Raw genomic sequence first — 56,945 nt, forward strand, 5'->3', positions numbered from 1 at the left:
CGCTCACCGTGTCCAGAAACGTCCCGTAGAGGCCGTCGCGTTCCGCGGCGATCGGCACCCAGTCGCGACGCCAGAACGGATAGTCGGGGTCTGCGGACGGCTGCATATCCTCCGAGCCCATCTGGCTGAGGTAGACCCGTTCAATGTCCGTCAGACCCAGAAGGAGATGGCCGCCGGGGATGGCTATCTCGCACCCCAGCGCCACCAGACACGATTGACCATCGGGTTGCCTGCCGGCATCGATGTCGTTCGCCAGCAGCCACTGCCGCATCTCCCCGGGCAGCTCCAGACCCATGCGCAGTTCGGCTTCGCTGATGGCTGCCTGGCTCCCCGGGCCGCCGAGCGCAGCGAGAGCTTCAGGGTCGTTCCGCTCAAGCCACGCGGTGACCCGACCCCACGCCTCGCGTACGTCTCCTGCCTCGTGCATCGAAGTGTCGCTCATGTGCGATCTCCACTCTGGCAGGGTGCGCCCAGACGTGGAGCACGCCCACCCATATCGCAGGCTCCAGAGGACTGTTGTTCGATCTTCCTTGTTGTGTAGTTGTCCTCGTAGTGAAGCAACGATCGCTGATGACTCATTGGAGAACCGTACCCGGGACCACTGACAGTGAAGGACGTGGAATGAGTTTCTGCAGACCGCCTACGACGCACAGCCAGCCCCGCTGAGCATGCCACCAACCTCCAAAACGCTCCCTTGTTGACCATGCCCGCGTACCTGGCGTGCCGGTGGCAGGTCTGATATCGGTCTGGGGCGGCAGTAGCTACTCCTGCGGGTTGGCGCGCAGGTTCTCCTCGAAGGTGATGAGATCGTCGACGGCTGCAGCGAAACCCGCCTCGAAGTCCCCGTAGGAATGGCCCCTGACAATCTGCCAACGGGCTCTGTTGGCAGGCAGGGCCAGGAACCGGCGGAGCGAGTCGCCGTGAATCTTCATGTGGCGAGCCATGCTTGCGAAATCCCCGCGGTGAATGCGTCCGTGAACCTCTTGGAACCCATCGAGGAGGATGCTCATGTAGACCAGTGCTCGTGCTTCCCTGACCGTCGTGGCCGGGTCGATGCCGTGTACGTCGACGAGTAACTCGGGGTACTGGAGGGCTGCTTGGTTGGCGGTGAAGAGATTTTGCATGATCGCGGCCCGGCTGGCGGCCTTGGCGGTCTTGAGACTTGACCACGCCACATACGAACTGAAGATCGAGATCAGCAGAGCCACTGTTGTCACGGTCAGAGGAAGGATGTTGTCCACTCGGGTCTCCTGGTGTGGATTCTCGAACAGCTCGGCCTTCGACGGGTCAAGATCCGTCACGGGTGGGTGTCTCGTCGACGAGTGCGGCAGGCTATCGACGGGTGGGCCGTTGTCAGCGAGCGCCTGAACCCGAGCCGCCGACAGCGGGGACGGTGCAGGAGCGCTGTGGTCCGGCCAAGCATTGATCACTCGTCACGCAAGGCTGCTGAACAAGGGTGCCTGTGGGTCGGCGAAAGAGATGAAGCGGGCTGCGGGGTGGTCGATAGGGAGGTCGGGGCGCCAGGCTGTGAGCACCTGTGCACTGCACTCGAACAGATGGAGTGGCAAGGAATCCAGAGGCCAGTAGCGCCAGGCGCCCACGCTCTCGCCGCTCTGGTTGGCCGGCTCGCCTCTCCAGGCAGTGACGTGGGCAGCGATGGTGACGCGGACAACCTCGCCCACGTGGTCGTGGAGCGCGCCCAACAGGCGCACGTTGGCCGGGTGGGCCATCAGGCCGGTTTCCTCACGCAGTTCGCGCACGACCGCTTCCTGCAGGCTCTCGCCCGGTTCCACGGTTCCTCCGGGCAGTTCCCAAGTGCCGCGGCGGTGGCGTCCCAGCAGCAGGCCGCGCGGCCCGTAGAGGAGGGCACCGACGCCGAGCGCCGCGTGCGGGGCGGGCGGCTTCGTAGTCCGGGGACGGGAGGGGATGCGTGCGGGCCGCCTGACCTGGAAGAGCCGGTAGGAGGCATGGTTGTTCTCCTCGGGCGCGTCGAGGGCGCTGATGTCCTCCACGTGCAGCCCGTACCGTTCGAGCAGGTCCTGCCACAGCTTGGGCGTGAGTACCCACATCTGCACGGTCAGTTCCCCGCCTCCGGCCAGGTGCAGGATCTCCGGCCGCGGCTTGATGGCCGTGGCGGGACCGTTGCCGTGAGAGTTGGTGTGAAGCGCGGTGAAGGACAACCTTCCGCCGGGCTTCAGTGCGACGGCAAGGGCGGGCAGCAGTCGATGCGGGTCAAGATAGGGGAAGGCGTGGAGGGAGTAGATCACATCGTAGGGTGCGGCCGTGCCCAGGTATTCGACAGCGTCGGCTGCCACCAATCGCAGGCCGGGCACGCTGGCATAGTGGGCTCGGGCGCGTTCAATCTGGCTGGACGAGGCGTCGACCGCATCCACCACTGCCCTGTAGCGGCGTGCGAGGTATGCCGCATGCCTGCCCGGGCCGCAGCCCAGATCCAGCACGCGGCGGCCCGCCAGGTCGCCTAGGACGACATCTCCGGGCCCGGTGCCGCCAGGCCCCCAGTCGATCCGCTCCACCTCCGCCAAGGGGGTGCCGCGCCGGATGTGGTGCGTGCCATAGGCCGACCATACCTCGGCATTGATCGATTCCGCGTTCACGTGGTCTCCCGAGGACGTCGCGGCTGTGGAGCGGGCAGTTCAGGCTGCATCGGCAGGAATGGCCGCGTCGGCGGTTTGAACCGAAGCATCGAGGCGTCGGACACAGGCAGGCGCCGCTGGTAGGCCTGCGGCACAGTCGGCGCCTCTAGCCCAACCATCCGGCAAGGGCGTGGGCGAGCGCCTCGCCCCCTTGCTGCACTACGGTTCCCGCCACCAGGGCCGGCAGCGCTTGTACGGCCCTGCGCAGCGTCCCCTCTGCTTGCGTGTCTGGCGCCATCAGCGAGGTATCGATGGAGTCCGCCATGGCACGAAGGACCTGTGCGTTCGGCAGTCCCGGCCCGTTGCGATCCACCTCGGTTCGGAATGCGGCAAGGAGGTCGCGCACGGTGTCGAGGCCGGCAGTAGTGCCCTCGACGAAGGACGACTGGTAGACGTGCGAGATGTTCTGTCCCGCCACGTTGTGCACGGGGGCGTTGTTGTTACCGCCGATGCTGATACCGGAGCCGTGCCCTTGCTCCGGTTCGGGGCGGCGTCGTCCTGCGACCATCAACTTGCTCCTTTTTGTGACGCGTTGCTCTGTCCAACATTGCTGATGCCGTGGCCGGAGATGTTCTGGATGGGCGCATTGTTGTCGCCATAGACCTGGATATTGGTGATGACCGCGGCCACTTGGCGCTCGTACGGAGCGGTGTCGACGCCCCTCTCGTCGAGGTACTCGGAGACCGTCCGGAAGATGCAGGTCTCCATCAATACGACGTGTCGCTTGGCGTCGTCGCTCTGGTGCATGTCGGTGACTTCTTCGGTCGAGAACCGGTCGCGGAGGCTGACGGGATCCTTTTCCTCGGTACGGCCGTCGTCTGTCTGCTTGCCGAGCCCAAGTCGGGTCGCCGATCGCCACAACGTAAGCGGTGCGTTGACGGCGTCCAGCACCGCCTGCACCGCCACCCAGCCCAGCAATCGCGTCCCACGCTTGGCGACGGGTGTGTCGGTGACTCGCAGTTCGTTGTAGAGGGGCGTCATTACATGGGGGCGAACGGTCAGCCGCAACTCGCGGGCTTCCAGGGCGGCGTGCACGAACACGGTGACCACGACTTGGCCGTCCCAGCTGATGCACTGCGCGCGCAGATACAGCCGGACGGGCTCGCTGGAGGGTGATCGGCGGCCTCGGCCGCGTAAGTCCGGCGTGTCCAGCTTCGAGGTACGGCTGCGTTGGAGCCACAGCGCGGAGGGCAGGCCTTGGACCTGCACTACGGAAAAGCCGGGCAACGGGTCGGTGATCTCTCGTGCGCCACGCCCCAGTTCCCTGAGGGCGGTACCCAGCCGTCGTAGCAGTTCGTCCTCGCCGAAGGTCTTGACCGACTCCTCTGGGTCCTTGGGTTTGAGCGGGATACCGATGTCGGCCACGCCCCATACGTCACGCCCGGCTCCGACAAAGCATTCCGGTTGGTCGTAGGGCAATTCTCGCTGCGTCTGTCCTCTGCCGATCAGCCCCATCCGGCGCCCGGCCGTAGCCGCCACCCACGGCAGGCGGTCGCTCGCAATACCTTCCCCGGTAATGCGGGACTGCGCTGCTCGTGCTGCGAGCCGGTCGCACATGCAGACCAGTGTCGCTGCGACCAGCAGGGCGAACGGCAACACAAGCAGTCCGACACGCAAGGGAACCGCCTCACCGTCTACCGGCTCGTACGGCACTATGGCGAGCAGCCATGGCACGGACAGAACCAGATACGCGACGCGGGGTGAGGGCGCCAGCTTTGACGTCTTCCCTTTGCGAGCCGCCCGCAGCGAGGCCCACCGCATTAGGAGAGCCAGCACGACAATCCCGCCCCACACAGCGGCGGCCCAAGGGACCGCGTACGCCAGAGCAGCGGTCAAGAGCAGCACCAGCACCCGGCGCAACCACCGTCGTCGTCGCGCGCGCAGACTGTGCGCGACCACGGGCAGGAGATCGAATCCGTATGACGGGACGGGTACCGGCGGTCCGTGCAGGACGTGATCCACAACCCACTGTGCCATAGGCTCGCCCAGTGGCGGACAGTCGTCGCTGCCCTCGAGGTAGATGCGTCTGCGGGTGCTGCGCCGGAGCTTGTTCGGCTTCTTGTCTTTGCCGCGGATCTTGCGCCACCACACCTTGGCGGCTTGGGCTTGGTCGGGACGCGCATAGACGGCTTCGCACAGCAGCCTGGTCACCTCTGACGAGGTCGGCTCCACCTCGCCGGTGCGGCCGTCGTCAGAGGCAGTAGGGTCGGTCTGAACCGGCACGGCTGGCCCTTCGACCGTCCCTTCCCCAGCATGCTCTCGAACACGTACCCCCCGGCTGAAGCCCATACCCGCCCCCCGTTCGCAGACACGGCGGGCATCCTCACGGTGAACTCGCAGAACCACCAGAGCGCAAACGCGACAATGCGCTCAACGGTTCGGGTAATGCAAGGTTTGGCTGAATATCACCCTCCCGGCGCCGCTGTGACCACGACGACTGGTACGCCGCCGCCCAACGCAACCTCTTCATCCGATTGATCGTTCAGCCTCGCCACTGCCTCCACACGGCCACCGTTTCGAAGAGGCCCATGCCTCCCTTCTGCGTCTGACCTGGTGATGGCCACTTAGCCACGAGACGGCCGTCCAACCGCTGTCGTCAGCCGAACGAGGCGTCGGTGCGGACCATGAAGGACGCGCAGCCGTCATGCTCGAATCGCACCTGCCCGTCGAACGTCGACCCAACATGGGTGCAGGCTCCCCAGTCCCGCCCCAACTCGCCGCTCAACGCGACCCAGAACCGGCACCCGCCGCACTGCTCGTCATACCATTCGTCCCGGTAGTCGGGTGCCCCGGTCTGCCTGTTCAGCCCACGCAGCCATCGCTCATGAATCCCGTGGTTGTGTCCAGGGTCGTCCCCCGTCCAAGGCCCGCCAGACATCAGCCGATCTCCCTCGCTCCCCTTCGAACAGATCGAGAGGCTACACACGGATGGAGAGCACCGAGCTTGACTTCTTACGTGCCTGAGGTGTCTGGACAGCCCCGTTCACAGGGCTGAGCCCGCGCGCCTTGAGCAAGTTGGTGAACCAGCTGCGTAGGGAGGGTGCCGATGCTCCGGGCCGGGGCGGCCGTGGAGGCTGCCGCCGGCGGACCGTGTGCTGCTGGTAGCCGCGTGTTGGCGGACAAACCTGACGTTGCGGCACAGGCGCCACTGTTCTCTGTGTGAAGTCCGCGGCCAGTCGCGTCATTGACCACGTCGGTCCGAAGTTCGTGCTCGTGCCGCGCAAGCGGTTCGCGTAGGACGCGGTGCTGATCGTGGACGACGCACCCCGGTGCCCAGCCGTGACCGCGGTATTGCCGAGCAGCCCAAGAACTATCGGTACCCCTCTGCCCAACAGGTCGTCATCGACGCCGACTCCCGCGTGGTTGTGGTAGTCGGCTGGCCTGTGCTCGGCAACCGTCATGACTTCCGCGGGCGGGAGGAGTCGGGCACCAAGGATGCGGTCGGCCGCACCATGACCATTGCCGACGGCGCCTATCAGGGTACTGGGCTCGGCATCCCGCACCGCCGCAATCCAAGATCACATATAGGACAAACCTTTCCCCCCGCACCCACCACCGGTCAGTTGTCGGCGGCGGCCGCTACCGGCGCTGTCGCATGCCCGTTCAGGAGACGGCGACTGCCTGCGATGCACAGGGCGATCAGCAGGACGGTGAAGCCGATCAGGGCGGTCTTGTCGGTGATGAACCGCGTGGCGAAACCGACGCCCAGGACCGGAAGTGCCAGACCGGTGTATGCGGCCAGGAACAGGCCGGCCAGGGTCTCACTGCGGGAGGACGGGTCGGCAAGGCTGAGCACGGTGGTGATGCTGCCCGTGAACAGCAGGCCCGCACCCGCGCCGGTGACCACGCCGCCGAGGAGGAGCGCGAGCGCCGGCTGCCACACCGCGGCGGTGACGGCGATGAGGCCGAGCGGCATCAGGGCGAGGCCGCAGGCCAGCAGCGTCCGCTGGGTGACCCCCGGCAGACAGGTCTGGGTGACGGCAGTGGCGCCGAAGACGAGGAAGGCGACCAGTCCGGCCGGCGTGCGGGAGGGCTGGTGCAGAGTCCCGGCGATGAACCCGGGAGCCAGGGACGTGAAGAGGCCGAACGCGGCGAACGCGGCGAACGCGGCGAAGGTGGCCGCCGAGGCGGCGGAGAACGTCGGTCGTGCCGCCTGCGGCACCGAGACGCGCTGCGGGCGATACGGGGCGACGGTCTCCGGGGTGAGTGCGACTCCTGCCGCGCTGATCAGCAGGAGGCCGAGGAAGATCAGATACGGGGTGCGCAGAGGGCTGGTCACGTACTCGGCCAGCGGCCCTCCGGCCAGGGGGCCGACGGCCAGGCCGCCGATGTTGGCCGCCGTGGAGACGATGTCCGCCCGGGTCCGGGACGCCTCGGGGCGCGCCGTACCGTGCAGCTCGATCAGGTAGGCGGTGGCCGTGGCGGTGACCATGCCTATACCGAAGCCGGAGATCACCCGGGTCACGATCAGGACGGGCGGCATGGGGGACGACAGGTCCCCGACTGTGGGTGTTGAGGCTTGCCGGCCGGCCCCTCTACTGGGAGTTGAGCCTCGCCACCGCGTCACATGGAAGGCCCAGTCCCGCATTGCGTGCCCTGTTGCCTGTGGTGGACCGGACCATGAACGCCGGGAGCCGGACGGCCGACGGCAGCAGCATCCCCGGAGGCGGTGAACCTCACGGAGGCCGATGAAGGATCGCCTCACCGATGTGCGTTGCGGTGACGAACGCTCCCGCCGACAGCACGTACGGGCCTGACATCGGCTCGACCACCCTCCGTCCGGGAAAGAGCAGGGACTTGTGACCGACCCTCAGTCGGGCGGATTGGTCTCGAGGTCCCACAAGATGACCTCAAGGGCGTACGGAGACGCCTGGTGCTTGTTGTGGGTGGCATCCTCCAGGAGATCCCAATTGCCTTGCCCGATGAGTGCGACACGGTGGCTCACCACGGGCGCATAGCTGCGGGCCCCCACTCCGGCGAAGCAGCAGGCATCGAACCGGTTGAGGATCTGCAGTTGTCCGCGGCGAGAGCCGACCGCGCCCATGAGGTACAGGTTGCCGAAGCTCGCGATCGAGTAGAAGCCGGGTACGGTGGCGCCCTGGACGCCGCCCTGTTCCCAGTCGCCGGTGGAGTCGATCGGCGGCCCGGGACGCAGATAGAACGGAAGCGTCCCGGCCGTCGGGTAGCTCCGGGTGACACGGGTGTCGACGGCGGCGTACACGGTCGTGGTCCAGCCCCCGCTGGACAGACCGATCATGGCGATGGACTGGGGGCGCAGGATCTTTCTGGCGTAGTTGACCCCCACGACCAGCGGTTCGAGGAAGAACGTCGTGGCCGGGAGGCGGGACGGCTCGTAAGCGCTGAGACGGTTGTGCGCCTTTGTGCCGCCGGCGATATCGATGTATTTCTTCGGGTCGCTCGGTTCCTGGATGAGTTGGACGTTCCAGCCGGCGAAGGGCATGTCCGAGCAGAGGACGGCGTAGCCGTGGTCGAGCAGTGCTTGGACCGTGGGGAGCCGAATCGCCGGGTCTTCGCCGTGCCCGGTGTGATAGATGCCGAGCCGGTGGTTGACCGGCCCCTGGGGCTCGAGGAGATACTCGACCGCTCTGACGCCGTAACGCAAAGGGACAGTCAGTTTGGTGGTCTGTCGTACGCCGGTCAGTGTGGCGATCTCGGGCGGCAGCGGTGCACCCGGTTCGGCTTGCGGCATCCTGGTGGGCAACCCGGAACCCTTCCAGATGTATTCGATCAGTCGCCTGCGTCTGTCTGCGACGTCGGACATCGTGTGGATGGCGATCTCTTTCTCCGCATCGACGCCCACCACCTGCTGCGGCTGGACCTTGTACGCCATCGGCGTGTGATCCGCGATCGCCTGGTTGACCGGGGCGACCGGGCGCGGACGGCTCGTGGCTGGGGGAGGCGCCGTGCGTGCGGCAACGGCCTGAGCGGTGGGGCCGGTCACGCTGGCGAGTGCACCGGTTCCGAGGCCGCCACCGGTGAGTAGCTGACGCCGCCGAAGTTCGCTTGCCACGAGACCTCCTGACGGGGAATGGGGAAATGCAGGGCCCGCGTTCGCGCATAGGCATCGGTCGGCTGCCGACCGTGCGGATCACCGAATGATGTCAGTGGGTCTTTTCATGGTCTGCGACCGACGCGCGAGTTGACTCCGCAAGGCGCTTTCGGCGCAGGGATTCGGCACAGTCGCGTAGTGTCCGTTTCGGGAGCACAGATTTCGAAGGGCCCCGATCACGAGGACGGCCAAGTCATCTCCGAAGACGGCAGGGTCTGCAGATTTACCGTCTTTGAGGACCCGGCAGGGCCCATCTCCACGGCTGAACCGACCCCGAGTGGTCCGGTCTTCCGAGAGTGGTTGCCCGCCGCCAAGCCACGAGCCGGCGTTACGGCCGGAACAGCCTGGGCGTCCCCGCAGCCGGCCATGGGCCCTGCCGTTCGGGCGGTCGTGATCTGTTGATGGTCGAGTGCGCGCTCCAGCCGCTGAAGTGTCAGATTCACCGAAGTGTCAGGTTCTGAACAAAGACTTGTTCAAGTGTCGGATGCTTCCCTCCGCTCGTGATCGGGTCACCTGTGACGGCTGTATCACTGCCTGCGTGGGAGGACTTGGTGTCAGCACCAACCCGTAAAAGACGATGGCTCACGATCTGCGCCATCACCGCATCCGCCGGACTCTTCGCGATACCCGCAAGCGCCGCGCCCGGCAAACACGACAGCAGCCCCTTCGGGGCCCGTGCGCTCAGTCAACTGGCCTCCGAGCGCGAACACTCCGTCGGCGCCGTCACCCCCAAGGTGACGGCGGAGGATCCCGACGACGGCAATGAGGCCGACGAGATCGCAGAGGGTGCGGACCAGTACGCCGAGGCGCGCACCGCACCCGGCGTCGTCGCACCGGGCGCTTACGGCGCCGCCTGGCAAAGCCTGGCCAACTTGCCCGGCACAGGCGGTAACTGGCGGCACACCACGAATCTGCCGTACAACTCCGACGACTCCCGCTACCGCGACATCGACTCCAACTCCAGCGGCGGCTCGGGCAACGTCACCGGCCGGATGGCCGCCATGGCCGCGGACGACGACGGCTATGTCTACGCGGGCAGTGCGGGCGGCGGAGTATGGCGCTCGAAGTCCGGTGGCGGCCACTGGCAGCCGATCAGCGACGGGCTGCCCTCGCAGTCCACCGGCGCGCTCGCGCTCGACGGGACCGGACGCCTGTGGCTGGGCACCGGCGAGGCGAACACCAACGCGGACGCGTACCTCGGCAGCGGTGTGTACGTGCTGTCCGATCCCCACCACGGCACCTTCGCCACCCGCAGCCGGGTGGGTGGAGACGAGCTGGAGAGCACCACCGTGCGCCAGTTGCGCTTCGGCGGCGGCAAGGTGTGGGCGGCGACAAGCGAAGGCGTGTGGAGTCACTCCACGAAGACGCTCAGCGGGTCCTGGAAGCTCGAGTACGCGCCCAACCCCGACTACCTGCCGGGCCATTCCAAGGCGACCGACGACAATGCCGCGTACAAGAACATCACCAACGACATCGCCATCGACCCCAAGGACCCCTCGAAGGTGGTCCTTGCGGTCGGCTGGCGCAGCGGTGACGACTACAACGGCTTCTACACCAAGGTAGGAGGCCGCTGGCAGCGGATCACGAGCGGCTTCGGTGATCTGCCGACCGACGCCGACAACGTCGGGACGGTCACTTTCGCTCGCTCCGCGGACGGTTCGCGCTACTACGCCATCGACGAGTCGCCGGAGCAGATGGCGTCCAACCCGGACAGCGGCCTGGAGGGCATCTACAGTGCGGGCTCGCTGTTCGGGCCCTGGACGAAGGTCGCCGACTACAAGGGTCTGGCCGCCGACGGTTCGGCACTGACCTCCAGCGGCTACATGCCGGGCGTGCAGGCCTGGTACAACCAGTTCCTGACCGTCGACCCGAGCGACCCGCAGCACGTGTACGCGGGACTTGAGGAGGTCTACGAGACCAAGGACGGTGGCGGCACCTGGTCGACCGTCGGTCCCTACTGGAACTTCGACTTCTCCTGCTGGAACATCGACCCCGCCAAGCAGACGGGCGACTGCAACCCGACCACCCACTCCGACCAGCACGGCGTGGCGATCGGCAGCTACCACGGCAAGAGCTATGTGTACGTGGGCAACGACGGCGGCGCCTACAAGCGGCCGGTCCACGGCTCCCAGGACTCCTCCGGGCACGCCACCGACTGGACCTCGCTCAATGACGGCACCATCGACACCCTCCAGTACTACTCGGTGGGCATCGGCAAGGACCTGGACCACGGCGGAGTCTCGGTCACCGGTGGCCTGCAGGACAACGGACAGTCCATCCTGCGCAGCAACGACAAGGTGATGGGCTCCAACTTCGGCGGCGATGGCGGCGACACCCTCACCGATCCCGCCAACGGCTGCAACATCGCCCAGGAATACGTCTACCTCGCCCTTCAGGTGACCCAGAACTGCGCCCTCAACGACGGCTCCTGGATCACCGACCCCGGCAAGGCCACGTCGTACAACATCGCTCCGGCCGACAACGCCACCGGCGAGGCCCGCTTCATCGCTCCGATCGGTGCGGACCTGAAGAACGGTTCGACGTGGGTCGCGGGCGGCCGCCATGTGTGGGTGCAGACCCACGGCTACGCCATCCGCAGCGGCTCGGAGTGGAAGAGCGTGTACGACCTCGGCGCCGGCCGTACAGCGACCGCCGTCGCGGCTTCGGGCGGCAAGGTCTACGCGGCCTGGTGCGGCCCCTGCAATGAGGAAGGCTTCGCCCGCGGGATCTCGGTCGGCAATGCTGACGGCACGGGATGGCACGACATCTCCCTGCCCGTGGACGGAACCGTCCCCAACCGCTACCTGAGCGGCTTCGCCGTCGATCCGAAGAACGCCGACCACGTCTTCCTTGCGGTCAATGGTTTCTCTCGGCACTGGACCGAGGGTCCCGGCTCGGGTCTCGGCCACGTCTTCGAGTCCAAGGACGGTGGTACGACCTGGAAGGACATCTCGGCCGACCTTCCCGACGTACCGACCAACTCCGCGATCGTCACGGGGAACGGCGGCATCGCCGTCGCCACCGACCTGGGTGTCGTCTACCGGGCTCCGGGCCAGACGAAGTGGAAGCGCGTCGGCTCTCTCCCGGCCGTTGCCGTGCTCCAGGTGAAGCTGAGCCCTGACGGTCAGACCCTGTACGCGGCCACGCACGGCCGTGGCATCTACAGCATCAAGGTGCGTGACTGCGGCTGACCCTCGCGTAGCCGATATGAGGCGGAGGGGTGATCCCGGCTTCCGGGGTCACCCCTCCCTCGGGTAGGGCACCACACTGATGTCCAGCGTGAAGGCGCCGTCGGCCGCGCCAGCCACGTCCGGTGCCTTCGCCAGCCCGGTGATCTTGGCATTGCCGGCACGGGTGCCCGCACAACGCAGCGTGGCATAGGCGGTGCCGTCTGAAGCCACCCGCCATCCGGATACGAGGACGAAAACGGGCGCGGAGCTCTGTACACCTGTCCACCGCTTGTCGTCCGCCCGGGGATGCAGCACGAGAGAGACCTCGGTCCCCGGACGCACGCACAACTTTCGTTCGACTTTGTCACCAGGGCTGACGGCGACCTTCGTATGCCCGGCGGCACAGCCTTGCACCGTGGTGGAGGGTGAACCGGCCGGCGCCGACGGCCTTCCCGAGGGTGGGCTCGCGCTCTCGCTCATGGACGGGCTTGCGGACGTGTGCGTCGACGCGCCGGTCGACGGCTCCGCCGAGCGGCTCCCGGAAGGCCTGGCGGCCGCATCGCCGCCTGACGACGAACTGCACGCCGCCATGACGACCATCCCGGCGACCATCCACCCCACGGCCCACCACCGCATCCCCGCACCTCCCAGCCGCTGCTGCAGACACCAGCATGCCCGTTCTCGCCACTGAGGGCGGGGGATCGGACGGCGCGGGAAGTCCGGCGACGGCATCGGCGCACCGCGCCGGGGCCGACATGTGTTGCGCCCGGGCCCAGGCCGGGGTGCAGCGGGAGCTGGATCCGATGAGGTCGGCAGCGGCACCGATCCCACCGGCCCGCCCTGCGCATGCCTCCACGGGCGCCGAGGGTCGTTGTCCAGTTGTTCTTGACGGCGCTGCGGACAGGGTGATGTGCCGTGGCGGACAGCGTTCTTGAGCATCGTCTCCACGCGTAGGTATGCCCCCGCTCCGACGACCAGCGGGGCCGCCCCTCGGGGACGGCCCCGAACGTCGTGGCACCGGTGCAGCTTCGCACCCGGACGCTACTGCGGTCGTGCCGCGGCCCGGACCTGGCGGACGACCTCCTGCACGCCCCCGTTCCAAGGGGTGCCGTGCCCCGGCAGGACCCACTTCGCACGCAGTTCCCCGAGCCGGTCGAGCGACGCGAGCGCCTGGTCCCGGTCATCGGTGAACGGCGCCGGCTGCGGACCGTGCTGTCCGGTCAGCACGTGCCGGGTCGTGAGGCCGTCACCGACGAACACCGCGTCGACCTCGGGCACATGGACGGCGATGCTGCCGGGCGAGTGTCCGGGCATCCCCAGGATGCGGGGCGCGCCCGGCAGGTCGAGCACATCGCCGTCGGCCACCTCCGAGACCTCGGTCAGATACGTCGTGCGCAGGCCGCCCTTGCGGCTGGCGTACCAGAGGAAACCGGCCGTGGCGCCGATCTTGGCATGGCCCCAGGCGTTCTTGACCTTCACCTCGCCCCGGGCGCGTGCGGCATCGGCGCTGTGGACGAAGACCGGTACTCCGTGCTCGCGCCGGAGCCGTTCCGCGAAGCCGAGGTGGTCGGTGTCGCCGTGGGTGAGCACGAGGCCGCGGATGTCGGCCGGAGTCCGGCCAAGGGCTGCGAGCTCGGCGGTCAGCTCCCCCCAGTGGCCGGCCATTCCGGCGTCCACGACCGTCACGCCCTCGTCGGTGACGACCAAGTAGACCGCCACGATGTCGTTGCCTATGCGATACAGGTGCTGATCGAGCTTCATGAACCTTCTCCTCGCCGAACCGGGAACGATGGCTACGATACATAGCCATCATGGCTATGGCCAATAGCTATGATGAAGACGACATCGCACCCGCCGGAAGGAGAAGGCATGCCGACGCCCGAACGCACCTCACTCGAGGCCATCGTCGGAGCAGCCCGCGACATCCTGGAGTCGCAGGGGCTCGCACAGCTGACGATGCAGGCTGTCGCCGACCGGGTCGGCGTACGCGCCCCCTCGCTCTACAAGCGGGTCCGCAACCGTGACGCCCTCGTCCTGCTCGTCACCGAGGAGACGCTCCTCGACCTGGAGAAGCACCTCGACGCCGTCCCACCGGCCGCCGACCCCCGCGAGACACTGGCCGACCTGCTCCGCGCGTTCCGCGCGTTCGCCCATGCCCGCCCGGCCGCCTACCGCCTCGTCTTCGCCGGCGCCCCGGGGCCGACCAGGCCCGATCCCGCCCGTCTGGCGCGCGCGGCGGCCCCCGTCCTGCAGATCGCCGCGGAACTGGCCGGCCCCGCTCAAGCCCTGGAGGCGGCCCGCACGATCACCGCCTGGGCGTACGGCTTCATCAGCATGGAGCTGGCCGACGCCTTCAACCTCGGCGGCGACGTGGACCGCGCCTACGAGTACGGACTGACCCGTCTGGCCGCCGCCCTCACCGAAGGGGCCTGACGCCGGCCGCGCGACGCGCAATCACCCCGGTCCGGTCCGTACGCGTCCTGCTGATCTTCCTCCGCGGCGCCCGGAAGCGGTCTCGGTCAGCTGCCAGCCGACGAACCGGGCGGCTCGGCTCATCAGCCGGTCGTCGTGGCTCGCCTCTGCTGCACGGGTGTGCCGCCACTTCACCGGTCCTGCGGGCGCCATTCGAAGAGCAGGATGGTCGCGTCGTCCCGCAGCTGGTTCCGCTGACGGTCGAGGATGGCGTCGATGAGCAGTCGTAGCACCTCGGCCGGGCGCTGGCCGGCCGCGGACGAGCGGATGATGAAGTCCGTGAACCGGGACAGGCCGAACTCCACTCCGTTCGCGTCACGCGCCTCTATGACGCCGTCCGTGTAGAGCAGGACCTGATCGCCCCGTTTCAGCGTCGTCTCATGGACCTGCCGGGCGGCCGGAGCGAGCGGGCCCGCCAGCCCGAACGGGGGCTGCGGCGGACTGTCCAGCACGCCGTGGACCACCTGCTCGGCCCGGATCAGCAGCGGCGGTGGGTGACCGCAATTGACCCAGTTCAGCACTCCGGTCTCCGCGTCGAGCCGGCACAGCACGCCGGTACAGAAATGGTCCGGCCGCCATCGGGCGAGCGACTGGTCAACGCGGTTGACTATGTCCGGCAGGTCGCCACCACCGCGGCGAGAGGTGCGTGCCGCCGCCATGACCACCGATGTGGCCAGGCCGGCTGCCAGATCGTGCCCCATGGAGTCGAGGATCATGGTGTGGAGCACATTCTTGACGACCGAGTGGTCGAAGGCGTCGCCGGCGATCTTGTACGCCGGCTCCAGGACCGCGGTCGAGACACATCTGCGGCTGCCGACGGTGTGGGGCGGCAGGAAGGCCCGCAGCATCTCGGCCGGAAGCCGCATGGTCGTGGTGCGGGTGCGGGCGGCGAGCCAGTCGCTGTAGGTGCGCTTGGAGGTGATCAGCATGGCGAACAGATGGGCCAGCATCCGGCTGCGGCGCATCCGCACCCCGTCGAGAGCGGCCGTCCGCAGCGCGAGTACACCGAGCCGCTCCGCACCGTCGACCAGAGGCATCCAGACGATCACGCCGCCGTCGGACTCGACCACTCGCGGGGAGACGGTGCGGTACGCCCAGCCCGCGGACGAGCAGTCCACCGGCAGCGGTTCCAATTCCTCGTCGAGTGGTATGAGCTGCCGTTGTTGCAGGTCGACGAGGTAGATCAACGCTGAGTCCAGGCCGAGAGCCGTAGCACACCGGTTCGCCAGGGCGGGCAGTTCGAACGGCAGAGCCGTCTGTGCCTCGATGAGCAGCTCCTCCAGTCGACTCTCGTCGACGGCGGCGTCGGGGCCGGCGGACGCATGCGGTGGGTCCGACACGGGGATCACCCCTTCCGCGCCCAGTCTCACACCGAAACCCACCTCTCTCACGTCAGGCACGGTCGGCGGGGGGTGGCCGTGACGGGGTCGGTTTCAGTGCCCTACGTGCGGTGATGGGCGATCGGGCTCGACGAGGGACAAGGGCGGGCCGGGGTGGTGGGGTGCCGATCACGGCGCGACGCGGCATGTGATCGGTACATGAATCGAACGCACGATCTATATTTCGCCAGCCCTCGGGCGCCCTTCGCGCGATCCTGCGGTGCCTCGAGCGGCCGGCGCCCGCATCCACACCGAAGGCACCCGCACGGGAACAGGTGCGCCCGTACGCGCCAGCCGACCTCGGTCCCGGCCCACCGTCGCCAGTCCGTCGAACGGCGGGTGCCGGACGACCGGGTTCGTTGCCGAGCGGGGGCCGCGGGCGACGGCCGGTGAGGGCGCCCTGACCGGCCGTTCCGAAGCGGGCTCGGCCGGCAACGTAGGCGTGCGGATTGAGCTTTGGGGGGACGAAGCCGGGTCAGCGCACCAGTTCGGCGGCCAGGACATCCATCAGGAGACCGTCGTGCCAGGTGCCGTCCGGGCCGCGCTCGTACTGTCGCATGATGCCGACCGGCCGGAAACCGACCTTCGTATAGCAGCGAATCGCCGGGGTGTTGTCGGCCGCCGGGTCGATGATCAGACGGTGGAACCCGTGGTCGTCGACGAGGTGGCAGGCGAGTGTGCGTACGGCGTCGGTGCCCAGGCCACGGCCATGCACCGCGGGATCGAGGATGATGTCGATACCCGCGTGGCGGTAGTCGGGATCCTCCTCGCAGTACCACTGGATCAAGCCGACGATCCGCTGCTGGAGGTGGATGGTCAGGATGTCGACGTCGGGGTCGGCGAGGTCGGCCGCGATGTCTGCTTCGAGATCGCCCTCGGCCCTCCACCGTGCGCGCACCTCGGGTGTGGCCCGGATGACGGCCAGAGCGGGAATGTCCTCGGCGACGGTGGGGCGGAGGACGACGAAGGCGCCATGCAGCACGGTCATGGCGAGGAACCCTATTCCACCGTGACGCCGGACGCAGGTCCCCGGCATTCCCACCGTCAGGGGACATCGACCACGAGCGAGCGACCCGGCGCGGCATCCGCGCCGGACCGGAACTCCGGCCGGTCGGCCGGAGTTCCGATGCCAGGATGCCGTCAGATCACCGAGAGGCTGATCAGCCGGGCGTCGTTCCTCCCGCTCGCGTCGGTCGCCAGCGCGACATAGCGCGCGGTGGCGTCCGTGGCGAGTTGCCGCGTCCGGCCGTGTCCGGTGAGTCGTCCGGCCGGTGTATAGCTGATGCCGTCGCTGCTGAGCTCCGCCGTCAGTGCGGGCAGCCGACCCCCCGTCCACACCGTGCGGATACTGCGGACCGGGAGCTGGGCCCCGAGGTCGACGACCATGCGACCATCGGATCCGGGCACCCACGCCGTCTCCGCAGCACCGTCGACGGCGGCTGCGGGGTCCGACATGCCGGGTGGCAAGGGGTTGGTCGGGAAGACCGTACGGCCGAGAGCGAGGTCGCTCAGGCGGTAGGCGTCGGCGTGGCGCAGAGAGACGGTGGTGGTACGACCCGCGCGGACCACCGCCACGTCGCTGTCGTCCTGCCCGGTCACGTGGATACGGCACGACGGGCCGGTGAGCCTGAGCGTGGCGCCGTCGACGACCTCCGCCACCAGGCCCACGGGCAGCGAGGTACCGGAGAGCGGTCGAAGCGTCAGCCGCGGCGGCAGCAGGACGGCCGTGGCCGCATCCAGTTCCGCCTCGTAGGAACTGCCCTGAGAGGTCAACGTTTGGCGACCCTCGAAGACCACGACGCGGGATCGGTCCTGTTGAAGGTCGACGCGGGTGGTGATCTTCCGGTCGGACAGATTGAACAGGCTGAGATGGTCTTCCGTGAGAGCCGCACGGACGGCGTCGTCCTGGGGCTGCGGGACGGCGCCTCGGGCAAGCTTCCGCAGCGTGTCGACGGAGGCGTTCGGGAGTCCCTCGACCAGGAGGGGAGCGGCCGGTCCGTCGGACAGGACGACGGTGTCGTCATAGACGGCGAGTTGCTGTCTTGCGTCGCGCACGATGAGGCCGGCCCGGCCGTCGATGTCGATCCACCCGCCCCGGCTGGCGACGTCGGGTACCGGCCAGGAAACGAGATCCGACCACTGCTGCCCGTCGGCCGACCCCTGCACCGTGTAGGCGCGTCCGGCCGCGGCCTCCCAGCGCAGGGTGACACGGTCCACGGCGTGCGTGGCGCCGAGGTCGACGGCGAGCCAGCTGTCCGTGCGGGGCCGGTCGCCACGTGATACCGCCCATCGGGTCGTGGCGTTACCGTCCACCGCCAGTGCCGGCTCCTTGCCCGAGTCGAAGGAGGAGGCGGTGGCCGTCCCACCCTGTGCGAGGTCGGCGCTGCCCGCTCCGTCGCGTGCCTCGAAGGCGTACAGCGAATAGCCGTAGGTCGGGTCGGGCCTGACGCCGAGCATGCGCAGATGCCGAACCTCGGTGCGCGTGAACGTCAGCTCGTCCACGCGCGGTGTGGTGGCCGACGGACGGGCATCCTGCGCGGTGACGGTGGCGCTGCCCTCCTCGAATCGATAGGTGCGCTCGCCGGTCAGGCCCGCTATGCCCGGCATGGTGAGGTTGTGCACCTCCAGATGCCCCTCGCCGGCGCCGATGCCCGTGGTCGCGTAGACAACGGCGCCCGAGGGCAGGGTGGTGAGCCCTGCGTGACCGGAACCCAGCCGGAGCAGGGTGGCGCTGCCGTCGAACCCGTCGCGGAGCCTGGTGTAGGTCCGCACCTGGCGGCCCGCCACTTGCCCGGTGACCGTCGGCAGAAACATGGGGGTCCCGCCGCTGAGCCGGAACAGCCAGTCGTCATGGGCCGGTTGCCACGCGAACTTCACGAAGCCGGGTTTGGTGACGGCCCCGGCCCAGGCGGCGGTCGATTGGTGCGACACCAGACCCGGTCCGGTACCGAAGTCGGTGACTCCCGAGGCCTGTCGGAACAGCTCGTCCCGCGACAGCGGTCGGACCGTGCGGCGCTGACCTGCCGCCCACAGGTGCAGGAGGTAGCTGATGGCCAGCTCGGCGCGTGCCTCCGGCTCGTACTTGGGCTCACCCGAGAACTTCGCGAGCCGGTACTCGGGCGGATACTTCTGGTAGGCCTCCAACCTTTCCGCCAGGGCGACTTCCGCCCGTGCGGCCGCTCGGTCGCCACCCACCTGTGCGAGGAACGCGAGCGGGATGACGTCCCGGCCGTAGAGGTGCTCGCGGTCGTTGACCATGGGCATCAGCGGCTCGCCTGCGTCACTCATCACCCCCAGAAGGGTGCGCCACAGCGGGTCGGCGTTCGGCTGGTTGGTGAGCACCTGCGGCAAGGGGCGCCCCGCGGTGATGAAATGCGCGGCGTTACGGCCCGATGTGCGCCACAGTTCTTCCTGGTAGTGCGGCCCGAAGGAGCCGTGGTTCTCGACGATGAAGGTGTCGTACAGGTTCCGGGCCGTGTTGTCGGACACGGATCTGCCGTCGACGCGGGCCGGGTTCGCGAGGTCCGCCTGAGGCAGGCCGGCCTCGTTGCGCGACCACGTGCCGAACGCGGCTTCCCAGTCCGCGTGCCGCGGATCGTCGGCGGCCCAGGCCAAACCGGGTGCAAGGGACTGGGCGTAGACACCCATCTCCTCGAGCTTGGTGTCGCCCTGGTAGCCGCCGGTCAGACCGTTGGGGGTCCAGGTGCCGGAGTTCGGGTCATTGCCCGTCCCCAACTTCGTGGTGTAGGCGGCCTGTTCACGAGCGATCGTGTCGATGTTGGCGCGGGTCGTCTCGTCGAGGTCGTCCCACAGCAGCCGGGCAGCCAGTACGAAGTACAACTGGAAGGTGGTGTCGAAGAAGAGCGTGCGGCCCCATTGCGTGCCCCCGGTGAGCCGGTTGGACGCGGCGAAGTGCTGGATCGTGGCCATGGTCCGGGTCCTCAGCGTCTGCTCATCCACTCCGGCACGGTCACCGTCGTAGGAACCGTGGGTGAGCAGGACGGCGTTCCCGAGTACGACCGCGAATCCGAAGTCCTTGTCCGTGTAGTAGCCGCGGGTTTGGTCCCACTGCGTTTCGGACCAGTGCGTGTGGTTGAGCAGGACGCGATAGTAGGTCTCCGCCACCTCGTCCGGCACCGCGCTCGAGTGCTCCTCGGCACGGGCGGTGCCGGCGTCGAGGCCGACGGGGACGGTCGCGAGGGCGGCGGAGGCGCCGACGAGTTGGATGAAACGACGGCGGTCGATCTGCAGGGGTCCAGGTGGCACTCTCGACGCCTTTCTGCCCGGGAGAAGACAACGTTGTCAGGGGACGGCGGCAATTCTTCGTCCGTATTTGTCGACGCGTCAAGGGTTGTGACCGGGATGATCGCGAAGCACCACCAGGACATCGGGCCGCGGCACTCGCGGCTCGGGTGGCCGGCGGCGGGGTGCTGACAGGCGCGAAGACTGGTCGTACGGGGCGAGGCGATCACCGTCGTGGCGACCGCTTCGCGGCGGCCCTGAGGGACCTGCCGGACGGCGAACTTGGGGTCTAACCCGGGGCGCGGACCGGGCCCGGACCCATGCCGCCCGGCAACCGGGGCCGATACGGATCTCCATTCGAGTGCCGTCGGCCACTGTGCGGGCAACCACCGTGGTGGGGCGCTCGCAGACGGTCGCTCGGGGATGGCGACCCTCGCAGGACTTGACTCTGCACACCGGCGGTCGGACGGTCGGGGATCGCTGCGAGAGGCGTCTACGGAGGCGGCGGGCACCACCATCGCCGCACCCAGCAGCCAGGGCCCTCTCCTCGCCCGCCCTCCACGGCGCGGATCGGCACAGCGTCTCGGCGCCGTGACGGGGCGGGAAGGGCCTGCCCTTGCCGTCAAGTGCACTCCAACTCCTAAGCTGACGCTCACAACCCGCCCTCACCTGAGACGGAGCACCGACATGCGCTATCGAGTCCTCGGCAAGACCGGTATCGAGGTCAGCACCCACTGCCTCGGAACGATGATGTTCGGTGCCGTCGGCAACCCCGATCACGAGGACAGCGCACGCATCATCCACGCAGCGCTCGACGCCGGAATCAACTTCGTGGACACCGCCGACATGTACTCGGCCGGCGAATGCGAGGAGATCGTCGGCAAGGCGCTGAAGGGCAGACGTGACGATGTCGTGCTTGCGACGAAGGTGCACTTTCCGCTGGGGGAGGGGCGCAACCGCAGCGGCAATTCGCGCAGTTGGATCCTCAGGGCCGTCGAGGACAGCCTGCGGCGCCTGGACACGGACTGGATCGACCTCTACCAGGTGCACCGTCCTGACCACACCACCGACATCGAGGAGACACTCTCCGTCCTCAGTGACCTGGTGAGGGCAGGCAAGATCCGGGCGTTCGGCTGCTCCACGTTCCCCGCCGAGGACCTCGTCGAGGCCCACCATGTCGCGGAGCGGCGCGGACTCATGCGGATGCGCACGGAGCAGCCGCCGTACTCGATTCTCGCGCGCGGCATCGAACGGTCCGTGCTGCCCACCGCGCAACGCCTGGGCATGGGAGTGCTGACCTGGTCACCGCTCGCCTCGGGATTCCTCTCCGGCGCCTACCGCGAGGGCCGGCCCGTCGACCTCACCTCCGGCCGTGCCAAGCTCACTCCGCACCGATTCGACCCCGCCATCCCTGGTAACGCGGCGAAGCTCGCGGCCGTCGAGCGGCTTGTCGCTCTCGCCGAGGAGGTGGGCTGCACTCTGCCCGAACTGGCCGTCGCCTTCCCGCTGGTGCACCCGGCCGTCACATCGGTGATCACCGGTCCGCGCACCATGGAGCAGCTCACCTCGCTCCTCAAGGGAGCCGACCTGCTGCTCGACGACGAGGTGCTCGACCGTATCGACGAGATCGTGGCGCCCGGCACCGATCTCTACCAGGCCGACGGTGCCTGGCAGCCGCCGACGCTGACCGAACGCGCTCGGCGCAGGCGCCCGGCCGGGGAGCGGAAGGCCGCGGACTGAGCCTGCCGCTCGAGGTTCCGCGCATGACGGGCACCGGGCAGGTGCACGGCGGTTGCGCGTCCGGGTCGACCATGCCACCGCACCGGCCGCGCCCACCACCCGTGGAGAGCGTGTTGTCTGCGCTCCCTGTGCCGCAGTGAGAGCTGCCGCCCTGCCCGGTGGCCCGGCACGGGTGTGTCCGGGCCACGGATCAGGTCCGTCAGGCCTGTCGCAGGGTGCCATTCGGCTCGTCCGATCCGGGGAATCTGACGGACCTCAGCCGGCGCACGAACCGGAAGACGAGGAAATGCGGGCGGGTGCGGCAGCCGTCGTCGACGGACGTGTGCCCCTGGACCCTGGTCCGTCCCCGGCTTCGGTACTCTCCCTGATACCAGGTGAGTTCCATTGATCAATGAAATGGGTGAGCTCCGGGAGGGCCAGGATGGTGTTCGACGGGTTGCCGCGAGGATCAGTGCCCAGGCTGGAGCGCCCGGAACCCCTGCGCGAGCGCGTGTATGAGGCTCTGTTGGAGCTGATCAGCTCAGGTTCACTGCAACCGGGCCAGCACTTGGCGGAGGGCGAGCTCGCGAGTCTTCTCGGGGTTTCCCGACAGCCCGTACGCGAGGCGCTGCAGCGGCTGAACACCGAGGGATGGGTGGACCTTCGTCCCGCCCAGGGCGCCTTCGTCCACGAGCCGACCGGTGATGAGACCGACCAACTCTTCGTCGTCCGTGCCCTGCTGGAGACCGAGGCGGCGCGACTGGCTGCGGTGGGTCCTTCTGACGAAGGGCTGGAACGGCTGGACGAGTTGTGCGCGACGGGTGAGGCTGCGGTCGCCGCCCGGGATGTGGACGCGGTGGTGATCGCGAACGCCACGTTCCATGCCTGCGTCGTGGAACTGGCCGGGAACGCCGTGCTGGCAGAACTGGCCGCCCATGTCGAGCGCAGGGTACGCCGGTACTACACGCCCATCGCACGCCAGGCGTGGGTGGAGCACCGTGAACTGATCGCGGCCATCGCGGACCGCGATCACGCACGCGCACAGCTGGTGATGCGTGCGCACACGGCGAACGCAAGGACACGCTTTCCGGCGAAGCTGGGTAGTTGACGCACGGAACGGGTCGAACGGATCGGTCACGCGCCTGCCCCCGGCGCCCGTCATCGCGAAGGTCCTTACCTGATGCCCACGGCAGGTCTCACCCGGCGGCCCAGGAAACCGCGGTGGCTGCCGTCGCGGCGGCGATGGCGGCAAGACGTTGGAAGTCGAGCGTGCCCGGAAGGTCGGTTGGCCGGTGATAGTGCGGATTGCGGAAGTTCGCCGTGTCGGTGAGCATCAGCGCGGGAACGCGCCGGTTCCAGAAGGGTGCGTGATCGCTGCGACCGAGGTGATTGGCCGGGGGAAGGGCCAAGCCGATCAGCATGCCCAGAAGCCCGTCCGGTCTGGGATCGCGCAATAGGAGACTCGGCATGGACATCGACGTGGCCGCGGCGGCGTGGCGCCAGAGAGCCGCGGCTGCGGCCGAGGACCGCCGATGGACCACGAGCGTGAAGTCTCCCCGGAGGCCGTTGGCCTTGGCGGCTGCGGACGCGCGGGGGAAGGCGGCCGAGAAGCCGGTGGGCAGTTGTTGGCTGCCGGGAGCGTCCGTGAAGTAGCCGACCGACTCCAGACAGATCATCCCGGCGATGCGTCCGCTCCCGTTCAGCTCACGGGCAGCGTGGCGTGCCCCGATCAACCCGAGTTCCTCCATGTCGAAAAGGGCCAGAGCCACCGGTGGCGCGATGGGCAGCCGGGCCAGGAGGCGCGCTGTCTCCAGCACTACCGAAACCCCGGAGGCGTTGTCGTCGGCGCCCGGACTGCCGTCGACGCTGTCCAGATGGGCTCCGATCAACACCGTGCCCATAGTGTGAGCAGCAGCCTGCGAGGCGATGAGGTTGGCCCCCTGCAGTCGGCGGTGCAGCCGTGGTTTCAACGCCAATGCCCGGTGACCGTGCCGGTCGGTCGAGCCGATTTTCCAACGGAGGTCGAACGGCTGCCGCTCGACCTGCCACCCGGCAGAGGTGAGTTGGTGCCGGACGTAAGCCTCGGCTCGCTGCATACCGTGCGGAGCACGGCGCCGGCTGCGCGGCTCGGCAGCGAGAAACTCGACATCGCGGCGTATCCGAAGTGGGTCCACGAACGGTTCGAAGTCCGTGAGTTCCGGAGTCCCATGCTTCATCGCTGCTTCTGGCTCCATACCGGCAGGGGATGGTGTGGAAAGTGACAGCTGCCGACCTTATTGGAGGGGCGGCGGCTGCTGTCGGACATTCGCGGACAGACTACGCCCGTGCGCGGCTCGGTCACTGCGACGGCGCCCGCCAACGGAGGCTGCATCGTCACCCGCGGCCGAGCGCCCCCGTACAGCGCCCGGCCCCGCGTTCCGGGGCCTCCGGGAATCGGACCCGGCCCGCCCGCACCGGGACGAAGAGAGCCGCGGCCGGGCTCGATGACGCACTGCCGTCCTGCTGGGACGGCAGACTTTCAGGCCCCGAGGCGGGGCGGCGTGGACGTGCCGTGGACCCTTTTGGCGTGAGCCGCGTACGTGCGGCGCCCGATGACGGGCACGAGCAGCCGAACCGGCAGGGGAGCCGTTGCGAGGACGGCCTTGATGACCTCCGGGTCGCCTTCGTACATCGCCATTCCGAAGACGAGTGGCAGGACGTTCTTCGGAACGGCCTCCATGCCGTGCTCGCCGAGTTGGTGCCACTCCTTCGCGGTGAGGTGTTTCTCGGCCAGCGGGAGGATCACCTTCTCCTCCAGCGCCATGTGCTCCTCGAGGGCGGTCGTCAGCTCATCGAACGCATCGGCGAGCGCTTCGCCGCCCCGCCCGGTGGACCGCCAGCCGCCGAGCAGCCGTGTCGCCTGCGCGTGGTGGTTCTCGATGGTGTGGTGCTGCTCCTCCATCGTCGGCACGACGGCGGCCGCCTCCGCACCCCCGCGCTCCACGAGCCTGGGCCACAGCAACAGGTCCTCGCCCTCGTGGTGCCCGTGCAGGACGGCACACATCAGGGCGGCGTGGGCACCGACGACCTCTGCGTGCCGGGTGTCGCCCGGCTGGACGGATCGGATGAGGCCGGGAAGCAGCCGGAACTCCCGGCGCAGCGCCGCATGGGCCATGTACATGTCGCGCGTATCGGCCATGGGTTCATTGACGAGTGGAGCCATTTTCTCTTCCTGAGTCGCGGCCGCCGATTCTGCTGCCGGATGGGGCCGGTGTTCGTCGACCGGCCATGACGCCATGCGTGGTCGTGCAGTCCGATGGGCTGCGTAACCGTCGCCGTCGAGGAGGGTCGCCGGTGGGCGTTTTCCTGGAGACCGAGCAGTGCGGATCAAGACGCTCGCTTTGCCGGAAACGGGAGAGGGGTCGCAGCCGCCCCAGGAGCATGCCAACAGGTCGCATCTCAGGACAAGGGTCAGATGACCCGCCAGACAGTCCAGGTAGGAGTGGCCGAACGGCCGCAGCTGACCGGGCGCGGGCCTGCCCTTCAGCGTGCCGTCTTTCTCGAGTTCACCGCGGAAGGGCCGGCGCCCTCGGAGGGGCCGTCACGACAACATCATCCCTGGCGCCGGGGCCAGGGCGCGGCCGGTGGGTTCAGGTCGGACGCGACCACCGCGACGCCGTCATCGCCCGTTCAAGTCGGCCAGGGCGCCGCGCGGGAGGTGATTCCGGGGTTGGGAATACCTGGTGGAGGTGGCCGCTCACGGTGCGGTGGGAAAGGTGGAGCTTCTCGGCGATCTGTTGGTTGGTGCGTCCGGACGCGGCAAGGTGGGCGACCTCCGATTCCTGGGGCGTGAGCCAGGGGAGTCCGATTCGCGCCGGACGGCTCTCCCGGTCTCTTTGAGCTCGCGTCCGACACGGTCGGCCCACAGCCACGCGCCGAGGTCCTCGAAGATCTGCAGCGCCGTCGACAGTGCCTTCCGGCCGCGCTGGGCATTCTCGCTGTGCGCAATCGCTCGCCGTGGGCGAGGGCCACTCGCGCACGTTCAAAGGCCAGTCGTTGATGCCGGGAAGCGACAGAGTCCGATCGAACAAGGCCATCGCCTCGTCGGTCGCCGTGGCCGGCAGGAGACGCGAGCTCTTGTCGGCAAGCGACGACTTTTCCGCATCGGACCACCGTTGCCCTGTGCTCACACAAGCACTGGTACGACTACGGCACCGGCGATGAGGACAGATCGGCTGCGGACCCTCACGGCGACCTGTAGTGCGCCCATCGACGGTTGCGCCCTGCCTCGCACGGTGATTCGACGGAGGCTCATGCAAATGCGCGGTCCCACGTCAAGAGCCCGGGCCACCGCATGGTCGCCAGGGGGCACAGCCCCTGGCGACCACGCAGTGGCCGTTACGCTATCTGCCTGCCGGGCTTCGGCTACGACCTATTGGGCCGGAGCCTCAGAAGGTGAGGCTCCAGCGCTGGAGATGGCCCGGGTCCCAGGAGTTGAAGATGCCCGGAGTGCCGTCGGTGACGCGCAGCTTCCAGGTGCCGACCTTCGTGACCGCCGAGGCGTCGACCGTGTAGGTCTCGTGCAGCTCGGGCACGGCCTGCCAGCCCGGTCCCCAGGGCTTGACGGGAATGACGGTGCCGTCCGGGCCGATCAGGTCGATGATCATGAAGTTGCTGAACTGGTGGTCGAGGTCGACCGTGACCTTGAGGTCACTCGGGGCATGGCCCGGCTTCCCCTGGACGATCAGCGGGGACTCGGCCTTGCTCTCAAAGGGGATCAGATATGTGCTGGGGTTGACGAAGAAGTGCCCGCCGGATTCAAGAGAAGTCCAGGTGAACGAGAGCTTCCGGGTGTCCCCGACCCCGTTCCTGATGACGATGACCGTCTTGTAGTCACCGGCCTTCTTGGGCGTACCGGTGATCAGGCCGGTGGTGTGGTTGATCGACAACCCGAGGGGCAGCTCCTTGGCGGAGTAGGTCAGCGGCCCCGGCCGGGTGCTGGAGGCGCTGAACTGGCGGCTGACCGGCTGGCCGACAGCCACCGGCTCGGTCGGCGGCGGCTCCACGGCGATGTGGTTGACGAAACGGTTTCCGACGTTGACGGCCGCCCAGGCATTGGCAACGGCCTCGTAGGCGCTGCTTTGCGAGCCGTAGAGGTCGGCGGCGGCCTGGAGCGTCGCGGTCCGGGCGCCCGCGTAGTCGGTGGTGCTGGTCATGTAGACGGTGAGGGCGCGGTACACCACGTCGGCGGCGTCGGTCCGTCCGATGCCCGCCACCGGCAGCTTGTCGTATGTGGGGCTGTCGTAGTCCACGCCGTTGATGGTCTTCTGCCCGCTGCCCTCGGCAAGCAGGTAGAAGAAGTGGTCGCCCACCCCAGCCACCATGTGTGGTTCTTGCGACTTCGCCTGCGGCGTCCAGTAGTCCAGGGGCGCGTAGCCGACGGAGCTGATGCCGGCCTTGGAGGGACGGTCCATGTAGCGGATGGGCTTGCCGTCGCCGTGCAGGTCGTCCAGCTCGGCCATCGTGTAGTCGGGCACGTCGTTCGGGTTGTCGGCGTAGAACTCGACCGCGGCCGCCATCATGTCGCTGATCGCCTCGTTGAGGCCCGGTGATTCACCGGAGTCGCCCAGCCCGGCGGTGGAGGAGGTGACTCCGTGTGTCATCTCGTGGGCGGCGATGTCCAGGGACGTCACGGGATGCTGTCCGTCCGCGCCGTCGCCGTAGCTCATGCAGAAGCAGCCGTCCTGCCAGTTGGCGTTGGCGAGGGGGACCCCTTGCTGCGATTCGTAGTGGACTCGTGAGGAGCTGCCGCGGCCGTCGTCGGCTATGCCGTTGCGGCCGAAGCGGTCGTTGTAGAAGTCCCACGTCGTTTGCGCGCCGTACGCCGCGTCCACCGCCGCGGTCTGGGGATTCGCCACCGTCCCATCGCCCCAGACATCGTTGTCAGCAGTGAACAGCACCCCATTGGAGTTGACGCTCGAGTCGAGTGTCCGGTGACCACCGTGCTCCGGGTCGATCAGGGCGTAGGTGCCGTCATCCTGGCGAGTGGAGCCGATCGTGACCTGCCCGCTGTAGAGGCTGTTGCCCTGTGCGGACTCGACGTGTTCGGAGTTCTCCAGGGTGGTACCGCTCGCGGCGTCGGTCACGACGTGACGCTCGCTGGGGGATCCGTCCTGCTGCACGCCGGTGACGACGGTCTCCCAGGCCAGCTTCGGCCGGCCGTCCATCATCCAGACGACCTGTCTGGGGGCCGAGTGCGAGCCCGCTCTGCGCGTGCCCTTCGAAGTCGCCTTGCCCAGGGCCGACTTCTTCGCCGTGGCGGCCGGCACCTTGGCCGTGGTCGTCGGCAGGGTCAGCTTCGTCTTGGTGGCGTAGGTGACGGTGTGTGTCCCTTGCCGCTGATGGACCACCAGGTCACCGCCGATCACGGGCAGTCCGGCGTAGGTTCGCTCGTAGCGGGTGTGAACCGTCCCGTCGGCGTCCCGGATCACGTCCTTCGGGATCAGTTTCTCGTGGGGGCCGAGATTCAGTGAACGGGCGGTGTCCGGTGCCGCGTCGGCCGCCTGGTCGAGCAGCTGCCGACGCTGTCCGGGCGACAGGTGAACGGCCTTGGCCTCAGGCCTGGGTGTCGCTTTGATCTGCGGGAGCGCTCCCACTTTCCGAGTGTTCCCGGATGCGTTGGGAGTGGACTCGGCGCCGGCCGAGGCGGGCAGTGCGGAGAACGCGAGCGCTGCGGTCGTGATCACCACGGTCGCGGCCAGACGCCGTCTGCGTCGGTGCGAACCCTGTGGGGACGCAGCCCTGTTGGTGGAGGAATTCAATCCCGGGTCCTTCCGTTCGGCCGTCTGTCGATGTCGACGGCCGTTGATACAAGGAGGCCGGAGGCCACGGTGCCTCCGACTGCGGATTGCAGCGGGAGTGATCGTGACAGCAGGAACTGCCTCTGCAAGAGATTCGTATGGATCATGAACAGATCTTTACCTAGCGGACTTCGATCATTTTCGATCAGTTTCAGATGTCATGTCAGTCCTGTCTGACGTCCCGTCCGTCAGGTGGCGGCTCGAACAGCCGATTCCCCCGAGCCACGCACGAGCCGTCTCAACGTCTGACCCGTAATCGCTGGTCAGGGGCGGGATGCTCGTGTCATGACAGGAGTCGTCAGGATGTCGAACCACCCCGGAAACGCCCCACAGCAGCCTCTCTGTTGGGCCGTGTCCAGTGCGCGTACGCCACCGGGGCGCGGCAGCAGCCGACATGTGTCCGCCAGGAGGGTCCTGACCGTGGGCGCCGGTTTCACACCTGCGCAACTGCGCGTTTTACCCCCCGGCTCCTCCTTGTCATGTTGCGCATGTGGCAGTGAGGATGCAGGGCGAGCCGCGGGCGCGCTGGTGCGCCACTCAACTGACGCCCCACTACCGGGCCCGGGCTGCGCCGGGCCGTCGGAGGCACATGTCCATGCCCTCACACATACGTCATCGCCTTCGCCGTAGACCCGGCCACGCCGGTCCGATCGCGCTGCTCGCCGCGACGGTCCTGCTGTCCCTCGGCGTGACTTCGCCCGCGCATGCGGGCCAGCCACCGATCGTGGGTGGAGATGCCGCGGAACCGACGACGGACACTCCCGCGCTGGTGGACGGATTGGCCGACGCGGTGGACGCGTCCGTGCCTGCTGCGACCGCCGCCCGTACACATCTGGCAGGTCACAAGGACCGCTACCACATTCCCTCACCCGACCGGGACCTGGTCGCCGACACCGTGACGGCGGAGGCCGACGGCGTCGAAACGGTGCGTCTGGACCAGAAATACCGCGGTGTGCCGGTTCTGGGCGCCCAGTACGTGGTGCGCATGAGCCACAAGAGCGGCAAGCGGACGGTCACCGGCACGTCCGGCTCCTACTTCACCGGCCTCGATGTCGACACCGACCAGGAGACCCTCCCCGCCAGGACCGCCGTGGACGACGCGGTACGGCACGTGCGGAGCGAGCTGGACCGGGGCGGCTACCGCCCCGCTCACGCCAAGAGCGGCACGGCCGCCCTGTCGGGTGAGGACCGGGGACTGACGATCCTGCCCACGGGCAAGGGCGTCCTGGCCCGCCATGTCACCGTGCGCGGCTCCGACCCTGCCACCGGCACACCGCTGGTGCAGGAAGTGTACGTCGACGCGACCACCGGAACGGCGCTGTTCGAGTCCGGCGGGTTGCCCACCTTCACCGCGCCGGGACAGGCCGCGGGCGTCCACCCGAGCGGCACGCCGGTGAAGCAGAGCAGGGCCGACCGATCCGCGTCCGGCTCCGGGTCGGCGAGCATCACCGGTAGCGGCACCCTGCTCAACGGCTCCACTGTGCCGCTGTACCTCACGAAGGACGCCGCAACCGGTTCCTACCTGCTGCGCGACACCGCGCACATGGCCGACACCCAGCGGCACAACGTCATCCAGACCTGGGACGCCTCCAGCCTCTGGTATCAGGATGTCTCCGGGGTATGGCCGGACGGCGTCGTGCCGTTCGCGTCGCCGACCCCCAAGGCCGGACCGGAGCTGACCTCCGTCGGCGCGGTCGACGCGCACTGGGCGGCCGGGAAGGTGTACGAGTTCTACCGTGACACCTTTCACCGCGACAGCCTCGACGGCCAGGGTATGGCGATCAACTCCCTGGTCGGCGTGACCGACTTCGGCAGCCCGTTCGTCAACGCCTTCTGGGACCACACCAAGATGGTCTACGGAACCGGGGACGACGAATACCGCTCACTGGCCTCCGATCTCGATGTGGTGGGCCACGAGATGACCCACGGGGTGGTCGAGCACACCGCGAACCTCGTCTACTCGGGCCAGTCCGGCGCCATGAACGAGGCGCTGGCCGACTACTTCGGCAACGTCATCGACATCACCGTCAACCACACCCCCATGAGCGATCCGGACGCCGGCCTGATCGGCGGCGACCTGTGCCGCACCCGGACGCCCGAGGAGTGCGCCTTCCGCAACCTCAACGACGGTGCCACGACCGCCCACTTCCTCGGCCTGCCCCTCGGCTCGGCCGGGGACAACGGCGGCGTGCACCTCAACTCCACCATCTTCAGCGGCGCGTTGTGGGACATCCGCGAGAGCCTCGGCGGCGCGCTGGCCGACAAGATCGTCTACCGGGCGCTGACCTCCTACATCACCCCGCTCGACGGCTTCGACGAAGGCCGGGACGCGGTCGTCGCCGCGGCCAGGTCGCTCGGTGTGAAGGGCGCCAGGCTGACCGCCGTGAAGAGCGCCTTCGACGCCCACGGCATCGTCCCGGGCTGGGAGAAGGATCTCGGCCTGGACAGCAATGTGCTGCTCGGCAGGCTCGGCACACTGCCGCAGTACGTGGGCACCGGCAACGCGCCCGGCGCCGGCGGCGGTTGGTGGGCCGTGCCGAAGTCAAGCCCCGACGGAGTCGACCCCTACTCGGTGTGGGTGGGCCGCATCGACGGCAAGGGCCGGCCGCACCAGGTCTCCCCGGACGACGGCCGCAGCCACATGAGCGCGGTCACCGACGGCAAGCACGTCGTCTGGGTGGCGGTCGGCGACGTCCCCGACGACCCGTGGTCCCACACGTACGACATCATGTCGGCGCCGGTGCAGGGCGGTAAGCCGAAGACCCTGTTCCGCGCCCCCTCCGAGGTCACGGGGGTGAGCGTCGACGCCGGAACCGTGACGTGGTCCTTCCGGGACCCGGCGAGCGGGCTGCTGCGGGTCTACTACCTCAAGAGCGGCGCCACCGTCCCGCAGCAGGTGCCGATGGCCCGTGACTACAACCAGGCTTCCCGACCGGCCCTGAAGAACGGGAGGATCGCGTACATCGAGGACGGCCTGTTCGACGGGACGTACGGGGTCCGGATCGAGATGTATGACATCGCGAAGGGCACGACCACGGCCCTGGGCACGCCCTCGCAGCCGGAGTGGATCAGTAACCCGGTCATGACCTCGTCGGATGTGTACTGGCTCATCGACACCGACTACACCGACCAGGACCAGACCACATTGCGCCGGGCGCACCTCGGCGGCCCCGACGGTGCGGTCATCACTGATGTCATCCCGGAGAAGAGCGACCGTGCCACACCGGCCTACGGCCTCGCCGCCACGGATTCCGCGGTCACCCTGACCGTCTACCCCTCGTGGGGCCAGGTCTTCGACGACCCCAACGACTCCCTCGCCAAGCTGTACCAGTTCACCCCGGACGGCGCCCCGCTCGGTCGTGTCTCCTGCAGCGTCGGCCAGCAGTCCAACGCGGTGGCCGGCACCGGCAGTCATGTGCTGTGGATGGACACCACGACGACCGACACCGACCTGGTGACCAGGAACCGCCCGGCGGGCACCTGCGCCTGAGCACTCCGTGCGACCACCGGTCCCGCCTTGCGTGCGTACTGCCCACCAGCACACAAGGCGGGACCGCCGCCCTTCCAGAAGGCATTGACACCCGCTTCAGCAGTCTCGGGATGTCGGGTCCTGCTGGACGACGGTCACCGGCCGGGCCGTCCGCGGTCGGTGTGGCCATCCTCTCGTGCGTGATCGAGAAGCGCGACGGACGCATCTCCCAGCAGGACGTCGCGCCATGCCGGACGGAAAACGAGCCCGCCCATCACGCCCGCGTGGTGGTCATCGCAACGGACTGAGGCCGGACCGCCCTGCCGTCACCCACCCGATACATCCGTGAGCAGTCCGTCGCGCTCAACTCGAGCGCCCCCTCACACCGGGCTCCGATGCCTTCTGGAATGTCATCCGGGAGGTCGCCGGCCGTCTCCGCCCCGATGCCGAGGGCGTGTTCGCAGCTTCCAAGACGGCCGGGGGCCGCCATCGTGGCGAACGCCTCTTGCTCTCATGCAGCGCGTCGGTTGTTCAGCCGAGCGGGCGCAGGCCCTCACCTCCGATCCGGTATTCCGGAACGCTGCCGGGGTCGGCGGCCAGGTCGATAACGGCCTTGGCGACCTGCTCCGGAGTCAGGATCGGCTGCAGGCCGGCGGCGAAGGTGTCCGGGTCGACGCCCTGCTGGGCGGCGTAGCCCGCAACACCGACCGAGCCGAGAGCCGTAGCCGGGGTCAGTTGCGGAAGCAGGGTGAGGAAGCGGATGTCCAGCCCGGCACGGCGGGACTCCTCGGCCGCGTAGCCACGCAGGTACCGGACGGCCGCTTTGGCACTGGCATAGCCGCCGCTGAGCGGGGATCCGACCAGTACGGCACCGCTGGAGATGCTGACGACCACGCTGCCCGGCGCCAGCGGCTCCAGCAGCGCGGCGCGGGTCCAGGCGAAGACGTGCCGGGTGTCTGTGTGCCAGTTGCGGCTGAAGGTCTCCCATGTTTGTTCGTGGACGGGGGCCATGTGCGGGGCTGCCCCGGCGTTGAGGACGAGGAGGTGCGGGCTGTGTTCGCGGATTGTCTGTTGCGCGACGGTCTCGTCGGTGGCGTCTGCGGTGAGAGGTGTGAAGCCCTCGCCGAGCTCGTCGCGTACGGCGCGCAAGTCCCGTTCGGTGCGGGCGATGCCGATGACGTGGGTGCCCGCGGCAACGAGCGCGGCGCTGATGGCGCGCCCGAAGCCGCGGCCGGCACCTGTGACGACGGCGGTCCGGTGGGGATCGGACGTGGTGGGGAGGGGGTCGGGCATCGGGCACTCCTGAGGTGGTGGTCGGTTTCGGTTGGATATGCAGACCAGCCACCAGAGGGGAAGTGGTCGCCCCGACTGACCCACGACGCGTGATGTGGGTCACATAAGAGATGGTGGGTGTTCAATCCGGGACGGCAGTCCGAACCGCGGTACCAGACGTGCGTCATGGAAGGCCGTGACTTCGGCGATCGCCGGGCCGCGCAGGGTGAGGACCTGGACGCCGTAGGCTCTGCCGGCCGTGTACGAGGCGAAGCCGGGTTGTCCGTTGGCTCGCAGGGGAAGCAGCCGCACCGGCTTGCCGTGCAGGCGGGCGGTGAGCAGCCCGACGACATGGTCGCGGCCGGCGAACCAGGCTCGATTCGGCGGCATCTGCCAGACCGCGTCCTCGGTGAGGAGGCGGGTGAGGGCGGGGATGTCGGCGCGTGCGAAGGCGTCGGCGTAACGGTCGAGCAGGTCGCGCTGCTCCTGCTCGGACGGCTCGGTGATCTCGTCGATCGCCGGGGCCAGCCGTTCCAGGCGACCGCGGGCGCGCTTCAGTGTGCTGTGCACGGCGGCCGGGCTGACGCCGAGCACATCGGCGGCCTCCTCGGCCGACCAGGCCAGTACGTCGCGCAGGATGAGCACCGTTCGCTGCTGCGGAGGCAGATGCTGCAGGGCGGCGATGAGAGCCAGCCGTAGACCGGCCCGCCCGGAGACGATCGCCGCGGGATCGGCGCGCTCGTCGGGGATCGGCTCCAGCCAGGCGATCTCGGGATGCCGGGCGGTCGGCGCTATCGGGTCGGTGGCGGGGGCGCCGAGTCCGGCGGGCAGCACCCGGCGGCTGCCGTGTCGCAGTGCGTTGAGACAGGCGTTGGTGGCGATCCGGTACAACCAGGTGCGCAGCGAGGCGCGGCCTTCGAAATCGCCGTACGAGCGCCAGGCCCGCAGGTAGGTCTCCTGCACCAGGTCCTCGGCATCCTGCAACGAGCCCAGCATCCGGTAGCAGTGGGTGAGTAGCTCACGCCTCAGCGGCGTGGTCAGGCGGACGAATTCGGCACGCTGTTCTTCGATCACGGTCACGCGATGTTCCTCCCTTTCTTGTGCAGACCCGCCGGGCCGCCGGAATTCGTCGGGCCGGGCCCGACCAATCGGGAAGGGCCACCGGTCGGTACTGGCATGAACAGAAAATGGGTTCTGGGGCTCGCGTCCGCGGCCTCGGTGATGGTGGCGCTCGACGCCACGGTCGTGACGACGGCACTGAGCCGGATCAGGCTGGATCTCGGCGCGTCGATCGAACAACTCGAGTGGACGGTGAACGCCTACAGCCTGAGCTTCGCCGTCCTGCTGATGACCGGGGCCGTGCTGGGTGACCGGTTCGGCCGTCGGAAGGTGTTCACCACCGGGCTGGCGCTGTTCACGGCGGCTTCGGCGGCGTGCGCGCTCGCGCCGGGTGTGGGCTGGCTGATCGCGGCACGTGCGGTGCAGGGTGCGGGTGCGGCCTTGGTGATGCCGCTGGCGATGGCATTGCTCAGCGCCGCCTATCCGCCGCAGGAACGGCCGCGAGCGCTGGGGCTGTTCGCGGGACTCACCGGGCTTGCGGTGGTCGGCGGCCCGGTGGTGGGCGGCGCGGTGACACAGGGGCTCGCCTGGCAGTGGATCTTCTGGCTCAATCTGCCGATCGGACTGACCGTCATCCCGCTGGTGCTGCGCCGGGTCCCCGAGAGCCGCGGCATCGCGGGGCGCGTGGACGCCGGGGGACTGGCGCTGGTCACGGGCGCCGCGCTCGGGCTGGTGTGGGGTCTGGTCCGCTCGTCCGCCGCCGGCTGGGGCAGTACCGAGGTGGTCGGGACGCTGATCGCGGGCGCGGCGTGCGCGGCCGCCTTCGTGGCCTGGCAGCGGTTCGCCGAACGGCCGATGGTGCCACTGGGCCTGTTCCGCCTGCCCGGCTTCGCGGCGGGCAACGCCGCCGGGCTGTTCCTCTATGCCTCGCTGTACGGGTCCCTGTTCTTCGCTGCGCAGTACTTCCAGACGGGGCGCGGTGACCGGCCGCTGGCCTCCGGGCTGCACCTACTGGCTTGGACCGCGTCCGTGACGATCGTGGCACCCGTGGCCGGACGCCTGACGACCCGGATCGGCGCACGACCGCTCGCCTCCCTCGGGCTCGCCCTGCAGGCGACCGGCATGGGATGGCTCGCCCTCGTCGCCACACCCTCTGTGCCGTACTGGGAACTGATCGCCCCGATGCTCATCGCGGGAGCCGGCGTCAGCATGGCCATGCCCGCCACCCAGACCGCCGTCCTCAACGCCGTCACCCCCGAACAACTCGGCAAGGCATCCGGCGTGTTCAACACAGGCCGGCAACTGGGCGGAGTCTTCGGAGTCGCGGTGCTGGCCCTGGCGTTCAGCAAGACGGGCGACTACTCGGGCCCGGCCGCCTTCACCGACGGATTCACCGCGGCGATGACGGTCAGCGGTGCGCTGTCGCTTGCCGGGGCGGTCACGGCACTGGGGATCCCGGGACGCCGCTCGATCGCTCCCTCTTCCGCGCCCCCCGCACCGGTACTGACGACCAACCGCTGACCTGCTCGGTCGTGGCGGGCGGGCAGCGCTCCCGAGCGTCTGCCCGCCCGCCGTTCGTTGTCAACGGAGCCCGGGCGCCGGTACGTTCGTGTCGCCAACGGTTGAGGTGTCGGGGGGTCTGGTGCTGGACACGCTGGTGACGACGGCTGCGGGGGCGCTTTTCGCCACGATGGGCGTTCTGGTCGGCGGTATCGTCACGCGTCGCGCACAGGACCGTCAGTGGCTACGTGACCAGCAGCTGATCGCCTATCGGGAGTTGTTCGGCCACTATGCCAAGTTCACGATGGAACTCAGGCGAGCACACGCTGATCGACGCGGCTGGGATTACGACTGGGGTGAGTGGAACGCGGCCCTGATGCGGGTCAGCCTGGTCGCGCCTCCGGACGTTGCGACCGAGATCGACCATTTCGGCGGCGCGATCAATTCCTTCCTGAACGGAGTGGCGCGCAGTCGTGACACGGTGCGGGACCCGATGAGCCCGGAGGAGTTCGAGCAGGCCAGACAGGCACCCGCGGGGGCGCAGGTGAAGCTGGTCAATGCCATACGAAGGTCCCTGAGCGATGATCAAAAAGGACTGACCTTCGGTCTCGGCGGGTGACGGCGGCCCTACGAGGATGAGTCGGCGTTATGCGTTTGATGGCTGGGCCGGTGCCCGAGCCCTGACTCCCTCCAGCGAACAGAGGCGGTTGCCATGGCTGTGACCTGCCACGATGAGGGCGCGCAGCGGCCGCCGCAGGGTCGCGCCCGCGCATCCGGCAGTCATGCAGGCACGCGGTCCTCTGTGCGCGGTGGCGCTGCCTCAGCTGGTGAGGCCAGTGATCGCGGCGAGGCGGCGCCACTGAGGGAGGGGTGGCGTATCGCGGCCGTCGCCGGTGATGACGCGGTCAGAACCAATGCAGGCAATGCGGCGAACGCTCGGCACGGAAGAGGGCGTCAGCGAGGGTGGCCGCGCCGGGGCGGTGGGCTCGTATATGTCCGGCACGTATGAGCGTGCTCGGGGCGGTACCACCGAGGTAGACCGACCCGAGGTCGCTCACGTCCAGGGACAGATCGGGCTCCCGGTCCGTACGAACGCACTCGGCCTTGCTGTTCCGTACAGTCAGGAGAAGGCGGTCGTGTTCGCCGAGGAACGGGTCGTCGACATCGAGGACGAGCTCGCCGTCCACGAACCAGCCGCGCGCGGTCAGTGCCCGCGGGACATCGAGCAGCCGTACCCAGAGCCAGTCGGTGTCGTTGCTCACCTGACCGGCGCGAAAGTCCGCAAGCTGCCAGCGCAGCGGGTGATCCGGTGGGAAGTGCTTGAAGACGACCTGTTTGACCAGATCGTGTCCGAGCACGAACCGGGCCAGGGCCGTGGAGGCGGCGTCGTTGATGGAGATGGTCTCGTCGACCATCAAGGTGTTGGGCTCGGTGACCGAGTAGCTGACGTACCCGTCCGGGACGCCGTCGGCATCCCGATGGACGGCGACGTAGCGCGGAGCCGGAGCCACCGGAGGCTGTCCCGCACACAAGGCCCACCACCGGTGCGGCCGGGACAGCGCACCGGGCTGCGCGCGGCGGTAGCGGTCGTAGACGTCTTCCAGGATCTCGACACACTCGGCACGCCGCAGCAGCTCGACCGAGCCGGCGTCCGGTCCGGTTGCGGAAGTGCCGGCCGTGGCGTGGGCTCGAGGGAGGTCGAGGGCGGCCTGGTGGCGCGGGACCGTCAGCCGCTGCGTATAGGTCGCCGGTCCGTAGCCGAACCTGCGGTAGATCCGCGCCTCCGAGGCCCGCAGCACGGAGAGGAACTCACCTCGGACCCGCAGCTCGGCGAGCTGATTCCGCATCATCGCGCTGAGCACGCCTTGGCGTCGGTGCGAGGGCAGGACGCCGACGGCGGTCACCCCTGCAGCCGGGACGAGGACCTCACCGGGCAGGGTGAGCTCGAAGGAGTACGCACCGGCGGTGCCGACGGGCCGCCCGTCCGCCGCCAGGGCGAGCAGGTTGCGGTCCATCTCGAGCGCCGACCACCAGACCCCACCGTCCTCGGTCGGGGTTTCGGGGAAGCGCCCGAACGCGGCATGGAGTGTGTCGACGAATACGTCGCGGTCCTGGTCGGTCGTGGGACGGAGCTCCATTGTTGCCGCTACCTCCCCGGGATTCCGGCGCCACGGCTCGTGGTGCCCGCCACAGTGCAGCGTTGACCCGTGGCCAGGTCAACCGAATTTCGGTCGGGTCCCCGGCCGGTCGCAGCGCAGAGCTACGGGGGCGTGGCGGAACTCGGGCTCGGCGGCGATGATGCCCGCTACCGCCTGCACGGAGGCTTAACGCTCGGTCCCGCGGCAGGTGTTGGCCGTGATCGCGTCAGAGTTCGAGGAGCGTCGTCGAGGTCTTGCAGACGCAGGTCGCGATCGTGCCGTCTTGCGGCCGATCGCATTTCCGGGCGGCTGAGCCGTCGGTCATGCCGGGACGCTCTCATGTGGCATCGCGACGCCTGCGATTCCGCAGCAATGCGCAAACCATCAAGGAACGACCCGTAGGGGGGCCTGCGGGTCGTGCGACGAGCGTGCCATCGGTCATGTTGTGGTGGATTGCTGACGATTGGTGGCGGGCGTTCAGGTGTCGGTGTTGGCGGGTGACGTGCGGGTGGGAGTGAGGGGGCCGTTGGTGGCGGTGATGGTGGTGAGGGGGTACGGGGGGTGGTTGGTGCCGGGAAGGGCGAGAAGGGGGGTGTTGTCGGATTGACGTTGGCCGGTGTAGTGCCAGGTTTGCCCGTGGCGGTCGGTGTGCGGGTGGGTGAGGTCGTAGATGCGGCCGTGGTGGTAATAGGGATCTTTCGCGTTGTGGGTGGCTTGGTCGAGGAGATGGGGGACGTGGTGGGCGGTGAGGTGGATGGGGGTGTTGTTGATGTGTCCAGTGGCGGTTTGGGTGGTGCCGATGCGATGGGTGGGTGTGTCGAGTGCGTTGATCGCGGTGAGCCAGTATTCCCAGTCGTTGAGGGTGGCGGCATTGATGTGGACGGTGATGTGGTCGTGGTGGGGGGTGATGTGGGCGAGTTCGAGGCGGTGGGCGTGGCCGGCGTGAAGTTGGATGGCGGTGGCGGCTGTGTGGTGAGTACGGCCCGGGTCGGGGTCGGTGGTGTGGGCGGTGAGGGATCCGTCTGGTGTGTGAGTGTCGGACGGTGTGCCGTCGGATGAGCCGCTTTCATCCGGTGTGTGGGCTTCGGTGGGCGTGGTGGTGCTGGCCCAGCGGGGTGTGTGGTGGTCGGTGCGGGGGAGGGCGATGGCACCGCGGAGCATGGGGGTCGCGGCGGAGATGCCGGCGGGTGTGTGGTCTGCTCCGAGGGGTTCGGGTAGTGGTGCGTGGGGGGCGAAGAAGGCCTGACGGTTGTCGGGTGGAGCGGTGGGGGCTGGGATTCTGTCGGGTGGGTCGGCAGGTGTCTGTTCTGTGCCGTTCGTGGTGAGGTGAGCGGCGAGGAGGTCGGCGAGGGTCTGGGGCGGGTCGGCGTGTAGGGCATGGAGGTCGGCGAGAGTTTGGGGTGTGCGGATCAGGTCGTCGGATGTCCGGTGCGGTTCGGCTTGTGCCGGTAGCGGGGTGAGTGCTTCGGCGGTGTTGAGGTCGGCCTCGGCGTGGTTGGGGGTTTGGGGTGCAGCGGGTGGCGTGGGTTGGTGCTGGTGGGGCGTGCGGGTGAGGTGACCTTGTGCGGTGAGGTCGGCGATGAAGGTGCGGGCGAGTTCGGCGAGGCGTCGGGTGAGGTCTTGTTCGATGTCCGTGCGGTGGTCGGGGGTCGTGGTCATGTGACTCTTCCTTCTGCCGTGTGGCGGGTGGTCGGCGGTTGGCGCCGCGTTGTACAGGTGCCTGTCCTGCTGGTCGCCTAGGTCTGGGTGCCGCACAGGGGCCGGGGGGTCCGTGGGCTCCGGGTGTGGTGGCTGGTTTCCGTTGCGCGTTCTCCCTGCGGGTTCTGTGGGTGTGTGGCGCTGGGTGTTGCGTAGGTCTTGCGCAGGGTGTCGAGGGCGCGCCATTGGAGGGTCTTGACGGCGGCGTTGGTGGTGCCGAGGGTTTCGGCCGTCTCGGTGACGGTGAGTTCGTTGAGGAATCTGAGGCGGATGACGGCCTGTTGCCGAGGGGTGATGCTGCCGAGGGCGTGGTGGAGGTCATGGACGGCGAGGGTGGCGAGGGCGGTGTCTTCGGCGGTGTTGGCAGGGGTCGTCCAGGTGTCGTGGATGTGGGTGATGTGGTCGACGTAGGTGAGTCGACGGGTGGCGGCGATCTTGTAGTGGTCGGCGATGGTGTTGCGCGCGATGGTGCAGAGCCAGGCGCGAATCGAGGTGCCGGTCCAGGTGAAGGTGGTGATTTTGGTGAGGGCTTTGACGAAGACGTCGGCGGTGAGGTCTTCGGTGAGGGTGGGGTTGGATTTGACGCGATGGTTGATGAAGGTGGCGATCACGTCGTGATGCATGCGGTAGAGCTCGCCGAATGCGTCGGGGTCGCCTTGTTGGGCGCGGGCGATGAGGGCGGGTTCGGCCTCTTTGTGACGTGGCGTGGTGCGTGTCTTGGCGATCAAGGGTTGCTCTCTTGTGTGGATGATGGGTGGGTGTCCGAGTGGGTGGGATGGCCGGCCCGCGCATGTGGGGTCGTGGTGCGGCACGGTGGGCGCTGGGGCCCCCGGGCCGAGGGCGGCGGCGCGTGTCGGACATCAAGGTGATGTGATGCCGGAGCGGGGCCGCGGTGGTGCCGGTGAGGCGTGAGCGAGGGTGCCGGGACCTGCTCTGCCTGGACCGCAGTTGTGCCGGGTCGGCGTGGATGCAGGATGGGCTTTGAGTGCTGCCTCGGGGGCCGGACCGGCATGGGTGGTGCCGGCATCGGCCGGGTGTGGCTGGGCGTGCGGTGGTGGCGCGCCGGGGGTGTGGCCCTGCTGAAGAGCGCTGTGGTGCTCTGGTGTCACTTGGGAGCGGGCGGCCGGGGTGTGGCCGAGGTGGTGTGTGGGTCGTTGTAGACGAGGGTGTCGAGTTGGATGTTGTAGGCGTGGTGGAGGGTCCAGAGGGTGGTGAGGCTGGGTTGTTTGGTGCCGGCGGCGAGGCGGTGGAGGGTGGATCTGCTGATGCCGGTGCGTTCGGCCATGTCGGCGACGGTTTCGTCGCCGTGTTCCTTGGCTTCGGCCAGGAGTGTGGTCATGTGTAGGCGGAGCATGGTCGGGGACCCCCTCTGGGAATGTGCGTTTGTGCGGTTGGCCCACGCGCACGCAACGTATGCAAGTTGTCGGCTTGGAGTGACGCAAGGGTATTTTGATGCGCACAGGAGTTCGGTGTTGGTGATGTGGCCTGTGTGTTTGTGGATCTAGGGCTGTGACCTGCGAAAGTGCATGGGTGCAACTGAGGGGGCAGTAGTTGGCATGCGCGCTACCCTCCGGGGTCGGCGCGCTACTCTCCGGGGATGCGGAGTATGGAAGATCCCCCCCACGGGAGTCGGGCAAGGCGGCAGGCGCAGGCGCGGCGGGTCGGTGCGTTTTTGACGGCGGTGGCGACCGCGGCCGGGTACGACGTGCGGCGGCGGCAGGGCGGTCGGGTGCAGTTGGCGGCCGTGACCGGTCTGAGTTTGACGACGATCAGTCGGACGTTGGACGGCAAGACGTTGCCGCTTCCTTCCCAGTTGACGACCTGGGCGACGGTCCTCAATCTTGATCATCGCAGGATGCTGGTGGAGAGCGGTCTGATCCCGGAGCAGCGCGGGCCGCAGACGGTGGAGAAGGACGTGGAGGTGGCGTCGGTGCTGTCGGCGCAGGAGGCGATGGATGCGTGGGGGATCACCGATCCCATCATCCGCAAGACGCTCAGCGGGAGCATCGCCCAGGCGATCCAGTTGCAGGAGGAGTTGGACGCGGCCGGGGACTGGGGAGCAGTCGCCCTGGGGTGAGACAGGGGCGCACGGCCTGGGCGCACACCACCCCTGCGGTCCTCCGTTTTTCGGGGCGGGGGTGTGCCATGTGCCATCCGCAATGCAGCGGATGGCCGGTGTGAGGGGGTCGGATACCGGAGGGGCTTTGCGGTCGGCGCTGGCGTGCCATGCGGCCGTAGCCGTCGTGTCTCGCGGTGCCGGGCACGAGCAGGCCGTCATTTCTCGGGGCCGTGTGGCAAGCAACAGTGGCTGTCGGGACCGGGGTTGGCAGCTGAGGGTGCCGCAGCCCCTTTCGCAGGCTCCCGGCCGGGCGGGGTTGCCGCAGCCGGCGGCCCGTGGGGTCGAGCGGTTGCCTCGGGTGACGGATGAACTCGGGGGTGTACCGGCTCACCCGTTTGGTGGTGATCAGGGGTAGAGCTGCCAGTCGTCCCGGGAGACGACGGTGTTCCCGGTGAGTCGCCCAGCCAGGGCCTGTTGTGAACGTCCTGGTCGCGTGGGGTCTGGCGCACATGGGTGGCGTCGTTGTCAGTGGTGCTGTGCATGATCGGCGCATCAGCTCTTCGCGGGGATCGAGACAGGGGAATGCCATGGCGATCACAAACCAGCAGGTAGCGAGACACGTGTTCCTGCGACTGATGTACGACGATTCCTACTTCCCTGATCACGTGGTCGACCAGGGGAAGGCGATCCTGCTGCGGCTGTGCGAGCGAATTGAGGCTGATCAGCCGTCGGATCTGGAGACCTTGTATGCGCTCACCAAAGCTGCGACGGAGGAGTTCAACCTGCTGGACAGGGAGTTCGTGGCGGCGGGGAGCGAAATCGAGACAGTTGCGCGTGAGTGGATCTGTGACGAGTTTTGTTTCGTCGCGTCGGCATACGGGTTCCCGGACGCGGATGCGGAGGAGCTGACCGCCTGCCGGGACTGGTGAACGAGGGCAGGAAGGCCACCTCCGATCAAAGCCATTCGTGAAGAGCTGCAATCAGTACGGTCGCTTCGTAGCGGACGGTGAACTTGTCGCAGCGCGTGGCCGGTGCCATGGGTGCCCGCCCGCGGCCTTCGGGCACAGTGTGTTCGGCTCTCATAGGCCGAACAGGGTGGTGGCGTTGTCGTGGCATACCGCTCGCAGCCATGCGGGTCCGAGGTCGAGGCGTTCCAGGGCGTGGAGTTGGTGCGGGTAGGAGTAGGGGATGTTCGGGAAGTCGGTGCCGAGCAGGATGCGGTCGCCGAGTTGGGCGAGGCGGGGCAGGGCCCGGCGGGGAAACGGCATGAACGCCTCGGTGAAGTCGGTGAACACCATCGTCGTGTCGAGCCGTACCTGTTCGTAGCGTTCGGCGAGGTCGAGGAACTCCTCGTATTCGGGCATGCCGAGGTGCGCGATGATCAGCCGTAGCCGCGGGTGCCGGGCGAGCACGCGTGCGATCGGCCCGGTGCCGGTGTGTGTTCCGGGTGCGGGCCCGGAGCCGCAATGGATCACGACGGGGACTTCGGCCTCCGCCAGTGTTCCCCAGGCCTGGTCGAGAAGCTCGTCGGCCGGGTCGTAGCCTCCGACCTGTACGTGTGCTTTGAATACGCGGGCGCCTGCGTCGAGGGCTTCGCGGACGTAGGTGTCGACGCCGGGTTCGGCGAAGAGAGTGGCGGTGTGCAGGACCCCGGGGGTTCGTCGGGCGAACTCGGCGGCCCATCCGTTCAGCCACTGGGCCATTCCGGGCTTGTGCGGGTAGAGCATGGCAGTGAAGGCTCGGAGGCCGAATTGCCGTAGTAGGGCAGCGCGTTCGGCTTCCTGAGTGCGGTAGGTGATCGGCCATGCTAGCCCGCCGGTCAGGGGTCCTTGCGCGTCGAAGTAGTCCCAGACCTTGTGCAGGACACGTTCGGGCATGAAGTGCGTGTGGACGTCGACCAGGCCGGGAAGGCCGAGCCGCTGCCAGAAACGGCGGACTTCTCGGACCTCCTCCTCACCCGAGGTCACCTCACAGGTGACCGGGCCGGCACCCGTGGCTTGGTCCGGCCCCGGCGACCCGGTGCTGCGGGAGGTGCGGAGCGCAGGGGCGTCCTTTGAGAAGCCGGCGGGATCGACGGGCGCCGCGTGGTGATCGTTCATGGTGCCCACGATCGTCCCGGGTGAGGGGGCCGGTCCAGTCCTGGGCCGGTCTGGGCTCGTGAGGGATGCGTCACCTGGGCCGCGGCGGTGCGGGCTCCGCGCCTGCGGCCGCCCCCGTATCGCACCGTCGTCGTGCCGGACGGTCGCCTGACTGGGTCATCCGCAGACGAGCGGGGCCGAATGGCAGCAGCCTCTCGGAGAGGGCGCGTGGGCGAACTCGTCGGTGGCGCCTGCCGGCCGGGGGAGTGGTGTGTTCGCGGGCGCCTGCCGCTGTAGCCGGTGAAGGGGCCGACAGGCCGAGAACGGCGCGGGAACGGGCAGAAGTTGGGCAGGGTCGCCGGGCCCTGGGCCGTTGGCGCTGCACCGGCGCCGGGCGTGTGTCCTGGTTTTCGGGGTTTTTCTCGGTTGGTGGGTGCCAACACGCCCAGGGGTGTGCGGGAGCGCGGGGGTTTTGTGTGGGCGTGTCAGGATCGGCGGGTTGGTTGTCCGAGCCGGGAAGAGGGGCGGCGGATGCTCGTTGTGCAGGGTGCCTCGGTGACTGCTGTCGTTCGCGCCAGTACGGGTGAGCCGGTGATTTTGCTGTCCGAGAACGGGCATCCAGGCATGCTGGAACAGGCGCTACTCGATATGGTGAAGGCGGCTTCGGTTGTTCTCACCGAGAGGGAGTTGCGTGCCGTGGGTCAGGCTATTCCGCGTCTGCGGGCGGGGCATGCGGATGCGCGTGTGACGGTCGACGGCGAGGTTTTGACGGTCTATAGGCTGTCCGGCGACGATTGAGTGCCGGCTGCGGTCCGGGACTTTCGGGTGGAGGCGGAGGGGGCGGCGGGCTCGGAGCCCGCCTTCTGCTTTTGTGGGGGGCGAAATACGCGTCGCCCGCCGTCTGCGGAATTCGACGGCGGGCGACGCGGCTTCATGGATGGTGGATGTGCTGTTGGGTCAGTAGCGGCAGCAGTCCCAGCCGTAGGAGTACTGGCTGTAGCCGCCGTAGCCGCCGTAGCCGCCGTAGCCGCCGTAGCCGCCGTAGCCGCCCAGGTCCCAGCCCGAGTGCCGGTCGCAGCGGTTCCGGTACCTGTCCCAGCGCCAGTAGTCGCGGTCGTGGCCTCGGTATCGACGCAGGTCGATGCCGCGGTAGCGGCGCAGGTCCCCGTTGTTGCGGTACTGGGACGGGTGGTGGGTGCGTGCGCTCTCGCCTCGGTGGAGGGCGGAGAGGGCGGGCGCCGCGGAAACCGATCCCGGCAGCGGGGTGGCGCTGGCTTCTGCCGTCAGGGGCACGGCAACGGCTCCGGCTGTCATCAGCGCGACTGCCACAGCCCTAGCAATGGTCTTCACGTACTCTCCTTTCGGACAGCAGGGATTCGATCATTTCCCTGCTGCTGCGTCAGACGCTACCCCGAATTCCACACGTCACGGCAGAAGCTGATAGGACATCAGGCGCAGCAAGTACGGGCTGCAGGGATTCGGAGATGTGCGGAAAGGGGCAGCTCAGCGACCTTTCCCGGTGAGTGCGAGGCAGTGGATTCCGGTCCTTTTTGAAACACTCGTCCAGGCGAATTTTCTCCTCGTGGCGAAGCTGCCGGTCCGGGCTGTGCGTGCGAATGAATTCAATGACTCTCGCCGGGTGAATTGCTTTCGTTTATTGACCTGTATTCGGTGGAGTCGGAAAACCGCTCCCATATGCCGCTGCCTGTTGTTTCACTGCCGGGTGGGTCATGGGCCCGCGACAAATCTGCCCCGGCTTTGACGGAGTCGTGGTCCTGCCTGGGAGCGCGGACGCCTCATCCAGTGCCGCGGATCGTTGTGCGCTTGGGCTGCTGGCCCTGCCGAGGGGCCGGACACACCACCTGTTCGGGGCAGCCGTATGCAAGGAGGGGGGGGACCACCTGCACATCGCGGCGCGCGCTGCATCGACGGCTTGTAGTGTGGATTTGAGACCTGGAGGCAACGTATGCGCGCCAGTGACGACTCAGACTCCCTTGACCAGGCGACGAGGGATTTCATGGCGGCGCGTCCCCGACTCTTCGGCATCGCCTATCGCGTGCTCGGCAGTGCCGCGGAGGCCGAGGACATCGTCCAGGACGCGTGGCTGCGCTGGCAGAAAACTGATCGTGCCGTCGTCCAGGAACCGGCGGCGTTCCTGGCCACGGTCACCACGCGCCTGGCGATCAACTGTGCCCAGTCCGCCAGAGTGCGGCGGGAGTCCTACACAGGGCCGTGGCTTCCAGAACCGGTGGACACCAGGGCGGACCCCCAGCTGGGAGCGGAACGGGCCGAGGTCCTCGACATGGCGGTTCTCTTCCTTCTGGAGAAGCTGAAGCCCGCGGAACGGGCCGCTTACGTCCTGAGGGAGGCCTTTGACTATCCGTACCAGCAGATCGCGGACATCCTCGAGACCAGCGAGGCCAATGCGCGCCAGTCGGTCAGCCGGGCCCGCAAGCGTCTGTCGGCCGAACGCAGGGAACCCGTCAGTTCCAACGTCCACCGACGGCTGCTGGAGGCGTTCGTCGGCGCGGCGCGTACAGGTGACCTGTCGGCGCTCGAAGAACTTCTTACGGCTGACGTGGTCAGCTATGCCGACAGCGCTGGAAAGCGCGGGGCATCCAAGATTCCGGTTGTCGGACGTCCGCACGTCTCGAAGACCCTCGTTGCCTATGCTCCGCGGTTCTGGCCCGAGACGGAAATCCGCTGGGTCGAAGCCAACGGTAGGCCGGCCGCCCTGGTTACAGCACACGGAGACCCGGTGGCTCTGCTGACCGCCGATGTGTCGGAGCGAGGCATCGAACGTGTCATGTGGGTGGTGAGCCCTGCCAAGCTCGCCCCCTACGTAGCTTCACTGGACAAGTGAAGAGTTGCGCCGCAGCTCCCACGCTGGATCTGTGCCGGTCCTTCGCACGCTGCGCTGCGATCCGTCCTGAGGCCACACCTTGGCCATGTAGTGGCCGGCGGCCAACGCTGCCGCATGCGGCAGAGAAGCCCCTGGCCATCCCTTTTGACCAGGAGCGCGCTGATGACGCCTCGGGTCATACGGTGATTGCGGAGCCTGTGATTCATTCCTGGCGAATTCCGTGCAGACGCACCATGTACTGGCTCAATGGCCGGCGCCGCCTGCACCGGGGCTTCGAGCGTAGCCGGCTTCTGACCTTCACCAGCGTCGCCTGTCCCCTCATCTGCCGGCCCCGACAGACCAATCGAGGAGGCGCAGCCGGTCGCCGATCGGTGACCCCTCTCGGTCGTGTCGGGCTGGATCACTTATGCGCGCACGCTCATCCGCCCAGGGACTGCCGTGTGTTGACGGCCTCCCGACGAGTGCCGGGTAGCGGTCTTCAACGTCTGCGGCCCCGGACTCGCCAGCCGCTGCCCAGCCCTGCGAGGTGCAGCGCCAACACGGTGAGGCCGATGAGCATGATGTTCGTTGAGGTGAACGTGTCGTTGGTCGAGATGTCAGCTGCGTTGATCAGGAAGGCGATGAAGAACAGGACCGCCGAGACTATGGACAACATGGTGAGGATCCCTTCGATCTCGCGTTGGGTGATGCACTCCGGTGCCTAGCGCTTGCCCCTGATGGGGCCGGGCACTCCCTGGCGGCGCGGTCGGGCGTTGATCGGCCACCGATTCGGGGCCGTGCACAGTGGGCCGAGTCGGTTTTCGATGTTCCGGTCGAGGGTCTCCCACGGCCTGACTGGGTGTTCCAGTGTTCGGCGGCGAGGGCCACGTTGGGTTCCACCTGGCCTGGACCGGGCACGGCTGTGCCGATCCGAGAGAGGGCTTGCCGTGGGGTCCACGGGGCTGAGGGCACGAAGACATGCGCTTTGAGGGCGGTGACGGCGCGTAGGGGTCAGAGGCAGCGGTTTCCGGTCGAGTCTCGGCGAGTTCAGCCTGGTAGGTGATCAGGACGACGGCGATGGCGCCGTCGGTGAGCGGGGGAGTTCTCGGCGGCGCGGGCTTCACCGTTCGGGAATGGCGGCGATGCCGGTTCGTGTTGCCGGGGCATGACGATGAATGTGCAGCGGCCCGAGGTTCTGCGTTACACCGCCTTCTCCGGTGTCCCCGAGGGTGGTAACCCCGCCGGTGTCGTCCTGGACGCCGGTGCCCTCGACGACGGTGACATGCTGGCCATCGCCGCGGAGCTGGGATACTCGGAGTCCGCGTTCCTGACCGCGCCTCCGGAGGGATTGGACGGCGAGGCAGGGCGGGCGTACGGCATCCGCTATTTCAGTCCCAAGGCCGAGGTCCCGTTCTGCGGGCACGCCACCGTCGCAACTGCGGTCGCGCTTGCCGAGCGGATCGGTCCGGGCCGGCTGGTGTTCGCGACGCGCGCGGGCACTGTGCCGGTGGATGTGGTGGAAGAGGGCGGGACGTTCCGGGCCACGTTGACCAGCGTCGAGCCGCACGTCGAAGAGATCGCTGACGCCGATCTGGACGAGGCACTCGCCGCACTCGGCTGGCCGTCCGCCGATCTCGATGCGGCCTTTACGCCCCGTATCGCTTTCGCCGGTGCCCGCCATCTCGTCCTTGCCGCGGCGACCCGCGCGCGCCTGGCGGATCTGGATTACGACTTCGCGCGCCTGGAAGCCCTGATGCACCGACTGGACCTGACGACGCTGCAGTTGGTGTGGCGCGAGTCGGCGACCGTCTTCCATGTCCGTGACCCCTTCCCCGTGGGCGGCGTCGTGGAGGACCCCGCGACCGGCGCCGCGGCCGCCGCGTTCGGCGCCTACGCCCGGCAACTCGGCCTGGTTGCGGAGGATGCCGTGCTCACGTTGCGCCAGGGCGAGGACCTCGGCCGTCCCGGCGAGCTCACGGTGACGCTACGGGCGGGTGATACGCGCGTGCGTGTCAGCGGCGCGGGAGTGCGCATCGGCTGAAGCTCCCCGGCCGGGACGGCAGCGCGTGCGCCGTTCCGGCCGGCGGTCACGCGCCCAGTCGGTCAGTACCTTGATGCAGGGCGGCGAAGTTGATCCTCGCGCTCTGCAGTCGGGAGTGGTGGGGGGCATGTCCTCCGGCATCAGTGATGTAGAAGGTGGTGCGGTCACAGGGGAAGCTGAAGTCGTCCATGTCGACTGGATTGGAGGGCGAGGGCCACCCGCATCAGGGTGCCCGCGTTGTAGGCCCCGTCTTCAAAGCCGCTTATGGATCTGCTTCCGCGAAGTCGACTGGCCATCTCTACCTGTTGCCCTGTGCCCTCTCGTAGGCGCCCAGTTCCTCTGCATTGCCGATGAAGGCCGGGCCGCAGTGCGGTGGCCGGCGATCGATCACCATCGCTACTGCAGCTTGTGCGCTGTCCGTCTCGGCGATCCGCGGGCTGGTCCGGCTCGGCCCTTCAACGTAGTACCGGCCGTCCCTCAGCGTGCCGATGTAGGGAATGTCCCAGGTGTGGCGCATCTCCGTGCACCTGCTGAAGTGCAGCTCCCACATACCGGTCCAGGGGTAGAGCTGACGAAGCAGCGGCCCGGCATGCGCCACCAGTACCAGCTCGGCAAACGGAGCGAAGAGCGGCGATTCTTCCGGCCGGCGAGGTTCGCCCGCAGCGGTCAGGATCTTGTGCCAGGCTGCCACGACAGTATTGGTCATGTCGTGATTGTGCAGGTCCTGCTGCGCCGTCATCAAAGATCACTTCCCGGTGGATCATGGTCTGATGTTCTGACATGAACTCAGCGCCCCAGAGCCGCAGTTACGTGAGCGCGCTCTTCGGCGATCTCCGGATGGGTTCTGTCCGGATGCCTCTCAAGATGCTGGGCGGAAGCCTGCATGACTTCCAGATCGCCTCCGCCGGAGAAGCCGAGACAGGCCTGCCACTTCAGGCCGATGATGATCTTCAGTGCGCTCGCCAGATCGTCGGGAATCAGCCCGCCTGCCCCTTGGGGGTTCGCCAACACCACTGTGGGGCGGGCGTCTTCCTCGGCGCGCACAGGAAGTACGCCCGGCCGGAGAAGTTCCCTGCGATCAGCTCCAGCGGCGCGCCCGAGGCAAGTCTCAAAGCCGTCACCGCACTCCCTCCGTTCGATGTCGAATCCGAAGGACGCCCGCAGCAGCCCGTGAATGTCCGGCATTCCCTGGATTACATCGAGCAGGGGACGAGGGCGACACGGCGTCAATGACCCTGCTGGTTGCGGTATTTGATGCCTCATCGGGCTGGGGCGAGTGGGGTCTGGTGGGGGTGCGCTTGGGGTGGTGGTTGAGGGTTGGGTTGGTGGGTGGGGTGAACGGTTGTGCGTTTTTGAACGCTTGTCGGGTTTGGGGGGTTTGCGTTTCTGTGTGGGGTTCGGCTACCGTCCAGGACCTCCGGACAAATTGTTCGGAGTGTTTGGACGGCGGGGTTTGGTCATGGCCTGTCGGCGCTGGTGCCGGTGGGTCCGCCGTTTCCGCTGCTCCGCAGCCGGGTTCCCGCATGACCCGGCTGCGGGGTGGTGGGTCCTCGTTCGTTCGGATGCTGGTGCGGTGCGGGTGGTGTGGCGGGTGTGTGGTTCACCGCCGGCCGGCTGTTCGTGCCGCAGGTGCAGGACGGGGCCAGGGCGGGCGGTCCGGGGGTTCGACTTCCCCGGGTCCTCTGGGCTCGGTGTCCGTTCTGTTCGACCGTTCCTTGACAGGATGAAAGGTGTTTTACCCATGAACATGGACCAGCTTGAGGCCGAGACCGCGGAGCTGCTGCCCGGGCGGGAGGCGTTGGGGAAGTTCTCGTTCAACTTCACCAAGATGACCAACATCACGAAGAAGGTCGCTCACGTGGACGCGCACAACGAGTCCGCGGCGGTCAACTCGTGCTCGCCGTACGCGGTCGCGCAGTCCGAGGCCTCGCAGGCCATCAGCGTGCAGCAGTAGGACCCGGTGGTGCAGGGCCGCTCATGCAGCGGAACGCGGCCCTGCACCCGCCCCCGCCGGCCGTTCTGGGCCGTATGTCCGCCCGTTGTGGGACGCGGCCCTGACCGCCTGCGGTGGTACCCGGGCCCAGACCGTCTGCGGTGGGATGCGGTCCTGCACCCGCCCCCGTCGGCGGTGCCCGGCCCTGACCCCCGCTCGCGGGAGGTGCGGGTCTGATTGCCGTCTGCGGTGTGATGCGGTCCTGGACTTCTGCGGTTGCGGAGTCCGGTCCTGGACGTCTTGCGCTGCGGAAGCCGGTGTTGGACTCCGTCCACCGTGGACCTGGTTCTGATTGTCTCCCGGTGCGGAAGCCGGTTGTGGACCCCGTTCTTTGCAGAACCCTCGTGCTGTGCCTGGTGTTGGGATGGGGTCCTGGATCCCTGCTCCGCCTGGTGTGAGGTTGGGATGTGGGTTTGTGTCCTGCCTGATGCGGGCGTCGCCGGCTTGCGGCCGGTGGTCCGCCTGGCGCGGGTTCCGGGTTTGGGGTTGTGGGTTTGCGGTTTGTGTCGTGCCTGTGTTGTTTGCGGGCTGCGCGCCTTGTGGTTGCCGGTCGTGTGTCTTGTTGGGATCGTCGGCTGCGCGTCTGGCTTGTGGGTGTGTGTGATGCAGGCCGTGTGCGGTGTGGTGTGCCGGTTGCGGTGATGCCGTGTAGCCGGTACGCCCGCCGTGCCGGGCCCCCGGTAGCTCCTGCTGCCGGGGGCGGGGGCCGGTTGTGGGCAGGGATTTCGTGTGGCGGCGGGACGGCGTTGAGCCTGACGCCGCCCCAACCACCCTGTGCCTTCATCGTCTTCCGCGCCCGCCCTCACCTCCCTGCCCCTGCCCGCTCTGAGCTTCGTGCTCGGGTTGCCTGTTGTGTCCGTTCTGTTTGTTGTGTGGTGCGGTTGCCGCGTGACAGGCGGTGCACCGCCGGGTCGTGGGCCCCAGAACGTGGCCCCTTCGCCTCGGGTGTGGCCCCTTTCCCCTTATCAGGTCGGCTTTGACAGCCTGACGGCTGCAGCAGCCCCGGCAGTCCAGCAGTCGCGTTGGCTCGGGTGGCCCCGGCAGTCCGGCTGTTCGGCAGTCCTGTTGGTGGTGGCAGCCACGTCGGCCGTTTCGGTCGGGGCAGGCGTGCCGGTCGAGGGGCGGTCGTGTTGGCGGGGGTGTGTCGCCTTTCCTCTTTTGCGTTTGGGAGTAGTGAATGTCGGCGTCCGATGGAAACCGTGGCCGTGGTGGGCAGCACCGTCAGCCTGCCCGCATCTGGGACCGGTTGACGGTGCGCCAGGACGCTGTCGGTGGTGGTTCGGGTACGGCCGGGTCGTCGGCGTCCTCGGCGGGCGCGGCGCGTGTGACGCCCGGAACCCAGGCAGGACCGTCGTCGAACGGAACACACCCTGCGTACCCGCCGTCCGCCCCGCACCAGGCAGGCCCGGCGGGCGGGGCGGGCGGGACGGTTCCGGCGCAGGTGGCGTACCCGACGCGTTCGGGGGGCCGTACGCGCCCGGCGCCTTTGGCGGATCCGGCGGAGGCTGCACATGCAGCACACCCGGCACACGCGGCGCCTGCGGTGGACCCTGCACACCCGGCGTCCTCGGGGCCCTTGGCGTTTTCGGTGGGTCCGGGACATCCAATGCCCTGTACGGACTGGGCAGTCGCCATGCATGGGGGGTCCTCGGCGCCTTCGGTGGATGCGGGGCGCCCGATCAACGTGGGGGACGCGACGTCTGCCACGCATCAGACCTACTCCGAGGCTTCCGCGTATCCGGGACATCTGGGAGGCGTGGCGGTTCCGGGTCATCAGGTGTATCCGGGGCCTGCCGTGCACCCGGGGTATTCGGCGTCTTCGACGGGTCCGACGCATGCAATCGGCGCGGCGGATGCGGGGGAGGGGCTGGGGCCGGCGGGTTCGGCGGTTGTCGGGGGCGGCGGCAGGCCTTTGCGTCCTGCCGGTTCCTCGGATTCTGGCGTGTCCTCAACTGTGCCGCTGGGTGCGGCCGCGGCGGGGCGCTCAGCCTCGTTTTCGCATTCTGTCGGGGTCTCGTCTTCGGGTGTGGTTTCGACGGTGCCGTTGGGTTCGGCTGTGGTGTCGGGTGTGGGGGTGGGGGTGGTTCCGCGTTTGTGTGGGGGTTTGGAGTTGTTGGGGGAGTATCAGGGGTCGGGTTCTGTGGTGCGGAAGTTTTTGTTGCGGAGGGGGGATGGTCAGGTTATTCAGGTGTCGCGGCTTTTGTATTTGGTGGTGGGGTCTGTTGATGGTGTGCGGGATGCGGAGGCGATTTCTCATCGGGTGAGTGGCCGGTATGGGCAGGAGGTGTCGGCTGAGGATGTGGTGTTTTTGGTGGAGCGGAAGTTGACTCCGTTGGGGGTGACGGTCCCGTCCGGTGGGGGCGGGGGTTCGGTTCCGCGGTCGGATTTGTTGTTGGCGTTGAAGGGTCACCGGGTGGTTTTCGGTGAGCGGCAGGTGGCGCGTATTGCGGGGGTGTTGGGGTGGTTGCATGCGCCGCTGGTCGTGGTGTTGGTGCTGGCGTCGGCGGTGGTGATGGATGGCTGGTTGTTCGGGGTGCATGGGGGGATCACGGCGTTGTTGGAGGTGTTGGAGCAGCCGTTGTGGATGCTGTTGCTGTTTGTGCTGACTGTGGTGTCGTTGGTGTTTCATGAGTTCGGGCATGCGTCGGGGTGTCATTACAGTGGGGCGGTGCCGGGGAAGATCGGTTGCGGGATTTTCTTGATCTGGCCGTCGATGTATACGGATGTCACCGATGTGTACCGGGTGGGGAGGGCGGGCCGGCTGCGGACGGGGCTGGGGGGTGTGTATTTCAATGTCGTTTTCATGCTGGTGCTGACGGGCCTGTATCTGGTGACGGGTCAGCCGTTGTTTTTGGCGGCGGTGTATCTGGCGCATTTCGAGGTGCTGGAGCAGTTGATGCCGCTGGTGCGGTTGGACGGTTATTACATTCTGGGTGATCTGGCGGGTGTGCCGGATCTGTTCGGCAAGGTCAAGCCGATTTTGATGGGCCTGTTGCCGGGGCGGCGGCGGGAGGCGGCCGCGGTGCTGGGGTTGAAGCGGTCGGCGCGGATCGTGGTGACGGTGTGGGTGGCGGTCATGGTGCCGCTGCTGCTGGCCGAGGTCGGCTATGTGCTGTGGAACCTTCCCCGGCTGCTGGTGACCGCGGGGCGGGCACTGGCCGCGCAGGTGTCGGGCACCCTCGAGGCGTTCGCCTCCCTGCAGGTGTGGGCGGGGCTGGTAGGTGTTCTCGGCACGTTGATGCTGTTGTGTCCGATGGCGGGCGGCTGTTATCTGGCGGGCCGGATCGTGGTGCGGGTGTGGCGTGCGGGCGTGCGGGCCACCGAGGGCCGGCCGGTGATGCGGCTGGCCGTGGCGGGCGCGGTAGTGGCCGTGGGTGCGGTGCTGGGGGCGGCGTGGGTGCGGGGGCTGACACCGAAACCACTCCCGGCGGCCGCGCCCGTCACCCCGGTGCTGCAGCCCGGTGTGCCCGCCCCACACCCCCAACCGACCGCCTCCACGACCAGCCCCTCACCCACCCCCTCACACCCGACCCGCCAACCCGCCCTCCCACCGTCCCACCGGCCGACCCCCGTGACCCCGCCTGCCGCCTCCAGTGCTGTCCCGGCCTCCTCGAGTCCGGCCACCGCCTCCCCGACGCCGGACGCGTCTCCTACGCGTACCCACCCCACGCCGGATCCGTCGGGGGGCAGCCCGACACCCACGACGACCGGCACACCCCCCACCGGCTCACCCTCACCCTCACCGTCCGTCTCCACCTCGCCCACACGTTCACCCTCACCCTCGGGCACGTCACCGTCGCTGCCCGGGCCGCCGGGTTCCGGCGGCACCTGACACCCGCCCACGCGCAGCGCACCCCAGCCAACACCCGGCCCCACCGCCCACCACGACCAACACCCCCTCCAACCCGCCACTTCTCGTGTTCGCCCATCCATCCACCCCGCTACCCGGTCACCCCATCCATCCGGTTACTGCGTTCCCCGGTCACCCCGGTCACCCCGGTCACCCCGGTCACCCCGGTCACCTCGGTCATCCGGTCTTTGTGTTCCTCGGTCGTCCTGGTCGTTCCGGCGGGCGGGGGTGGTTTGTCCGGCTCTTGTCTTCACTCTCATGCGGGTCAGTTCAGGTGTGGGCGTCGTGTGGGGCCTTTTGGCCTTGTTCCGGCGTCTGCTCTACCGCCTTTATGGCAGGAGGAAAATTGTCATGAATCATCGCAAGCCTTCTCCGCGGCGTCGTTCGCGGTCGGCTGTCGGTCTGGGTTTGGGGGTTGCGGCGAGTGCGACGTTGTCTCTCGTGGCGGCCACGGGTACGGCGGCGGCGGGTCCGGTGGCGGGCCGGTCTTCGGGTGGTGCGGCGATCGCTGTGGATCTGGCGCAGTCGCGTGCGGATCGGACGCGGGTGAATCAGTTCGATGAGTCGTTTCGGATTCACGAGTACGGGCCGTCGGTCGCGGTGACCGCCTACAACCGGGCTGTTGCGCAGTCGGTGGGCTGTTCGGTCCATGCGCCGTGCCGGTCGATCGCTCTGTCGTTTCAGATCGTGACGACCGCGGGCAGCAATGCGCGGCTGATCAATGCGACCAATCTCAGTCAGGCCGTCAATGAGCACTGCTCGGGGTGTCAGACGTTCTCCGCGGCCTACCAGTTCGTGGTGGCCACACCGAGGGCGTTCACTTTGGGTAGTGCCGCGCGTCGTGAACTGGCCGCCATCGAGGACCAGGTGGAGGCGCTGAAGGATTCGCGTGTGCCGGTGGGTGAGGTGACCCGGCAGGCGGACGCGCTCGCGCGTCGGGTCAAGGCCGTTCTGGACGGTGAGATGGCCCGGGCGCCCAGGGCGACCGGTGCGGATCCGCTGGCCGATTTCGCCCCGCACGTCACGATGCACCGCCACGTGCGCTGACGGCCCTCTTCAAGCGCTCAGGGCTGCGGACTCCCACCGCAGCCCTGAGCCCCCCCGGAGGAGGGGAACACCCCCTCCTCTGTCTTCCGTTCCGGCATCCTGCCCCCACCCCGCCCCTGTCCGTTCTCGCTTTCGGCCTGTTGCTCGTTCTGTTGGCGCTGTGGTGTTTCGCCGCACGGCCCGGTGGGGCAGGGCGGGTGTACGCGGGGCGTGGTTTGTTTCTTTTCCTGTGTGAGGTCCGGTGAGCAGTTCTCATCCGCCCAATGTGCGCAATCAGGCTCTGCAGCTCCTTTTTCAGGGGCGCTCGGTCAGGGATGTGGCGGTGCAGCTCGGGCTGCCGCAGCAGACCGTCTACCGCTGGCACCGCACCTGTATCTCGCAGTCCGAGCTGATGCAGGCCCGCGCCCGTATCGAGATGCTGGAGGGTGAGGTCGCGGCCTGCCGGCATCTGATCGACCTGATGAAAGAAGTGGTGCCCCCAAAAGACGCTACGAGATGATCGCGGAGATGGCCCAGGAGGGTTTCACCGCCCGGATGACGATCCGTCTGCTGGGGGTCTCCGAGTCCGGCTACTACGCCTGGCGGGAACGCACTCCCTCGGCCCGCTCGCTGCGGCAAGCCTGGCTGAGCCGGATCATCCGCGACATCCACCGTTCCTCGGGGGCCGTCTTCGGATACCGCCGTATCCGGCAGGAACTCGGTCACCGCTACGGCATCAACGTCAGCCACCAGACCGTGGAACGCCTGATGGGCCAGGCGGGCCTGCGCGGCCGTTCCGGACGCCTCGGCTACCACAGCCCCGGACCGGGCATCGGGCCGGTCGGCGGGGTGGGGGGCCGGCGCTGGATCATCGACGTCCACACCCCCCACCACCCCCACACCCCCGATCACGGCTACACCCCCCACCACCCCCACACCCCCGATCACGGCTACGCCCCCGACCACCGCCGCGCCCCCGATCACCTCCCCGCCGCCGGTCAGCCCCTCGCCGTCTGGTGGGCCGCGATCGTGCTGGACACCACCACCCACCGCCTCATCGCCTTCTCCACCGGCCGGCGCCCCACCGGTCACCTCATCGACCAGGCACTGGACCAGGCGATCACCCAGGAAGCCGCCACACCCCCCACCCCGGGCACCGGCGGTGGACTCGCCGGCTGCTCCTTCACCGCCCGCGCCCACGCCCTGCGGCGCGCGCCGGGCTCCGGGACGGTCGGTGACTGGTACGAGCACTCCCTGACCGAGGCGTTCTGGCACACACTGCGCCACGAACTCGAACTCGCCGACCATGCCCGGCCGGGAGCAGACCACCACGGCCAGGCACTGCTCGACACCCTCGAACACCTCGCCCGCCAAC

At 68.2% G+C, this 56,945-nt stretch carries 49 protein-coding genes and 1 pseudogene (2 of these 50 only partly in view); 20 read left to right on the top strand and 30 right to left on the bottom strand.

Going from position 1 to position 56,945, the window contains the following annotated elements:
• From ACSHXN_RS42535 to ACSHXN_RS42560, 6 genes are all read right to left on the bottom strand, one after another.
• A protein-coding gene (locus ACSHXN_RS42535) for an Lsr2 family DNA-binding protein (RefSeq protein ID WP_383357414.1) crosses the window boundary here: on the bottom strand, positions 1–442 show its 5' portion. The gene continues 272 nt to the left of window position 1, outside the view; only the first 442 of its 714 coding nucleotides appear in the window; its start codon is at positions 440–442; its stop codon lies off the left edge, out of view.
• A 319-nt stretch (positions 443–761) separates the two neighbouring features.
• Positions 762–1,301: a hypothetical protein gene (locus ACSHXN_RS42540; protein WP_438306318.1), complete on the bottom strand. Its 540-nt coding sequence runs from the start codon at positions 1,299–1,301 to the stop codon at positions 762–764.
• Positions 1,302–1,433: 132 nt separating this feature from the next.
• A complete protein-coding gene (locus ACSHXN_RS42545; protein WP_438306319.1) occupies positions 1,434–2,615 on the bottom strand; it encodes a bifunctional class I SAM-dependent methyltransferase/NUDIX hydrolase in 1,182 nt (393 codons plus the stop codon).
• Positions 2,616–2,760: 145 nt separating this feature from the next.
• The gene (locus ACSHXN_RS42550) at positions 2,761–3,162 is read right to left on the bottom strand and encodes a hypothetical protein (RefSeq protein ID WP_438306320.1); all 402 of its coding nucleotides are present in this window, start codon (positions 3,160–3,162) and stop codon (positions 2,761–2,763) included.
• Positions 3,162–4,877, bottom strand: a complete 1,716-nt coding sequence (locus ACSHXN_RS42555) for a hypothetical protein (RefSeq protein WP_438306321.1) — start codon at positions 4,875–4,877, stop codon at positions 3,162–3,164. Before ACSHXN_RS42555 ends, ACSHXN_RS42550 begins: the two co-directional genes overlap by 1 nt.
• 373 nt (positions 4,878–5,250) lie before the next feature.
• Positions 5,251–5,532: a DUF3027 domain-containing protein gene (locus tag ACSHXN_RS42560; RefSeq protein ID WP_383357404.1), complete on the bottom strand. Its 282-nt coding sequence runs from the start codon at positions 5,530–5,532 to the stop codon at positions 5,251–5,253.
• Positions 5,533–5,645: 113 nt separating this feature from the next.
• Between ACSHXN_RS42560 and ACSHXN_RS42565 the strand changes: the two are divergent.
• Positions 5,646–6,163 (top strand): annotated as a pseudogene (locus tag ACSHXN_RS42565) (helix-turn-helix domain-containing protein); the annotation flags it as partial.
• 50 nt (positions 6,164–6,213) lie between these two features.
• Here ACSHXN_RS42565 and ACSHXN_RS42570 read toward each other — a convergent pair.
• Both ACSHXN_RS42570 and ACSHXN_RS42575 read right to left on the bottom strand, forming a co-directional pair.
• Entirely contained in the window at positions 6,214–7,137 is a 924-nt protein-coding gene (locus ACSHXN_RS42570; RefSeq protein ID WP_438306322.1) for an MFS transporter, read from the bottom strand.
• A 327-nt stretch (positions 7,138–7,464) separates the two neighbouring features.
• Positions 7,465–8,685: a hypothetical protein gene (locus tag ACSHXN_RS42575; RefSeq protein ID WP_438306323.1), complete on the bottom strand. Its 1,221-nt coding sequence runs from the start codon at positions 8,683–8,685 to the stop codon at positions 7,465–7,467.
• Positions 8,686–9,275: 590 nt separating this feature from the next.
• Between ACSHXN_RS42575 and ACSHXN_RS42580 the strand changes: the two genes are divergently transcribed.
• Complete coding sequence (locus ACSHXN_RS42580; RefSeq protein ID WP_438306324.1) at positions 9,276–11,915, top strand: glycosyl hydrolase; 2,640 nt, start codon at positions 9,276–9,278, stop codon at positions 11,913–11,915.
• 48 nt (positions 11,916–11,963) lie between these two features.
• Here the strand turns inward: ACSHXN_RS42580 and ACSHXN_RS42585 are convergent, their stop codons facing one another.
• Complete coding sequence (locus ACSHXN_RS42585; protein WP_355139163.1) at positions 11,964–12,125, bottom strand: hypothetical protein; 162 nt, start codon at positions 12,123–12,125, stop codon at positions 11,964–11,966.
• A gap of 184 nt (positions 12,126–12,309) precedes the next feature.
• Between ACSHXN_RS42585 and ACSHXN_RS42590 the strand changes: the two genes are divergently transcribed.
• Positions 12,310–12,585 carry a hypothetical protein gene (locus ACSHXN_RS42590; RefSeq protein ID WP_438306325.1) on the top strand — a complete coding sequence of 92 codons (276 nt, stop codon included), beginning with the start codon at positions 12,310–12,312 and terminating at the stop codon, positions 12,583–12,585.
• A 350-nt stretch (positions 12,586–12,935) separates the two neighbouring features.
• On the opposite strand, the gene ACSHXN_RS42595 is transcribed toward ACSHXN_RS42590, so the two are convergent.
• Positions 12,936–13,655: an MBL fold metallo-hydrolase gene (locus ACSHXN_RS42595; RefSeq protein WP_355139159.1), complete on the bottom strand. Its 720-nt coding sequence runs from the start codon at positions 13,653–13,655 to the stop codon at positions 12,936–12,938.
• Positions 13,656–13,763: 108 nt separating this feature from the next.
• On the opposite strand from ACSHXN_RS42595, the gene ACSHXN_RS42600 reads away from it, so the two are divergent.
• Positions 13,764–14,327, top strand: a complete 564-nt coding sequence (locus ACSHXN_RS42600; protein WP_438306326.1) for a TetR/AcrR family transcriptional regulator — start codon at positions 13,764–13,766, stop codon at positions 14,325–14,327.
• A 170-nt stretch (positions 14,328–14,497) separates the two neighbouring features.
• Here the strand turns inward: ACSHXN_RS42600 and ACSHXN_RS42605 are convergent, their stop codons facing one another.
• The 4 genes from ACSHXN_RS42605 to ACSHXN_RS42620 all read right to left on the bottom strand — a co-directional run bounded on the left by ACSHXN_RS42605 (position 14,498) and on the right by ACSHXN_RS42620 (position 20,791).
• Positions 14,498–15,715, bottom strand: a complete 1,218-nt coding sequence (locus ACSHXN_RS42605) for a PP2C family protein-serine/threonine phosphatase (RefSeq protein ID WP_438306545.1) — start codon at positions 15,713–15,715, stop codon at positions 14,498–14,500.
• Between the two features lie 505 nt (positions 15,716–16,220).
• Positions 16,221–16,733, bottom strand: a complete 513-nt coding sequence (locus tag ACSHXN_RS42610; protein ID WP_356111803.1) for a GNAT family N-acetyltransferase — start codon at positions 16,731–16,733, stop codon at positions 16,221–16,223.
• A gap of 152 nt (positions 16,734–16,885) precedes the next feature.
• Positions 16,886–20,011, bottom strand: a complete 3,126-nt coding sequence (locus tag ACSHXN_RS42615; protein WP_438306327.1) for a discoidin domain-containing protein — start codon at positions 20,009–20,011, stop codon at positions 16,886–16,888.
• 78 nt (positions 20,012–20,089) lie between these two features.
• Positions 20,090–20,791, bottom strand: a complete 702-nt coding sequence (locus ACSHXN_RS42620) for a DUF2690 domain-containing protein (protein ID WP_438306328.1) — start codon at positions 20,789–20,791, stop codon at positions 20,090–20,092.
• Between ACSHXN_RS42620 and ACSHXN_RS42625 the strand changes: the two genes are divergently transcribed.
• Entirely contained in the window at positions 20,675–21,727 is a 1,053-nt protein-coding gene (locus ACSHXN_RS42625) for an aldo/keto reductase (protein WP_355139146.1), read from the top strand. The two genes, ACSHXN_RS42620 and ACSHXN_RS42625, sit on opposite strands and share 117 nt — an antisense overlap.
• 421 nt (positions 21,728–22,148) lie before the next feature.
• A complete protein-coding gene (locus ACSHXN_RS42630; RefSeq protein ID WP_438306329.1) occupies positions 22,149–22,814 on the top strand; it encodes a GntR family transcriptional regulator in 666 nt (221 codons plus the stop codon).
• An 88-nt stretch (positions 22,815–22,902) separates the two neighbouring features.
• Here the strand turns inward: ACSHXN_RS42630 and ACSHXN_RS42635 are convergent, their stop codons facing one another.
• Positions 22,903–23,598 carry a M28 family peptidase gene (locus ACSHXN_RS42635; protein WP_355800555.1) on the bottom strand — a complete coding sequence of 232 codons (696 nt, stop codon included), beginning with the start codon at positions 23,596–23,598 and terminating at the stop codon, positions 22,903–22,905.
• A 12-nt stretch (positions 23,599–23,610) separates the two neighbouring features.
• Here ACSHXN_RS42635 and ACSHXN_RS42640 point away from each other — a divergent pair, with 12 nt between their 5' ends.
• Positions 23,611–23,967 (top strand): hypothetical protein, encoded by a 357-nt coding sequence (locus ACSHXN_RS42640; protein ID WP_438306330.1) that lies wholly within the window; start codon positions 23,611–23,613, stop codon positions 23,965–23,967.
• Between the two features lie 257 nt (positions 23,968–24,224).
• Here ACSHXN_RS42640 and ACSHXN_RS42645 read toward each other — a convergent pair whose 3' ends face one another.
• The 3 genes from ACSHXN_RS42645 to ACSHXN_RS42655 all read right to left on the bottom strand — a co-directional run bounded on the left by ACSHXN_RS42645 (position 24,225) and on the right by ACSHXN_RS42655 (position 28,506).
• Positions 24,225–24,884, bottom strand: coding sequence for a hemerythrin domain-containing protein (locus ACSHXN_RS42645; protein ID WP_438306331.1), 660 nt, complete (start codon positions 24,882–24,884; stop codon positions 24,225–24,227).
• A 451-nt stretch (positions 24,885–25,335) separates the two neighbouring features.
• Complete coding sequence (locus ACSHXN_RS42650) at positions 25,336–25,782, bottom strand: helix-turn-helix transcriptional regulator (protein WP_383357510.1); 447 nt, start codon at positions 25,780–25,782, stop codon at positions 25,336–25,338.
• A gap of 351 nt (positions 25,783–26,133) precedes the next feature.
• On the bottom strand, positions 26,134–28,506 hold the full coding sequence (locus ACSHXN_RS42655; RefSeq protein ID WP_438306332.1) for a M4 family metallopeptidase: 2,373 nt from the start codon (positions 28,504–28,506) through the stop codon (positions 26,134–26,136).
• Between the two features lie 763 nt (positions 28,507–29,269).
• Between ACSHXN_RS42655 and ACSHXN_RS42660 the strand changes: the two genes are divergently transcribed.
• Positions 29,270–32,035 carry a M4 family metallopeptidase gene (locus tag ACSHXN_RS42660; protein ID WP_438306333.1) on the top strand — a complete coding sequence of 922 codons (2,766 nt, stop codon included), beginning with the start codon at positions 29,270–29,272 and terminating at the stop codon, positions 32,033–32,035.
• A gap of 510 nt (positions 32,036–32,545) precedes the next feature.
• Here ACSHXN_RS42660 and ACSHXN_RS42665 read toward each other — a convergent pair.
• Both ACSHXN_RS42665 and ACSHXN_RS42670 read right to left on the bottom strand, forming a co-directional pair.
• A complete protein-coding gene (locus ACSHXN_RS42665) occupies positions 32,546–33,307 on the bottom strand; it encodes an SDR family oxidoreductase (protein WP_356111791.1) in 762 nt (253 codons plus the stop codon).
• Between the two features lie 99 nt (positions 33,308–33,406).
• Positions 33,407–34,366, bottom strand: a complete 960-nt coding sequence (locus ACSHXN_RS42670; protein ID WP_355139130.1) for a sigma-70 family RNA polymerase sigma factor — start codon at positions 34,364–34,366, stop codon at positions 33,407–33,409.
• A gap of 96 nt (positions 34,367–34,462) precedes the next feature.
• On the opposite strand from ACSHXN_RS42670, the gene ACSHXN_RS42675 reads away from it, so the two are divergent.
• Entirely contained in the window at positions 34,463–35,866 is a 1,404-nt protein-coding gene (locus ACSHXN_RS42675) for an MFS transporter (RefSeq protein ID WP_438306334.1), read from the top strand.
• A 121-nt stretch (positions 35,867–35,987) separates the two neighbouring features.
• Entirely contained in the window at positions 35,988–36,464 is a 477-nt protein-coding gene (locus tag ACSHXN_RS42680) for a hypothetical protein (RefSeq protein WP_355139126.1), read from the top strand.
• Positions 36,465–36,750: 286 nt separating this feature from the next.
• On the opposite strand, the gene ACSHXN_RS42685 is transcribed toward ACSHXN_RS42680, so the two are convergent.
• From ACSHXN_RS42685 to ACSHXN_RS42700, 4 genes are all read right to left on the bottom strand, one after another.
• The gene (locus tag ACSHXN_RS42685) at positions 36,751–37,983 is read right to left on the bottom strand and encodes a GNAT family N-acetyltransferase (protein WP_438306335.1); all 1,233 of its coding nucleotides are present in this window, start codon (positions 37,981–37,983) and stop codon (positions 36,751–36,753) included.
• A gap of 477 nt (positions 37,984–38,460) precedes the next feature.
• Positions 38,461–39,642, bottom strand: coding sequence for a BN159_2729 family protein (locus ACSHXN_RS42690; RefSeq protein ID WP_438306336.1), 1,182 nt, complete (start codon positions 39,640–39,642; stop codon positions 38,461–38,463).
• 77 nt (positions 39,643–39,719) lie between these two features.
• Positions 39,720–40,409: an RNA polymerase sigma factor gene (locus ACSHXN_RS42695; protein ID WP_438306337.1), complete on the bottom strand. Its 690-nt coding sequence runs from the start codon at positions 40,407–40,409 to the stop codon at positions 39,720–39,722.
• A gap of 377 nt (positions 40,410–40,786) precedes the next feature.
• The gene (locus ACSHXN_RS42700) at positions 40,787–41,020 is read right to left on the bottom strand and encodes a helix-turn-helix domain-containing protein (RefSeq protein ID WP_438306338.1); all 234 of its coding nucleotides are present in this window, start codon (positions 41,018–41,020) and stop codon (positions 40,787–40,789) included.
• 420 nt (positions 41,021–41,440) lie between these two features.
• Between ACSHXN_RS42700 and ACSHXN_RS42705 the strand changes: the two genes are divergently transcribed.
• Entirely contained in the window at positions 41,441–41,758 is a 318-nt protein-coding gene (locus ACSHXN_RS42705; RefSeq protein WP_383357525.1) for a hypothetical protein, read from the top strand.
• Between the two features lie 569 nt (positions 41,759–42,327).
• Entirely contained in the window at positions 42,328–42,669 is a 342-nt protein-coding gene (locus tag ACSHXN_RS42710) for a DUF5713 family protein (RefSeq protein WP_356114976.1), read from the top strand.
• A 150-nt stretch (positions 42,670–42,819) separates the two neighbouring features.
• On the opposite strand, the gene ACSHXN_RS42715 is transcribed toward ACSHXN_RS42710, so the two are convergent.
• On the bottom strand, positions 42,820–43,839 hold the full coding sequence (locus ACSHXN_RS42715; RefSeq protein WP_438306339.1) for an amidohydrolase family protein: 1,020 nt from the start codon (positions 43,837–43,839) through the stop codon (positions 42,820–42,822).
• Positions 43,840–44,349: 510 nt separating this feature from the next.
• Here ACSHXN_RS42715 and ACSHXN_RS42720 point away from each other — a divergent pair.
• Positions 44,350–44,616 (top strand): hypothetical protein, encoded by a 267-nt coding sequence (locus tag ACSHXN_RS42720; RefSeq protein ID WP_438306340.1) that lies wholly within the window; start codon positions 44,350–44,352, stop codon positions 44,614–44,616.
• Between the two features lie 159 nt (positions 44,617–44,775).
• Here the strand turns inward: ACSHXN_RS42720 and ACSHXN_RS42725 are convergent, their stop codons facing one another.
• Positions 44,776–45,168, bottom strand: coding sequence for a hypothetical protein (locus tag ACSHXN_RS42725; protein ID WP_438306341.1), 393 nt, complete (start codon positions 45,166–45,168; stop codon positions 44,776–44,778).
• Positions 45,169–45,784: 616 nt separating this feature from the next.
• On the opposite strand from ACSHXN_RS42725, the gene ACSHXN_RS42730 reads away from it, so the two are divergent.
• Entirely contained in the window at positions 45,785–46,681 is an 897-nt protein-coding gene (locus ACSHXN_RS42730; RefSeq protein WP_356297597.1) for an RNA polymerase sigma-70 factor, read from the top strand.
• 478 nt (positions 46,682–47,159) lie between these two features.
• On the opposite strand, the gene ACSHXN_RS42735 is transcribed toward ACSHXN_RS42730, so the two are convergent.
• Positions 47,160–47,336 carry a hypothetical protein gene (locus ACSHXN_RS42735; RefSeq protein ID WP_355142436.1) on the bottom strand — a complete coding sequence of 59 codons (177 nt, stop codon included), beginning with the start codon at positions 47,334–47,336 and terminating at the stop codon, positions 47,160–47,162.
• Between the two features lie 489 nt (positions 47,337–47,825).
• Here ACSHXN_RS42735 and ACSHXN_RS42740 point away from each other — a divergent pair, with 489 nt between their 5' ends.
• A complete protein-coding gene (locus ACSHXN_RS42740) occupies positions 47,826–48,701 on the top strand; it encodes a PhzF family phenazine biosynthesis protein (protein ID WP_355142438.1) in 876 nt (291 codons plus the stop codon).
• A gap of 46 nt (positions 48,702–48,747) precedes the next feature.
• Here the strand turns inward: ACSHXN_RS42740 and ACSHXN_RS42745 are convergent, their stop codons facing one another.
• From ACSHXN_RS42745 to ACSHXN_RS42755, 3 genes are all read right to left on the bottom strand, one after another.
• Complete coding sequence (locus ACSHXN_RS42745; protein ID WP_438306342.1) at positions 48,748–48,891, bottom strand: hypothetical protein; 144 nt, start codon at positions 48,889–48,891, stop codon at positions 48,748–48,750.
• A 108-nt stretch (positions 48,892–48,999) separates the two neighbouring features.
• A complete protein-coding gene (locus ACSHXN_RS42750) occupies positions 49,000–49,440 on the bottom strand; it encodes a DUF6193 family natural product biosynthesis protein (RefSeq protein WP_438306343.1) in 441 nt (146 codons plus the stop codon).
• A 47-nt stretch (positions 49,441–49,487) separates the two neighbouring features.
• On the bottom strand, positions 49,488–49,886 hold the full coding sequence (locus ACSHXN_RS42755) for a hypothetical protein (RefSeq protein ID WP_438306344.1): 399 nt from the start codon (positions 49,884–49,886) through the stop codon (positions 49,488–49,490).
• A gap of 556 nt (positions 49,887–50,442) precedes the next feature.
• On the opposite strand from ACSHXN_RS42755, the gene ACSHXN_RS42760 reads away from it, so the two are divergent.
• The 5 genes from ACSHXN_RS42760 to ACSHXN_RS42780 form a co-directional block, all read left to right on the top strand.
• Positions 50,443–50,655: a hypothetical protein gene (locus ACSHXN_RS42760; RefSeq protein ID WP_356297727.1), complete on the top strand. Its 213-nt coding sequence runs from the start codon at positions 50,443–50,445 to the stop codon at positions 50,653–50,655.
• Positions 50,656–52,798: 2,143 nt separating this feature from the next.
• Positions 52,799–54,526, top strand: coding sequence for a hypothetical protein (locus tag ACSHXN_RS42765; protein WP_438306345.1), 1,728 nt, complete (start codon positions 52,799–52,801; stop codon positions 54,524–54,526).
• Between the two features lie 369 nt (positions 54,527–54,895).
• Entirely contained in the window at positions 54,896–55,591 is a 696-nt protein-coding gene (locus tag ACSHXN_RS42770; protein WP_438302377.1) for a hypothetical protein, read from the top strand.
• A 241-nt stretch (positions 55,592–55,832) separates the two neighbouring features.
• Positions 55,833–56,090 carry a helix-turn-helix domain-containing protein gene (locus ACSHXN_RS42775; protein ID WP_355142554.1) on the top strand — a complete coding sequence of 86 codons (258 nt, stop codon included), beginning with the start codon at positions 55,833–55,835 and terminating at the stop codon, positions 56,088–56,090.
• Positions 56,091–56,098: 8 nt separating this feature from the next.
• Positions 56,099–56,945 carry the 5' portion of an IS3 family transposase gene (locus ACSHXN_RS42780; protein WP_438302376.1) on the top strand. Its footprint extends 5 nt past the window's final position, so only the first 847 of its 852 coding nucleotides appear in the window; the start codon lies at positions 56,099–56,101; its stop codon lies beyond the right edge, outside the window.

Source organism: Streptomyces sp. HUAS TT11 (assembly GCF_051553595.1).
Classification (GTDB): Bacteria; Actinomycetota; Actinomycetes; order Streptomycetales; family Streptomycetaceae; genus Streptomyces.

What these genes read in the sequence shown, in the direction of transcription:
- ACSHXN_RS42665 (WP_356111791.1), bottom strand. Translation starts at nt 33,307, where the DNA reads ATGCCCGACCCCCTCCCCACCACGTCCGATCCCCACCGGACCGCCGTC.
- ACSHXN_RS42600 (WP_438306326.1), top strand. Translation starts at nt 13,764, where the DNA reads ATGCCGACGCCCGAACGCACCTCACTCGAGGCCATCGTCGGAGCAGCC.
- ACSHXN_RS42755 (WP_438306344.1), bottom strand. Translation starts at nt 49,886, where the DNA reads ATGCCGGACATTCACGGGCTGCTGCGGGCGTCCTTCGGATTCGACATC.
- ACSHXN_RS42745 (WP_438306342.1), bottom strand. Translation starts at nt 48,891, where the DNA reads ATGGACGACTTCAGCTTCCCCTGTGACCGCACCACCTTCTACATCACT.
- ACSHXN_RS42735 (WP_355142436.1), bottom strand. Translation starts at nt 47,336, where the DNA reads ATGTTGTCCATAGTCTCGGCGGTCCTGTTCTTCATCGCCTTCCTGATC.
- ACSHXN_RS42610 (WP_356111803.1), bottom strand. Translation starts at nt 16,733, where the DNA reads ATGACCGTGCTGCATGGCGCCTTCGTCGTCCTCCGCCCCACCGTCGCC.
- ACSHXN_RS42675 (WP_438306334.1), top strand. Translation starts at nt 34,463, where the DNA reads ATGAACAGAAAATGGGTTCTGGGGCTCGCGTCCGCGGCCTCGGTGATG.
- ACSHXN_RS42750 (WP_438306343.1), bottom strand. Translation starts at nt 49,440, where the DNA reads ATGACGGCGCAGCAGGACCTGCACAATCACGACATGACCAATACTGTC.
- ACSHXN_RS42740 (WP_355142438.1), top strand. Translation starts at nt 47,826, where the DNA reads ATGACGATGAATGTGCAGCGGCCCGAGGTTCTGCGTTACACCGCCTTC.
- ACSHXN_RS42645 (WP_438306331.1), bottom strand. Translation starts at nt 24,884, where the DNA reads ATGGCCGATACGCGCGACATGTACATGGCCCATGCGGCGCTGCGCCGG.
- ACSHXN_RS42710 (WP_356114976.1), top strand. Translation starts at nt 42,328, where the DNA reads ATGGCGATCACAAACCAGCAGGTAGCGAGACACGTGTTCCTGCGACTG.
- ACSHXN_RS42690 (WP_438306336.1), bottom strand. Translation starts at nt 39,642, where the DNA reads ATGACCACGACCCCCGACCACCGCACGGACATCGAACAAGACCTCACC.
- ACSHXN_RS42770 (WP_438302377.1), top strand. Translation starts at nt 54,896, where the DNA reads ATGAATCATCGCAAGCCTTCTCCGCGGCGTCGTTCGCGGTCGGCTGTC.
- ACSHXN_RS42730 (WP_356297597.1), top strand. Translation starts at nt 45,785, where the DNA reads ATGCGCGCCAGTGACGACTCAGACTCCCTTGACCAGGCGACGAGGGAT.
- ACSHXN_RS42720 (WP_438306340.1), top strand. Translation starts at nt 44,350, where the DNA reads ATGCTCGTTGTGCAGGGTGCCTCGGTGACTGCTGTCGTTCGCGCCAGT.
- ACSHXN_RS42550 (WP_438306320.1), bottom strand. Translation starts at nt 3,162, where the DNA reads ATGGTCGCAGGACGACGCCGCCCCGAACCGGAGCAAGGGCACGGCTCC.
- ACSHXN_RS42560 (WP_383357404.1), bottom strand. Translation starts at nt 5,532, where the DNA reads ATGTCTGGCGGGCCTTGGACGGGGGACGACCCTGGACACAACCACGGG.
- ACSHXN_RS42630 (WP_438306329.1), top strand. Translation starts at nt 22,149, where the DNA reads ATGGTGTTCGACGGGTTGCCGCGAGGATCAGTGCCCAGGCTGGAGCGC.
- ACSHXN_RS42650 (WP_383357510.1), bottom strand. Translation starts at nt 25,782, where the DNA reads ATGGCCTTGTTCGATCGGACTCTGTCGCTTCCCGGCATCAACGACTGG.
- ACSHXN_RS42715 (WP_438306339.1), bottom strand. Translation starts at nt 43,839, where the DNA reads ATGAACGATCACCACGCGGCGCCCGTCGATCCCGCCGGCTTCTCAAAG.
- ACSHXN_RS42685 (WP_438306335.1), bottom strand. Translation starts at nt 37,983, where the DNA reads ATGGAGCTCCGTCCCACGACCGACCAGGACCGCGACGTATTCGTCGAC.
- ACSHXN_RS42570 (WP_438306322.1), bottom strand. Translation starts at nt 7,137, where the DNA reads ATGCCGCCCGTCCTGATCGTGACCCGGGTGATCTCCGGCTTCGGTATA.
- ACSHXN_RS42625 (WP_355139146.1), top strand. Translation starts at nt 20,675, where the DNA reads ATGCGCTATCGAGTCCTCGGCAAGACCGGTATCGAGGTCAGCACCCAC.
- ACSHXN_RS42760 (WP_356297727.1), top strand. Translation starts at nt 50,443, where the DNA reads ATGAACATGGACCAGCTTGAGGCCGAGACCGCGGAGCTGCTGCCCGGG.
- ACSHXN_RS42700 (WP_438306338.1), bottom strand. Translation starts at nt 41,020, where the DNA reads ATGACCACACTCCTGGCCGAAGCCAAGGAACACGGCGACGAAACCGTC.
- ACSHXN_RS42595 (WP_355139159.1), bottom strand. Translation starts at nt 13,655, where the DNA reads ATGAAGCTCGATCAGCACCTGTATCGCATAGGCAACGACATCGTGGCG.